Below are 56,872 nucleotides of genomic sequence, written 5' to 3' on the forward strand. Positions count from 1 at the left end.
CGGGGTTCATGTCCGGCGACATGCCGTGGCCGAGATTGAAGATATGGCCTTCGCGCGAGCCGCCATTGCCGTCGCGGTAGCTGTCCAGCACCACGCCGACCTCGCGACGGATCGCCTCGGGTGTGCCGTACAGCGTGGTCGGATCGAGGTTGCCCTGCAGCGCGACCTTGCCGCCGGTGCGGCGTGCGGCTTCGCCCAGCTCGGTGGTCCAGTCCACGCCGACGCCCTCGCAGCCGCTGTCGGCCAGTGCTTCCAGGTGCGTGCCGTTGCCCTTGCCAAACAGGATCAGCGGGGTGCGCTCGGCGCCCTGGCCGCGCTCCAGTTCCCGGGCGATACGGGTCAGGTAGGGCAGCGAGAATTCGCGGTACATCGCCGGGCTCAGCACGCCGCCCCAGGTGTCGAACACCTGCAGCGCCTGCGCACCGGCCGCACGCTGCGCCGACAGATAGGCGATCACCGCATCGGTGACTACGCCCAGCAGCTGGTGCAGCGCCTTGGGCTCGTTCAGTGCCAGCGCCTTGATGCGTGCGTAGTCCTTGCTGCCACCGCCCTCGACCATGTAGCAGGCCAGCGTCCACGGGCTGCCGGAGAAGCCGATCAGCGGCACCTTGCCGTCCAGCTGGCGGCGGATCACCCGCACCGCGTCCATCACGTAGCGCAGCTCGGTTTCCATGTCCGGCACCGCCAGCTTGGCGATATCGGCCACGCTGCGCACCGGGTGGCGGAACTTGGGGCCTTCGCCATCGACGAAATACAGCTCAAGGCCCATCGCGTCGGGGATGGTGAGGATGTCGGAGAACAGGATCGCCGCATCCAGATCGAAACGCTCCAGCGGCTGCAGGGTGACCTCGCAGGCGATCTCCGGATTCTTGGCCATGGCCAGGAAGCTACCGGCACGGGCACGGGTGGCACGGTATTCCGGCAGATAGCGGCCGGCCTGGCGCATCAGCCACACGGGCGTGCAGTCCACGGGCTCGCGGCGCAGGGCGCGCAGGAAGCGGTCGTTGCGAAGTGGGCTGGTCACATGAACTCCTGGGTAGAAAGTAGGCACGGGCGCGCCAGCGGCGGCCACGGCGGGGGCGGGATCAGGATCAGGGGTGCGGCAGGCCGCTGGTGAACATCACCTGGAAGCCCCGTTTGATCTGCATGTCGCGGGCCTTCTCGAAGGCCTGCAGCGCATCGTCCTGTTGCAGGAACAGCTCCCGGCGCAGTTGCACCCGGCCACCGGTCTGGCCGCTTTCGCGCAGCAGCTCCCAGCCGCCGAGCAGGTCGGCGACCAGCGACAGCTGGACATAACGGGGAGCTTCGTTGCCGCTGGGCGGCTGTTGCAGAAGGACGCGCATGGGGCAGATTGTAGCCGTTGCGGGGGATCAAGGCCGCCGCGGCACCGGCATCAGCACGGGCCGCCACGGGAGACAGGGCAGGTGGGCGCAGGCGGCAGTGGGCCGGGCTCAACCCTGCTGCAGGACCTCCAGTACCGCGGCTTCGTCCACGTCCGGCACCACCTCGGCCTTGCCGATGCCACGCCACAGCACCAGCCGCAGGCGTCCGGCGATGTTCTTCTTGTCCAGGCGCATGTGCGCCAGCAGCGTTTCCGGTGCCAGCCCGGCGGGGATGTCCACCGGCAGACCATAGGCCAGCAACAGCGCGTGCAGGGTGCCGGTATCGGCCGCATCGGCCATGCCCAGCGCGGCGGACAGGCGCGCGGCCAGCACCATGCCCACCGCCACGGCTTCGCCATGGTTGAGGTTGTCGTTGCCCGGCGCGCCGTAGCCCTGTGCGGTCTCGATGGCATGGCCGAAGGTGTGGCCGAGGTTGAGCAGGGCGCGCTCGCCCTTTTCCAGCGGATCGCGTTCAACGATCTGCGCCTTGTGCTCGCAGCTGCGGGCGATGGCCTGCGCCAGCGCGGTGTCGTCGCCGGCCAGCAGGGCTTCGCGCTCGCTGTGCAGCCACTGGAAGAAGGCCGGGTCGCGGATCGCGCCGTACTTGATCACCTCCGACAGCCCGGCGCGCAGCTCGCGCGGCGGCAGGCTGCGCAGCACGGCGGTATCGGCGATCACCGCACGCGGCGGATGGAAGGCGCCGACCAGGTTCTTGCCCTGGGCGATGTCCACCGCGGTCTTGCCGCCGACCGAGGAGTCGACCATCGCCAGCAGCGTGGTCGGCAGTTGCACGCAGTCCACGCCGCGCATCCAGCAGGCGGCGGCGAAACCGGCCAGGTCGCCGACCACGCCGCCACCGAGGGCGAACACGCAGGCGTCGCGGGTGGCACCCAGCGATGCCAGCGCGTTGATCGCGCCGCTGAAACTGTCCAGCGTCTTGGAGGCCTCGCCGGCGGGAATGATGTACTGGCCGATCACCAGTTCCGGGCGTGCGGCCAGCAGCGTCTGCCGCACCTGCGCCAGATACAGCGGGGCGATGGTGTCATCGCTGACCAGCAGCACGTGGCGGCCGCGGATGGGCGCGCTGAGCAACTGGCCGTCACCTTGCAGGCCGGGACCGATGTGGATCCGGTAGGGCAGTTCACCGCCGACGGCGACGATGCGGGGTGAAGCGGTCATGCGGGAAGCTCCGAGATCTGCCAAAGCGCGGCCAGCCGCACCACGGCATGGGCGGTGGCTTCGGCGGGGGAATAGAGGTCGGTGTCGACGATCATGTCGGCCACCTGGTGATACAGCGGATCGCGGAAGGCGGCCATTTCCTGCAGCACCTGCGCGCGGTCCTCGCGCTGCAGCAGCGGGCGGTTGCGGTCGCGCTGCAGGCGTTGCAGCTGCGAGGCGACGCTGACCCGCAGGTAGACGACGAAACCGCGTTGGCCGATCAGCTCGCGGTTGTCGGCATCCAGCACGGCGCCGCCGCCGGTGGAGACCAGCTGGCCGCTGCGTTCCAGCAGGCCGGCCAGCACGCGCTTTTCATGGGCGCGGAAACCGGCTTCGCCGATGTTGTCGAAAATGGCGGGAATGCTGGAGCCGGTGTCATCGACGATGGCCTGGTCGACATCGACGAAGTGCAGCCCGAAGCGCTCGGCGAGGCGGCGGCCGATGCAGGTTTTTCCGGCTCCCATCGGGCCGACCAGAACAAGATTGGGGGCGGGATTCATAGCGGAATGATGCCAGCACCTCATGGCGGTGCGTTAACACGGTAGCAGCGATGCTGGCCCACACCACGAATGGTTCGTGGTGCAACCAAGGAGCACGGCATGTCTGTAGCGAAGATCATCGAAGTCAACGCTTCCTCCAGCACCAGCGTCGAGGATGCGGTGCGCAGCGGGCTGAAGAAGGTGGCCGGTACCGTCAAGGGTATCCAGGGCGCATGGATCAACGAAACCAAAGTGGTTACCGACGGCGACGGCAACATCCGCGAATGGCGGGTCAACATGCGGGTGACGTTCCTGGTCGAATAGGCCACAGCACCCCCGGCTGTGGTGTCCGCGCAGCGGGCTCAGCGGGGCGTTGCCCCGCACCACAGCACCTGCCGCTGCGCATCCAGCGCGATCACCCGGTCGGCGATCGCCGGCAGCGTGCGCAAGGCCTGCCGGCTGACCCGCTCGTAGAACTGCACGAAGCGCTCAACCTGCGCGCGGCTCATGCCGCTGCGGCCCGGCGCAGCCCGTTGCAGGGCCTGTTCCTGCTGCCAGCGCCACTGCGGCACCACCGCAAAAGAGGGCGGCTGCAGGAACCACAGCCGGTCGAAGCATTGCCACAGCGCGGGATAGTCGCTGGCCAACGCGTGGTTGCACCAGCGGCGCCAGCGACCGTCGCCATCGGCGTCGCGTTCCAGTGCGTTCAGTGGCGTCGACAGCGCTACCTCCGGCTCGGCCGGTGTCCCAAGGAACCAGCCTTCGAACACCAGCAGGTCCAGCCGGCCTTCGATGCGCTGCCAGTGCACGGCATCGACCCGCTCGTCGGCGAGCTTGTCAAAGCGCGGCAGCGGGAACGGCTGTCCGTCCCTGGCGGCTTGCAACGTCGCCCGTGCCAGCGGCAGGTCATGGGTGCCGGGCGGGCCGCGCGTGGCCAGCAGCGGATGCACCTGGTCGGCCAGACGCTGCCGTTGTGCGCGGGTCAGGTAGGTGTCGTCGATGGACAGTGCGGCCGCGCGCAGGCCGCGTGCGCGGGCCAGTTCCACCACCTGCGCGGCGAGGGTGGACTTGCCGCTGCCCTGCAATCCGCTGATCGCCAGTACCGGCATGGCGGTGCCGCAGGCAAGCGCCTCGTCCAGTGCCTGCGCGACCAGGGGGCTGGCGAAGCGGCGGGCCGGAAAATTGTGCGCAACCGCTGACATGACGCCACAATAGCCCAAACCCGTGCTGTTCGAATTGGACCTATGAGCGACCTGTACGCAGAAGCACTTTCCACCTTCGCCTCGCTGTTGGAGGAGGCCAAAGCCGGCAAGGAAATCGATGCCACGGCGATGACCGTGGCGACCGCCGATATCGATGGCCGCCCGTCGGCGCGCACCGTGCTGCTCAAGGCGTTCGATGAGCGCGGCTTCGTGTTCTACACCCACCTGGACAGCCGCAAGGGCCGTGAGCTGCACGAGAACCGCCAGGCGGCGCTGCTGTTTTTGTGGCGCAGCCTGCGCGAGGCCGGCATCCAGGTGCGGATCGAAGGCGACGCGCAACTGGTGTCCACCGCCGAGGCCGACGCCTATTTCGCCACGCGCCCGCGCATGAGCCAGATTGGCGCCTGGGCATCGGCGCAGTCGCAGCCGCTGTCCTCGCGCGAGGAGTTCAACCAGCGGCTGGAAAGTTTCCAGTCGCGTTTTGAAGGCCGCGAGGTGCCGCGCCCGGAAGGCTGGAGCGGTATCCGCGTGGTGCCGCGGCGGATCGAGTTCTGGTATGGCGTGGACTTCCGCCTGCATGAGCGCTGGAGCTACGAGGCCGATGCGGCCGGGGTGTGGAGCAAGCAGCTGCTGTATCCGTGAGCCGTGGGTGATGCGGAGGGTGTGGGCATGAAACTGCAGCCGCTCTACCGGATCACCGTGTTCGTGCCGCCGGTGCATCTGCAGGCGCTGAAGGCCGGCATCCTTGCGATGGACGATCTGGCGGCCGGCGGCTACAGCCACGGCATGTGGGAATCGGCACCGGGCCAGGAGCAGTTCCGTGTGCAGGAAGGCACCGCCAGTACGGTCGGCGTGGCGGGCGAGCTGGTGCGTGAATCCAGTGTCCGCCTCGAATTCTGCATCCCGCGTGATCACGGCCGGCTGCAGCGGCTGCTGGACGCCATCGCCGCCCATCATCCCTGGAACACCCCGGCGGTGTTCGTCGACAGCACGGAGTTTGCCGCGCCATGATCGGTCCGCGTCGTATCGTCTGCCTCACCGAAGAGCCCACCGAAACGCTCTATGCCCTTGGGCAGCAGGAGCGCATCGTCGGTATCAGTGGCTTCACCGTGCGGCCGCCGCAGGCGCGACGGGAGAAACCCAAGGTCAGCGCCTTCACCAGTGCCAAGGTCGGAGAAATCCTCACACTGAAGCCGGATCTGGCCATCGGTTTTTCCGACATCCAGGCCGATATCGCCGCCGAACTGATCCGCAACGGCGTGGAGGTGTGGATCGCCAACCACCGCAGTGTTGCCGGCATCCTCGACTACATCCGCCGTCTCGGTGCGCTGGTCGGCGAGGCCGCACGCGCTGAAACGTATGCGGACCAGCTGCGGCGCGGGCTGGATGCCATCGCGGAACAGGCGGCGCGTTTGTCGCAGCGGCCGCGCGTGTACGTGGAAGAGTGGGACGAGCCGATCATCACCGGCATCCAGTGGGGCGCCGAGCTGGTGGAGATCGCCGGCGGTATCGACGTGTTTCCCGAGCTGTCGCGCGAGCCGCTGGCCAAGGCGCGCATCCTTGCCGACGGTGCACCGGTGATCGCGCGCAACCCGGACATCATCATCGGCTCGTGGTGCGGCAAGAAATTCCGCCCGGAGAAGGTGGCCGCGCGACCGGGCTGGGCGGCGATCAACGCGGTACGCGACGGCGAGCTGCACGAGATCAAATCACCGCTGATCCTGCAGCCGGGGCCGGCGGCGTTGACCGACGGCGTGCAGGCCATTGCCGCCATCGTCCAGCGCTGGTCGAAGCGGCAATAACGCCGCTCCTGCAGGACCCGGACGCTCAGTGTCCGCCACCCGGTGCCAGCCCGGTATAGCGCGCACGCGGGCGGATCAGCGTACCCAGTGCCTGCTGTTCCAATGCATGTGCCAGCCAGCCGGTCAGCCGGGCGGTGGCGAACATCACCAGCGCATGGCTGGCCGGCAGCGCGTAGACATAGCAGATCGCCGCCAGCAGGCCGTCGATGTTGGGATGCTGGCCGCTGTGTTCGGCGGTGGCGGCCAGCACCGTTTCCACGTGGCGCATGCGATGGCAGTCGCCGCGCAATACCCGCAGCTGCCGCAGCACTTCGGCTCCGCGCGGGTCGCCGTCCGGATACAGCACGTGGTTGAAGCCGGGCAGTTCGTCACCGCGTTGCCAGCGTTCGGCGATGAAGCTGGCGGGCGAACCGCTGGCCTCGGCGTCACACAGCAGGGCGTGCGCGCGTGCGGTGGCGCCGCCGTGGCGTGGCCCGGACATCGCCGCAAGCCCCGCGCACACGGTGGCGTGCAGGGGCGCTCCGGTGGAGGCGACCACGCGGGCGGCGAAGGCCGAAACGTTCAGTTCATGGTCGGCGCACAGCACCAGCGCGCTGCGTACCAGTCCGGCAAAGCCCGCATCGCCGGGTTGCCAGGTGTCGGCGAGCAGGCGATGCACCGGGCGGGCGTCGGGCTGGGTGCCGACCAGCAGCGCAGCGTTCTGCCGCAGCAGCAGCGCCGCTACTTCGCGGCGCACCGGTGCGGCGGCGTTGAGTGACTGCCGCTGCTCCAGCGCCAGCAGCGGGATGCAGGCCAGGCTGCGTTCCAGCGGCGGCAATGTGGCATCCAGCGCCACCGCGGCCGTCCGCGCGGGCCACGGATCGGGTGCGGCCGCCGCGAACGGGTCCAGGGTTTCGCATTCCCACAGCAGCCGCGCGATGTCCTCCAGCGTGGCGCCGTCGCGGGCCGCCTCCACCGCGGAATGGCCGCGGTAGTAAGGCGCATCCGGACGGATCAGCGAGATGCGGGTTTCCAGCACCGGCAGGCCGCGATCCAGGCTCTGCGCCGCGCCACGGGCCGCACCGTGCCCGGCACGCTTGCGCTGCGCCAGCCGTTCCACTTCGGTACGCAGATAGACACGGCTGCGGCGGTCCGGGCCGGGGCGCGAACTGAGCTGGCCGCGGCTGACATAGGCGTACAGCGTGGCCGTGCTGATATCCAGAAGGGCGCAGGCATCACGGGCGGAAATGAGCTCGGTACTGGCAGGACGGGGCATGGAGGCTCGACAGGTTGATTTATTGAATCAAGATTGATCAATGCTTCTGATGGTGACAGATTGGGCGTCGCAGCGGTACGGCATCGCGTGCCGCCCAGAAGGAGTCCATCCATGAGCCTCGTTTCCGCTGGCGCCGCGTTCCGCGCCGCCCTGGCTGCCGAATCACCGCTGCAGGTGATCGGCACGATCAACGCCAACCACGCCCTGCTGGCCAAGCGTGCCGGCTACCGTGCCATCTACCTGTCCGGTGGCGGTGTCGCCGCCGGTTCGCTGGGGCTGCCGGATCTGGGCATCAACACGCTGGAAGACGTGCTGGTCGACGTGCGCCGCATCACCGACGTGTGTGACCTGCCGCTGATGGTGGATATCGACACCGGCTTCGGCCCCAGCGCGTTCAATATCGCGCGCACGGTCAAGTCGCTGATCAAGGCCGGCGCTGGCGCCTGCCATATCGAGGACCAGGTCGGCGCCAAGCGCTGTGGCCACCGCCCGGGCAAGGAAATCGTCAGCCAGGGCGAAATGGTCGACCGCGTGAAGGCTGCCGCCGATGCCAAGACCGATCCGGAGTTCTTCCTGATCGCCCGCACCGATGCCATCCAGATGGAGGGCGTGGACGCGGCGATCGAACGCGCGCTGGCCTGCGTGGAGGCCGGTGCCGACGGCATCTTCGCCGAGGCCGCCTACGACCTTGAGACCTACAAGCGCTTCGCCGACGCGGTGAAAGTGCCGCTGCTGGCCAACATCACCGAATTCGGCGCCACGCCGCTGTTCAGCCGTGATGAGCTGGCAGCCTCGGGGGTGGCGATCCAGCTGTTCCCGCTGTCGGCGTTCCGCGCCGCCAACAAGGCGGCGGAGAACGTCTACGAGGCGATCCGCCGTGACGGCCACCAGCGTAATGTGGTGGACAGCATGCAGACCCGCGAGGAGCTCTACGAGCGCATCGGCTACCACGAGTTCGAACGCAGCCTGGACAAGACCTTCGCTGCGAAGAAGTAACAGCCCCCAACCACCCACCTGTAGGAGCGATGTCAGTCGCGACCGGGCATTGCCGGGAAAGCTTCATCGCGACTGATGGCCAGAGGCCACCCGGCGTCGCTCCTGCAAGGGCAACCCATAGATCGGGAGAAACCATGATGAGCGAGACCACCACCGCCCCCGGCTTCAAGCCGAAGAAATCCGTCGCCCTGTCCGGCACCGCCGCCGGCAACACCGCGCTGTGCACGGTCGGCCGCAGCGGCAACGACCTGCACTACCGCGGCTACGACATCCTGGATCTGGCCAATACCAGCGAGTTCGAGGAAATCGCCCACCTGCTGGTGCACGGCAAGCTGCCCAACAGGGCCGAGCTGCATGCCTACAAGGCCAAGCTGAAGTCGCTGCGCGGCATCCCGGCAGCGGTCAAGGCGGCGCTGGAGGAACTGCCGCCGTCGGCGCATCCGATGGACGTGATGCGCACCGGCGTCTCGGTGCTGGGCTGCGTGGCACCGGAGAAGGACGACCACAACCATCCGGGCGCGCGCGACATCGCCGACAAGCTGATGGCCTGTCTGGGCTCGATGCTGCTGTACTGGTACCACTGGAGCCACAACGGCAAGGTCATCGACGTTGAGACCGACGATGACTCCATCGGCGGCCACTTCCTGCACCTGCTGCATGGCGAGCAGCCGCGCGAATCGTGGGTCAAGGCGATGCACACCAGCCTGATCCTGTATGCCGAGCACGAGTTCAACGCCTCCACCTTCACCTGCCGCGTCATCGCCGGCACCGGCAGCGACATGCATTCGTGCATCGCCGGCGGCATCGGCGCGCTGCGCGGTCCCAAGCACGGCGGCGCCAACGAAGTCGCCTTCGAGGTGCAGAAGCGCTACGAGACGCCGGACGACGCCGAGGCCGACATCAAGGCGCGCGTGGAGCGCAAGGAAGTGGTGATCGGTTTCGGCCACCCGGTCTACACCGTGTCCGATCCGCGCAACCAGGTGATCAAGGACGTGGCGCGCGAGCTGTCGGCCGAGCAGGAGAACATGAAGATGTACGACATCGCCGAGCGTCTGGAGACGGTGATGTGGGACATCAAGAAAATGTTCCCGAACCTGGACTGGTTCAGCGCGGTCAGCTACCACATGATGGGCGTGCCGACGGCGATGTTCACCCCGCTGTTCGTGATCGCCCGTACCGCCGGCTGGAGCGCGCACATCATCGAGCAGCGCATTGACGGCAAGATCATCCGGCCCAGCGCCAACTACACCGGTCCGGAAGACCAGGCCTTCGTGCCGATCGACAAGCGTGGCTGACAGCGTCGCCTGAACCCCTCTCCCCGTAGGAGAGGGGCTGGGGTGAGGGCAGGGTGAAACCCCGCAGCCCCTGGGTTGCACGAGGCTTCTCCCGCCTCCTCATCCGCCCACCGGGCACCTGCATTGGGTACATCGCTGTGCTTCGCCCTTCGGGCGGTTTCGCCGTGCAGCCCGGCAATCCTGCCAGGCTGTCTGCCGATGCAGAAGTAAAACGCGGGTCCCCGCTCCGTTTCCAACTCCCAGCTTTCCGAGTCCGCCATGAACACCGAATACCGCAAGCATCTCCCCGACAGCAACCTGGACTATTTCGATGCGCAGGCCGCGGTGGATGCGATCGCCCCCGGTGCCTGGGCCACGCTGCCATACACCTCGCGCGTGCTTGCCGAGAACCTGGTGCGCCGCTGCGACCCGGCCACGCTCACCGCCTCGCTCAAGCAGCTGATCGAGCGCCGGCGCGACCTCGATTTCCCGTGGTTTCCCGCGCGCGTGGTGACCCACGACATCCTCGGCCTGACCGCGTTGGTGGACCTGGCCGGGCTGCGTGACGCCATCGCCGACAAGGGTGGCGATCCGGCCAAGGTCAACCCGGTGGTGCCGGTGCAGCTGATCGTCGATCACTCGCTGGCGGTGGAATGCGGTGGCTTCGATCCGGACGCGTTCAGCAAGAACCGTGCGATCGAGGACCGTCGCAACGAGGACCGCTTCCACTTCATCGACTGGACCAAGCGCGCCTTCGAGAACGTGGACGTGATCCCGCCGGGCAACGGCATCATGCACCAGATCAATCTGGAGAAGATGTCGCCGGTGGTCTACGTGCAGGACGGTGTGGCGTTCCCGGACACCTGCGTCGGCACCGACTCGCATACCCCGCACGTCGATGCGCTGGGCGTGATCGCCATTGGTGTCGGCGGGCTGGAAGCGGAGAACGTGATGCTCGGCCGCGCCTCGTGGATGCGCCTGCCCGACATCGTCGGCGTCAAGCTCAGTGGCCGGCCGCAACCGGGCATCACCGCCACCGACGTGGTGCTGGCGCTGACCGAATTCCTGCGCACCGAGCGCGTGGTCGGCGCGTATCTCGAATTCTTCGGTGAAGGTGCCGCCGCGCTGACTATCGGCGATCGCGCCACCATCTCCAACATGTGCCCGGAATACGGCGCCACCGCGGCGATGTTCTACATCGACCAGCAGACCCTCGACTACCTGCGCCTCACCGGCCGCGAGGAGAAGCAGGTGGCGCTGGTCGAAAACTATGCGTGGACCACCGGCCTGTGGGCCGATGCGCTGGCAACCGCGCAGTACGAGCGCGTGCTGGAGTTCGACCTGTCCAGCGTGGTGCGCAACATGGCCGGCCCGAGCAATCCGCACCGGCGTCTGCCGGTGACGGCGCTGGCCGAACGCGGCATCGCTGACGAGGCCAAGCTGGAAAGCGGCAAGGGCGAGGAAGCACAGGGGCTGATGCCCGATGGCGCAGTGATCATCGCCGCCATCACCAGCTGCACCAATACCTCCAACCCGCGCAACGTGGTCGCCGCCGGCCTGCTGGCACGCAATGCCAACGCGCGCGGGCTGACCCGCAAACCGTGGGTGAAGACCTCGCTGGCGCCCGGCTCCAAGGCGGTGCAGCTGTATCTGGAAGAAGCCGGCCTGCTGCCGGAACTGGAGCAGCTCGGCTTCGGCATCGTCGGCTTCGCCTGCACCACCTGCAACGGCATGAGCGGCGCGCTGGACCCGAAGATTCAGCAGGAGATCATCGAGCGCGACCTGTATTCGACCGCGGTGCTGTCGGGCAATCGCAATTTCGACGGCCGCATCCACCCGTATGCCAAGCAGGCCTTCCTGGCCTCGCCGCCGCTGGTGATCGCCTATGCCATCGCCGGCACCGTGCGCTTCGATATCGAAAAGGATGTGCTGGGCGTGGATGCCGACGGCAACGAGGTGCGCCTGAAGGACATCTGGCCGTCCGATGCCGAGATCGACGCGGTGGTGAAGGACTCGGTCAAGCCCGAGCAGTTCCGCCGCGTCTACAACCCCATGTTCAACGTGCGCGTGGAGCATGGCGAAAAGGTCAGCCCGCTGTACGACTGGCGTCCGATGAGCACCTATATCCGCCGTCCGCCGTACTGGGAAGGTGCGTTGGCCGGTGAACGTGCGCTCAAGGGGATGCGTCCGCTGGCGGTATTGCCGGACAACATCACCACCGACCACCTGTCACCGTCCAACGCGATCCTGGCATCCAGCGCCGCCGGCGAATACCTGGCGAAGATGGGCCTGCCGGAAGAGGACTTCAATTCCTACGCCACCCATCGTGGTGATCACCTGACCGCGCAGCGCGCCACTTTCGCCAATCCCAAGCTGTTCAACGAGATGGTGCGCAACGACGACGGCAGCGTGAAGCAGGGTTCGCTGGCGCGGGTGGAGCCGGAAGGCAAGGTGATGCGCATGTGGGAAGCGATCGAGACCTACATGGAGCGCAAGCAGCCGCTGATCATCATCGCCGGCGCCGACTACGGCCAGGGCAGCTCGCGCGACTGGGCGGCAAAGGGCGTGCGTCTGGCCGGCGTGGAGGCCATTGCCGCCGAAGGCTTCGAGCGCATCCACCGTACCAACCTGATCGGCATGGGCGTGCTGCCGCTGGAGTTCAAGCCGGGCACCGACCGCCACACGCTGGCCATCGACGGCACCGAGACTTTCGACGTCACCGGTGAGCGCACGCCGGGTGCCGACCTGACCCTGGTCATCCACCGCCGCAATGGCGAGGTGCTCAAGGTGCCGGTGACCTGCCGGCTGGATTCGGACGAGGAAGTGGCGATCTACGAAGCCGGCGGCGTGCTGCAGCGCTTTGCGCAGGACTTCCTGGAATCCTCCGCCACTTGATACATGCCCTGCAGGAGCGACGTCAGTCGCGACGAGGCATTCCCTGATAATCCCCCTTGTCGCGACTGACGGCTCCAGGCCACCCGGCGCCGCTTGCAAGGGGGAAAAGGAGATGGACATGAAGCACGCCCCACAAATCAGAATCCCCGCCACCTACATGCGCGGTGGCACCTCCAAAGGCGTGTTCTTCCGCCGGGAGGATCTGCCGGCCAGTGCGCAGCGGCCCGGCACCGCGCGTGACCGCCTGCTGCAGCGGGTGATCGGCTCGCCCGATCCGTATGGCAAGCAGACCGACGGCATGGGCGGTGCCACCTCCAGCACCAGCAAGTGCGTGATCCTCTCGCCCAGCAGCCGGCCGGATCACGACGTGGACTATCTGTACGGACAGGTGTCGATCGACAGCGATTTTGTCGACTGGTCCGGCAACTGCGGCAACCTGTCCACCGCCGCCGGCGCATTCGCCATCCATGCCGGCTATGTCGATCCGGCGCGGGTGCCGGAGAACGGAATCTGCGAGGTACGCATCTGGCAGGCCAACATCAACAAGACCATCCTCGCGCACGTGCCGGTCAGTGGCGGCCAGGTGCAGGAAACCGGAGACTTCGAGCTGGACGGGGTGACCTTCCCGGCGGCGGAGATCGTGCTGGAATTCCTTGATCCTTCCGACGAGGGCGAAGGCGAGGGCGGTGGCGCACTGTTTCCGACCGGCCACCTGGTCGATGAGCTGGAGGTGCCGGGTATCGGCACGCTGCCGGCGACGATGATCACCGCCGGCATCCCGACCGTGTTCGTCAACGCCGCCGACATCGGCTACAGCGGCACCGAGCTGCAGCCGGCGATCAATGAAGACAAGGCGGCGCTGGCAAAGCTCGAAGCCATCCGCGTGGCCGGCGCGCTGCGCATGGGTCTGATCCGTACGGCCGAGGAGGCGCTCACCCGCCAGCACACGCCGAAGGTGGCGTTTGTCGCGCCGGCGGCGGATTACGTCTCCAGCAGCGGCAAGACGATCAGTGCCGGTGATATCGACCTGAACGTGCGTGCGATGTCGATGGGCAAGCTGCATCACGCGATGATGGGCACCGCGTCGGTGGCCATCGCCACGGCGGCGGCGGTGCCGGGCACGCTGGTGAACAGGGCCGCCGGTGGTGGCGAGCGCGAGGCGGTGCGCTTCGGCCATCCGTCCGGCACGCTGCGGGTCGGGGCCGCGGTGGCACAGCTGGATGGCCAGTGGACGGTGACCCGGGCGGTGATGAGCCGCAGCGCCCGCATCCTGATGGAAGGCTGGGTAAGGGTGCCCGGCGACAGCTTCTGAGCCCGGTTGCCCTGCTGTGACAACGCCCGGCCAGCGTCGGGCGTTGTCGTTTGTGGAAGCCGGTCCACGGAGCGTAACCGGGCTTTGCTTATACTCCCCGTGACCTTTGGGGAGTATCGCGATGGACAGGAAAGGATTGCCCGGCCACGGCGTGATGGCGCTGGTTCTGCTGGCTCTGGTGTTGATGTCGGCAGCGTGCAAGCGCAACGAGAGCGGGCAACTGCCCGGTGCCAGTGGCGAGGCGATCCAGGTCCAGCAGGAGCAGGTCGAGGGCTTTGCCCTGCTGCGGGCGTGGCCGGACCAGCGCCGGGGGGATGGCTTGGCGCTGGCGGTGGAGTTCTCGCAGCCGCTGGTCGGCACCCAGGATTTCGATGCGCTGCTGCGTTTCGAGGAGAAGGTCGGCAACGAGGACAGCAGCTGGTCGTTGTCCGATGACGGCAAGACCCTGCGCTATCCCTATGTGGAGGCGGCCAAGGAATACACCCTGATCATTTCGCCGGACCTGCTCGCCGCCGATGGCAGCCGGCTCGGCAGCGAGGTGCGGCAGAAGGTGTTCACCGGCGAGCTTGAGCCGGCCATCGGTTTTGCCTCGCAGGGCAGCGTGTTGCCGGCGCGCGAAAGCCGTGGCCTGCCGGTGGTGTCGGTGAATGTGGCGGAAGTGGACGTCGAGTTCCTGCGCGTACGCGACGCCGAGCTGCCCACGTTTTTCAGCCAGTACCAGCGTGGCGGCCGTCGCGGCAGCTGGGAGCTGGACAGCGACTATGGCGACAAGACGCCGCTGGCCAAGCTGGCCGAGCCGGTCTACGTCAACCGCTTCGTGCTGGGCGGCAAGCAGAACGAGCGCCTGCTGACCTACCTGCCGATCCAGCAGGTGAAGGAGCTGCAGCAGCCAGGCCTGTACTTCGCGGTGATGAAGCGCACCGGCAGCTTCGACAACGAATACGACACCGCCTTCTTCAGCGTCAGCGACATCGGCCTGCATACCCGCGCCTACAAGGACACCTTGTTCGTGCACACCGCCTCGCTGGCCGATGGCGCGCCGGCGAAGAAGATCGAGCTGCGCGTGCTCGATGCCAAGGGCGAAACCGTGCTCAAGGGCCAGACCGATGCCAATGGCAACGCGCTGCTGAACTACGCCCTGGATGCTGCGCACGTGCTGGTGGCCTCCAGCGGCGGCGACACCACCTTGCTGCCGTTCAACCAGCCGGCGCTGGACCTGAGCGAATTCGCCGTGGCCGGGCGCCAGAACGCATGGTTCGACGTGTTCGCCTGGTCCGGTCGCGATCTGTATCGCCCCGGCGAAACCGTGCGCGTGTCGGCGCTGTTGCGCGACAACGACGGCAAGGCCGTCAAGGCGCAGCCGGTGTTCCTGCGGCTCAAGCAGCCGGATGGCAAGACCTTCCGCGAGACGCGCCTGCAGCCGGGCGAGCAGGGCTATTTCGCGTTCGAACAGGCCATTCCCGCCGAAGCGCCCACCGGTCGCTGGCAGGTGGAGTTCCGCACCGATCCGGCCAGCAAGGAGGCGGTGCAGGGCATGACCCTGCGCATCGAGGAATTCCTGCCCGAGCGCATGAAATTGGACCTGGACAGTGCGCAGGCCACGCTCAAGCCGGGGGAGCCGCTCAAGCTGCAGGCCGATGCCGCCTACCTGTACGGTGCCCCGGCCGCCGGCAACCGCTTCACCGCGCGGCTGGCTGTGGCGGTGGAGCAGCATCCGCTCGAATCGATGCCGGGCTGGTTCTTCGGCGATCCGACCGTGCAGCTGCCGCGCGAAGCCAACGACGTGATCGACACCACGCTGCCGGCCGACGGCAAGCTGCGCCAGGACATCGCCCTGCCGGAAGAAACCGGCAAGGGCACGCCGGTGGCGGCGGTGGTGTCCGGCAGCGTCTATGAGAGCGGTGGCCGCACCGTGACCCGCACGCTCAAGCGCGTGTTGTGGCCGGCGCCGGTGCTGGTGGCGGTACGCCCGCTGTTCGACGACAAGGACGGCGCCGATGCCAACGCCAATGCGCGCTTCGAACTGATGCGGGTGGATGCGCAGGGCAAGCCGCAGCCGGGCAAGGACCTGAAGGTCACGCTGGTGCGCGAGCTGCGTGACTACCACTGGCGCTATGCCGACGACCGCTGGGATTACGATTTCACCCGCCGCTTCGAGAACAAGGAAACGCGCACGCTGGATGTCGGCGAAACCTCGCTGAAATTCGATTTCCCGGTGGAGTGGGGCGAGTACCGGGTGGAAGTATTCGATCCGGCCACCGGCCTGACCATGCGCTATCCGTTCCGCGCCGGCTGGAGCTGGAACGACGATAACCGCGGTCTGGACGCGCGTCCGGACAAGGTCAAGCTGGCGCTGGACAAGACCGGCTACCGCGCCGGCGACACGCTGAAAGTGACGCTGACGCCGCCGCATGCTGGTCGTGGCGTGCTGATGGTCGAAAGCGACCGCATGCTTTATGTGCAGGACATCGACGCCAAGCCGGGCAGCACCTTCGAGATCCCGGTCACCGCCGACTGGGAGCGGCACGACGTCTATGTGACCGCGCTGGTGTTCCGCGGCGGCAGCGCGCCCAGCAAGATCACCCCGGCGCGCGCGGTGGGTGTGGTGCATGTGCCGGTGGCGCGTGGCGAGCGCCGCGTCGCGGTGGGACTGGTGGCACCGAAGCAGATGCGTCCGGAGCAGCCGATGGCTGTCACCGTCAGCGTGCCGGAACTGGCGGGCAAGCCGGCCCACGTCACGGTGTCGGCGGTGGATGTCGGCATCCTCAACATCACCCGCTTCCCGGTGCCGGATGCGCCCGCGCATTTCTTCGCACAGCGCCGCCTAGGCGTGGACGCGTACGACATCTACGGTCGCGTCATCGAGAGCTTCGAGGGCGGCAGCGGCAAGCTCAAGTTCGGCGGCGACATGGCGCTGGCGGCGTTGCCGCAGGCCAAGCGCCCGACCGCGCGGGTGCAGACGGTGGACCTGTTCTCCGGACCGGTCGCACTCGATGCCAGGGGCAACGCCCGCATCACCCTGCCGGTGCCGGACTTCAATGGCACGTTGCGGGTCTCGGCGCTGGTCTATGGCGATGACCGCTATGGCAACCGGGATGTGGAGACGCTGGTGCGCGCGCCGATCCTGGCCGAGGCCAGCATGCCGCGGGTGATGGCGCCGGGTGACCGCAGCACGGTGACGCTGGACGTGCAGAACTTCACCGGCAAGCCGGGTGAGTTCAACGTGCGCGTGGACGGTGAAGGCCCGCTGGGAATTGGCGAATCCACACGCAAGCTGCAGCTGGCTGCCGATGCCAAGCAGACGCTGAGCTTCCCGCTGACCGCGCAGGAGGGCTACAGCGTGGCCAAGGTGCGGGTGCGGGTGGATGGCAATGGCTTCAAGGTGGATCGCCGCTACGACCTGCGGGTGCGTGCGGCGTGGCCGCAGGTGCTGCGCTCGCAGGTCCGTACGCTGGACCCGTTGGTGCCGGTCACGCTGGACAGCGGCTTCACCGGCGGATTGATGGCCGGCTCGGTCAATGCGCGGATGCTGGTCAGCGCGCTGCCGCCGATTCCATTCGCCTCGGCCCTGCAGGGGGCGCTGAACTATCCGTACGGCTGCGCTGAACAGACCACCAGCAAGGGCTACGCGGCGCTGATGCTGGACCAGACCACCTCGACAATGCTCGGCGCCGACGGGTTGGACGCCAAGGCGCGCAACGAGCGCATGGAAGGTGCGTTCGGGCGGCTGGCGTCGATGCAGGTGAGCAACGGCAACTTCTCGATGTGGGGTAGCGATGACTACATCAATCCGGCACTGACGCCGTACATCGCCGAATTCCTGCTCGATGCCAAGGACGCCGGTTTCGCCGTGCCGGACGCGGTGCTGCAGAAGGCGCTGACCCGCATCAGCGAGGACCTGCTCAGTGGTGGCAACCAGTTCTACGGACAGGACCGCCGTGATGCGCTGAAGTTCGCCAACCAGGCCTATTCGGGCTATGTGCTGGCGCGGGTCAACCGCGCACCGCTGGGGACGCTGCGCACGCTGTGGGACAACGAGCGCAGCAAGGCGGTGACCGGGCTGTCGCTGGTGCACCTGGGCGTGGCGCTGTCGCTGCAGGGCGATGGCAAGCGCGGTCAGGCCGCGATTGCCGCCGGCTTCGCCAGGTCCACCGCTGATCGCCCGGCGTACTTCGGGGATTACGGCAGCCCGCTGCGTGACGATGCGCTGATGATCGCGTTGCTGCACGAGCGCGGCCTGGCCAAGCCGGAGTATGACGCCCGGGTAGTGGCGCTGGGGCGTGAACTGGATGTCCGCCGCAACAGCGGCTGGCTGTGGCTGAGCACGCAGGAGCAGGTGGCGCTGGCACGGCTGGGCAAGGCGCTGATGGCCGACCAGAAGAAACTGGTGTCCGGCGAGCTGGTGATCGGCGACACGCGGCAGTCCATCGATGCGCGCAAGGCATTCGCCCGGGTGTTCGATGCGGCGCAGCTGGCGCAGGGCGTGCGCTTCGCGCCGCAGGGCGAGGCGCCGATGTTCGCCAGCCTGGACGTGGCCGGCATCCCGCGCCAGGCACCGGCACCGGACAACACCCACATCGGCATCGAGCGCAGCTGGTACGGCACCGACGGCAAGCCGTGGACGCCACGGCCGCTGAAGGAGGGCGAGGCCTTGATCGTGCGCCTGGCCATTACCGCGAACGTGTCGATGCCCGATGCACTGGTGACCGACCTGCTTCCGGCGGGGCTGGAGATCGAGAACTTCAATCTCGGCGATGCCAAACAGTGGGCCGACGTGGTGGTGGACGGCGTGGAGATCAGCGATCGCGCACGCGCGGCCGACGTCAAGCACGAGGAGTTCCGTGACGACCGCTATGTGGCGGCGCTGAACCTGTCGCGCGGCAGCAGGGCGCACGTGTTCTATCTGGTGCGCGCGGTCACTCCGGGTACTTACACGGTGCCGCCGCCGCTGGCCGAGGACATGTATCGCCCCGACCTGCGCGGGGTGGGGCGTTCCAACCCGACCACGATCACGGTGGTGCAGCCTTGAGCCGGTTCAAGGTCGATAACGGCGGGAGCATGAGTGGGCCGAGCCGCTGAGCCGCAGCAACCGGGGAAGCCATCGCGCTTTCCCCGGACCGGCGTCGTCGTTTCCCGCTGCTGGCCGTGGCTGCGCTGGGGCACGGTGGCGCTGCTGACCCTGCTGCTGGTCCTCGACCTCGCCTTCCCGCCGCCGCTGCCGAAGTCGCGCGACACCAGCACGCTGGTGGTGGCCAGCGACGGCACACCGCTGCGGGCATTCGCCGATGCCGAGGGCGTGTGGCGCTATCCGACCGATACGCAAAGCGTTTCACCGCTGTACCTGCAGGCGCTGCTGACCTACGAGGACCGCTGGTTCTGGCGGCACCCCGGCATCAATCCGTGGGCGCTGCTGCGTGCCGGCAGGCAGATGCTGGTCGAGCGCCGCATCGTTTCCGGTGGCTCGACCCTGACCATGCAGGTGGCGCGCATCCTCGATCCGCATACGCGCACGCCGTGGGGCAAGTTCAAGCAGTTGTTGCGCGCGTTGCAGCTGGAAGTACATCTGGGCAAGACGCAGATCCTCGACCTGTATCTGCAGCGTGCCCCTTATGGCGGCACCATCGAAGGCGTGGAGGCGGCCAGCTGGGCCTATCTGGGCAAATCCGCCGCGCACCTGTCGCAGGCCGAGGCCGCGCTGCTGGCGGTGCTGCCGCAATCCCCCAGCCGCTTGCGCCCGGACCGTCATCCCGAGGCCGCGCAACGGGCGCGCGACAAGGTGCTCGAGCGCATGGCCACGCTGGGGGTGTGGTCGGCCGACGAGGTTGCCGATGCGCGCATCGAGCCGGTGGTGACGCGCTCGCTCCGGCAGCCACAACATGCGGCCCTGCTCGCGCAACGCCTGCGCAGCCTGGCACCGGGTGCGGCGCACATCCGCACCACCCTCGACAGTGGCCTGCAGCGTACGCTGGAAGAACGCGTGGGTGCCTATTTCTCGCAGCTGCCCGAGCGCACCTCGGCTGCTCTGCTGGTGATGGACAACGCCACGCTGGAAGCACGCGCCTACGTCGGCTCGGTGGCGTTTGCCGACAAGGCGCGGCTGGGCCATGTGGACATGGTGCAGGCCTGGCGCTCGCCCGGTTCCACGCTTAAACCGTTCCTGTACGGCATGGCGCTGGATGACGGCCTGATCCATTCGGAAAGCCTGCTGGTGGATGCCCCGCAGAGCTTTGGCGGCTACCGGCCGGGCAATTTCGACGATGCCTTCAACGGCCCGGTGGGAGTGGCCAGCGCCCTGCGGCTGTCGTTGAACGTGCCGTCGGTGGACCTGCTCGACCGCGTCGGCCCGGCACGTTTCGCGGCACGGCTGGGTAATGCCGGCATCAACCTGCGCTTTCCACATGGCTCCGCGCCCAATCTGGCGTTGATCCTCGGTGGCACCGGCGCGCGACTGGAGGATCTGGTCGGCGCCTTTGCCGCGCTCAACCGCGAAGGCATCGCCGGACGCGTGCGTTACACGGCCGATGACCCGCGCATCGAACGCCGGCTGATTTCAGCGGGTGCGGCCTGGATCGTGCGCGACATCCTCCAGTCCAATCCACGGCCCGGTTATGGCAGCGGCACCTTCGATACCGGCAGCCGCCCGCCGGTGGCGTGGAAGACCGGCACCAGCTACGGCTATCGCGATGCCTGGGCCATCGGCAGCACCCAGCGGTATACCGTTGGGGTGTGGGTCGGCCGGCCCGATGGCACGCCGCTGCCCGGCCAGTACGGCGCGATCACCGCACTGCCGCTGATGTTCGAGGTGATCGACAGCCTGCCGCGGCAGTCCGGTGACAGTGGCATGCGCGCCATGCCGGCCACGGTCTCCGAGGTCGAGATCTGCTGGCCGCTGGGTATCGCCGCCGCGCAGACGCCCCCGGCCATGTGCCAGCGACGCTTCCCGGCGTGGGTGCTGGAGGGGGCGGTGCCGCCCACCTTTGCCGAACGCGATGCGCGGCTGTGGCAATCGGGACGGTTCCATTTCCAGGTCGACGCGACCACCGGGCAGCGCGTTCCCGCCGGTTGTGATGGCCATGTACGGCTTGCACAGCGCGAGATCGCGCGCTGGCCGGCATTGGCGCTGCCGTGGCTGACAGTCGCGCAGCGGCAGGCGCAGCAGCTGCCACCACTGGTACCGGGCTGTGCGGAGGACGGCCATCAGCCCGACGGCGTACTGCACATCCAGGGACTCAACGACCTGGCCGCACTGGCACGTCCGCCCGGCGCCACGCATGGCCCGCGGCTGCAATTGCGGGCGCTGGGCAGTGAGGCGCGGATCGACTGGCTGCTGGACGGGCGCTGGATCGCACAGACACGCGGCACGGCCAGCTTCAGTCGTGAATTCACCGAAGCCGGCGAGCACACCCTCACCGCGCTGGCCGCCGATGGCGCCTGGGCACGGGTGCGCTTCCGCGTGATGGATTGAGGTGGCAGCGCCGGGGATTGGCGCAATACCCCCTGCCGGGATTGTTCTATTCGCCGACCCAGCCTTCCAGCAGGTCGGCGAAGTCATCGGCGTGCTCTTCTTCCTGGGCGAGGATGAGCTCGAGAATGCGCTTGGTGGTGGTGTCCTGGTCGCCGATGAAGTTGATCATCTCGCGGTAGCTGTCGATGGCGATGCGCTCGGCGATCAGGTTCTCGCGGACCATGTCGTGCAGGTTCCTGCCTTCCTTGTATTCGGCGTGCGCGCGTGCGGTGAGCGTGTCCGGGTCGAGGTCGGGCTCACCGCCCAGCTGCACGATGCGTTCGGCCAGCATGTCCGCGTGAGCCTGCTCCTGCTGCGCGTGCTCGAGGAATTCCGCCTTCACCGAATCGGCGAGCATGCCGGTGGCGGTGTAGTAATGCCGGTAATAGCGCAGCACGCACACCCACTCGGTCGCCAGCGCATCATTGAGCAGCTTGATCACCGTCTTGCGGTCGGCGCTGTAGCTCGGCGTGATGGCGCCATCCTCGATGCTCTTGCGCGCGTTGGCCCGCAAGGTCTTGCGGTCGGTGAATCCTGCCGGCTGTGCGGACTTGGCTGGGGTGGTGGCGGGCTGCTTGCTCATGGCTGGCCTTTCCTTCTGTGGGAGAACTAGGAAGGGAGATGTGCGAGCACATGCTCCGCAGAAGAGACTTCAAACTCGCCCGGCTGCTCGATGAAACAGCTGCGCACCATGCCGTTCTCGACATACAGGGCGAAGCGGCGCGAGCGGATACCCATGCCCGAGCTGCTGGCATCCAGCTCCAGGCCCAGGGCGCGGGTGAAATCGCCGTTGCCGTCGGACAGCATCTGCAGGCCGGCCGGCACCGAGTGGGTCTTGGCCCATGCCTGCATCACGAAGGGATCGTTGACCGCCATGCAGAACACTTCGATGCCACGGCTGCGGAACTGTTCGAAATGCTCGATATAGCCGGGCAGGTGGCGGGCGCTGCAGGTCGGGGTGAACGCCCCCGGTACCGCGAACAGCACGGCCTTGCGTCCGTCGAACAGCGCGTAGGTGTCGACCGTCTCCAGGCCGTCGCGCAGGCGTTTGAGCGCAACTTCGGGAATACGGTCGCCAACGTTGATGGACATGAGGTTCTCCTGATCATGGGTGAGTCTAGTGAGGGGGTGCGAAGCGCGGTGTCAACGGTTTGCAAAGATGCTCTTCACACGATGGTGTCGCGTGCGCAGGCAGCGGGACTTCCCGCATCCGCGCTGCTCCGTGCGCCGTGCGTCATCGGCATCGTACGTCACCGGCCACGGCTGTCGGGGATCGCTGCGTCGGCCGGCAGCGGCGGGGGATCGGGAAGCTGGCTGCTGCGGCCCGCGGCCTTGCAGCCCGTATGACGGTGGAAACGGGACGAACGGGTGTGCGTGACCGGCGGCAGGCAGGCTGCAGGCCGGTAGAATAGGCCCGGTGTGAATGCAGGGCGGCCGCCTGCCCAACGCGGGCGGCCCCGGATTTTTTCAGAGGTGTATGGATGGAATTCAAGGACTACTACGCCACGCTCGGGGTTGAACCCAGCGCGGGCGATGCCGAGATCAAGACCGCGTACCGGCGTCTGGCGCGCAAATACCATCCCGACGTCAGCAAGGAAGCCGGCGCCGAAGAAAAGTTCAAGGGTGTCAACGAGGCCTACGAGGCGCTGCGCGACCCGCAGAAGCGCAAGGCCTATGACCAGCTGCGCGCACAGGGATACCGGCCCGGCGAGGAATTCCAGGCTCCGCCCAATTTCGGTGGCGGCCAGGGCTTCGATTTCGAGGAGGTGTTCGGCGGGGGCGGCGGGGGTGGCTTCAGCGACTTCTTCGAAAGCCTGTTCGCCCGCCAGCGTGGTGCCGGCGGCGCGCGCGGCCGCGGTGGCTATGGCGGCGATGCCGGCCCGCAGCCGATGCGTGACACCCGCGCCAAACTGTCGGTGCCGCTGGAGGCCGCCTACAAGGGCGACAGCCTGCGCATCACCGTGGGCGGCAAGCAGCTGGATGTGCGCGTGCCCAAGGGTATCCGCCCGGGTCAGGTGATCCGCCTGGCCGGGCAGGGCAGCGGTGGTGGCAACCTGATGCTGGAAGTGGAATACGCAGAGCACCCGCAGTTCGAGGTCGACGGCCGCAACATCCTCTACATCCTGCAGGTGACACCGTGGCAGGCCGCGCTGGGGACCAGTATCAGCGTGCCGACGCTGGGGGGCGCGGTGGAGCTGAAGGTGCCGCCCGATTCGGACAGCGGCCGCAAGCTGCGCCTGCGCGGTCGCGGCCTGCCGGGGCAGCCCGATGGCGACCAGATCGTGGAGCTGGAAGTGGTCGCGCCGGTGGCCGGCAACGAGGCGCAGCGCAAGGCCTACCAGACGCTGGCCAAGGCATTCGGCGACGCTTCCTGACGTTCCCCGGCCATCCGGCCGGGGAGAGGCCGTCGTCGCAGCCGGCTGCGGGACCGCACAGGCCTCTCCGCAGATGGGCGCCGGCGTCGCGCGGCGGCAGGCTCCCATGCAATGTGCTTCTGGAATAATGAAGCCCTGAATGGCAGCGCCGCCCCCTGCGACCGCATCGGGACGCGCTGTCGATCGAACCAAGACGCCGCCGCCTGCGGCGTCCAACAGAAGGTTGTCGACATGACCCAATCGCTACGCATCGCCCTGGCCCAGTTCGATTTCCCGGTGGGGGATGTGGCCGGGAATGCGGACCGCATCGCCGGGCTCATCGCCGAGGCCCGCGACGAATTCGACGCGGATGTGGTGGTGTTCCCCGAGCTGGCGCTCAGCGGCTATCCACCGGAAGACCTGCTGCTGCGGCCGGATTTCCTGCGTGAATGCGAGCAGGCGCTGGCGCGTATCGCCGCCGGCGTGGAGGGTATCGTCGCGGTGGTGGGCTGGCCGCAGAGCGCCGGCGCGGTGGTCTACAACGCCGCCAGCGTGTTGCGCGACGGGGCGATCGAGACCACCTGCCGCAAGCGCGAGCTGCCCAATTACGCGGTGTTCGACGAGCGTCGCTATTTCGAGGTCGATCCGGACGGCGGCGACTGCCTGTTCGAGGTCAAGGGCACCACGCTGGGGCTGCTGCTGTGCGAGGACCTGTGGTTGGCCGAGCCGCTGGCCAGCACCGCCAGGGCCGGTGCCGGGCTGGTGCTGGTACCCAACGCCTCGCCCTATGAGCGCGGCAAGCACGCCCAGCGCGACGCGCTGCTGGCCGAGCGTTGCCGTGACAGTGGCGTGGGCATGGTCTACGTCAATGCGGTGGGGGGGCAGGACGCGCTGGTGTTCGATGGCGCCTCGCTGGTGGCCGATGGCGATGGCACGGTGCATCCGGCGGCGATGGCCTTCGCCGAGGAAATGCTGGTGGTCGATTACAACGTGGCCGACCGCCGCTTCATGGCCGTGCACTGGATCGACGATGGCGACGAGAGCATGGATGCGCTGGCCTGGCGCGCGGTGACCCGTGGCATCGCCGACTATTGCCGCAAGAACGGCTTCAGCCAGGTCTGGCTGGGGCTGTCCGGCGGCATCGACTCGGCACTGGTGCTGGCGCTGGCGGTGGACGCGCTGGGCGCGGAAAACGTCCGTGCGGTCGCGCTGCCATCGCGGCATACCGCCGAACTGTCCAACCAGCTGGCGCTGGAGCAGTGCCAGGCGCTGGGAGTGACGCTCGATACCGTGTCGATCGAACCGGCCTACCAGGGCCTGCTGCAGTCGCTGGCGACGATGTTCGAGGGCCAGGACGTCGATGTGACCGAAGAAAACCTGCAGTCGCGCAGCCGCGGCGTGATCATGATGGCGCTGGCCAACAAGTTCGGCGGACTGCTGCTGACCACCGGCAACAAGAGCGAATACGCGGTGGGCTACGCCACCATCTACGGCGACATGTGCGGCGGCTATGCGCCGTTGAAGGACCTGTACAAGACCGAGGTCTACGGGCTGGCCAAGTGGCGCAACACCGTCGGTGGCGGCCCGGTGATCCCGCCGGCGGTGATCAGCCGCCCGCCGTCGGCCGAACTGCGTGACAACCAGACCGACCAGGATTCGCTGCCGGCCTACGACGTGCTCGATGGCCTGCTGTACCGCTACATCGACCAGGAGCAGTCGCGTGCGGAGATCATCGCCGCCGGTTACGACGCGGCGGTGGTGGACCGGGTGCTGCGGCTGGTGCGTACCAGTGAGTGGAAACGGCACCAGTCCGCGCCGGGGCCGAAGGTGTCGCGGCGGGCGTTCGGCCGCGAGCGCCGCTATCCGGTCAGCAACGGCTATCGCGGCTGAGGGCACTGCGGCCTGCTTCCGCACCGAAGCGGGCCGGCCGCACAGGGCAGGATGAGAGCGAGGCCCGGACAGCGGGCATGAAAAAGGGGCCGCAAGGCCCCTTTTCCGTTTCCGCCGCGGTGATCGGCGGGATTATTTCTTGCCCATGGTGGCATTGCGCTGCCCGGTGGCGACGGACTTTTCGCCGGCGAACGGGTTGAGCTTGCGGATCATCCACGGGTACTTCGGCCAGTTGCCGCTCAACCACGGGTGGTCGGGCTGGTTCAGCTCGAGCACGCGGCGGGCATCGTCGGCCAGGGTCTTGTTGCCCAGATGGGTATAGGCCTCGCCGAGGATCGCCACCGCGTCGTACTGGAAGGCGCTCTGCGGATAGGTTTCCAGCAGGTAGTTGGCGCGGCCGGCGGTCGACACCCAGGCCCCGCGGCGGGCGTAGTACAGCGCGTCATCCAGCTCGTGCTGGGCGAACACGTCACGCAACACCAGCATGCGCTGGCGCGCGTCGGCGGCGTAGCGGCTGTTGGGGTAGCGCTCGGTGACGATGGTGAAATCGGCATAGGCCTGGCGCGGGGTCGACAGGTCGCGGCGGCTCGCATCCAGTGACCACACGCGGCGCAGGAACACCGTGTCACGGTTGCCGTTGGCCAGCCCGCGCAGGTAGTACAGGTAGGCGATGTTGCGATGGGTCGGGTAGGTGCGGATGAAGCGGTCGATGCTCGACACCGCGTCATCGTTGCGGCCGGCCTTGTACTGGGCATAGGCACTTTCGATCATCGCCTGCTCGGTGTACGGGCCGTACGGATACTGCGCGATCAGGCGGCGGAAGCTGGTTTCGGCGCCGGACCAGTTGCCGCTTTCCATCAGCCGGTGGCCCTTGTCGAACAGCTGTTCGACCGGCCTGCCTTCATCGGCATCCTTCTTCTTGTCGCCGCGCTGGCAGCCGGTGGCGGCGAAAACCAGGACCAGCAGCAGGGCGGTGAGGCGGACGGGCAGGGAGAGCATCGAGGAGCGTCGGATCATGGGTCAGGGCAGGACGCGGCAGGAATACGAAGGGGCGATGATAGCCTAGTGGCCTGTCCTGCGACTGACTGTTGCCGTCCGCGGCCCGATTTCACCTATCTGTTGGCTATTTCCATGCCCGAGAACACCTCTGCATTCCAGCGCCAGGCGCTGGTTCCCGACTCCGCTGCCGGCCGCCGTTTCGACGCGGTGGTGGCCGAACTGTTTCCCGAATTCTCCCGTTCGCGCCTGAGCGAATGGATCAAGACCGGCGCGGTACTGCTCGATGGCGTACCGGTGCGGCCGCGTGAGCCAGTGCACGGCGGGGAGCAGGTCAGCCTGAACGCGGTGCTGGAGGTGGAAACCCACGCCGTGGCCGAGGACATCCCGCTGTCCATCCTGTACGAGGATGAACACGTCTACGTGATCGACAAGCCGGCCGGGCTGGTGGTCCATCCCGGTGCCGGCAATCCCAGCGGCACGCTGGTCAACGCGCTGCTGTTCCGTGATCCGGACATCGCCAAGGTGCCGCGCGCCGGCGTTGTCCACCGGCTGGACAAGGACACCAGCGGGGTGATGGTGGTGGCACGCACGGTGCAGGCGCAGACCGCGCTGGTGGAGCAGCTGTCGGCGCGCGAGGTGCATCGCCAGTATCTGGCGGTGGTGGTGGGTGCGCTGGTGGCCGGTGGCACGGTGGATGCGCCGATCGACCGCCATCCGCGCGACCGCCTGCGCATGGGCGTGCGCGAGGATGGCAAGGAGGCGATTACCCACTACCGCCTGCGCGAACGTTTCCGTGCGCATACCGCGCTGGAATGCCGGCTGGAAACCGGCCGCACCCACCAGATCCGCGTACACATGGCGCACCTGAAGCACGCCATCGTCGGTGATCCGCTGTACGGCGGGTCGCTGAAGCTGCCCAAGGGCGCCAGCGACGAGCTGGTCGCGCAGCTGCGCGGCTTCAAGCGCCAGGCGCTGCATGCCGAAACGCTGGAGTTCGTGCACCCGATCACCGGCGAGACGATCAGCAACACCGCGCCGGTGCCGGCCGACCTGCAGGCGCTGCTGCTGGCGCTGCGCGAGGACACCGGCGCCTTCAACGAGCACGAGCGGGACCGCTGGTGATGACGGCGTCGTCGCCGTTGCTGATGGCGGACTGGCCGGCACCACCGGGCGTGTGCGCATTCACCACTACGCGCCACGGCGCCGGTGGCTCACTGCCGCCGTTCGACCATTTCAACCTCGGCAACCGCAGCGCTGCCGATGGCGACGATCCGGTCCAGGTGCAGCGCAACCGCGACGAGCTGCAGCGGTTGGCAGGCTTGCCGTCGGCCCCGCACTGGTTGCGGCAGGTGCATGGCACCGGGGTGCTGCGCTTCGATGCGCCGCCCTCGGCCAGTGGTATCGAGGCTGAACCCGTTGCCGATGCGGCGGTGACCTCCCAGCCGGGCGTGGTGCTGGCGATCCTGACCGCCGACTGCCTGCCGGTGGTGTTCGCCGCCCGTGATGGCCGTGAAGTGGCCGCCGCGCATGCCGGCTGGCGTGGACTGGCCGGGGGCATGCTCGAAGCCACGCTGGCGGCGATGCAGACCCCGGCCGCCGATGTCGTCGCGTGGCTGGGCCCGGCCGCCGGCCCGGATCACTACGAGATCGGCAGCGAGGTTTATGACGCCTTCGTGGGCTGTTCGGCCGGGGCGGAAACGGCGTTCACCGCGACCCGGCCCGGGCATTGGCGGGTGGATCTGTATGCGCTGGCGCGGCAGCGGCTGCTGGCGGCGGGGATGAGCGCCGAGCACATATACGGTGGCGAGCTGTGCACCATCGCCGATCCTGCGCGCTGGTTCTCGCACCGCCGTGACCGCCGCAGTGGCCGCATCGCCACGCTGGTCTGGATGGCGCGATGAGCGTGCCGCTGTTCGAACAGGTGCTGGGCGCCGCGTTCGGGCAGCTGCCGGCGCGGGTGCGGATGTTGCATTCGATTGACCGGCGCCAGCGCTGGAGCGGGCAGGGTGGGGTATTGCGTGGCAGCCACTGGCTGGTTGCCCCCTGCGCGTGGCTGGCGCGCTTGCCGCCCACCTCGCAGGTGCCGGTCAGCGTCGAGTTTCTGGTCGATGCCGGCGGTGAGCGCTGGAACCGCCGCTTTGGCACGGCGTCGATGGAATCCCGGCTGTGGCAGCGGGGCGGGCAACTGCACGAGCGGCTGGGCGCGCTGCGCTTCCGTTTCGGGCTGGAAGTGGTGGATGCGCAGATCCTGTGGCGGGCGCAGCGGGTGTGGGCGTTCGGATTGGTGCCGCTGCCGGCGCGCTGGTTTGCACAGGTGCATTGCCGCGAGCGCGAGCACGCCGGGCGCTATGAATTCCTGGTGGACGTGTCGATGCCCTTGATCGGCCGGCTGATCCGCTATGAAGGCTGGCTGCTGCCGGAGGGTGAGGCGGCATGAGCGGCGAGGCACCCGTGATCGTGTTCGATGGGGTCTGTGCATTGTGCAGCCGCTGGGTCCGCTTCCTGCTGCGTTTTGATCGGGCGGGGCGCTACCGCTTCGCGGCGATGCAGGGCCGTCACGGTCGCGGCCTGCTGCAGGTGCACGGGTTGGACCCGGATGACCCGCTGTCCTTCCTGTTGCTGGAAGACGGCATCGCCCATACCGATACCGACGCCATCATCCGCGTGCTGGCCGGGCTGGGCGGCATCTGGAAACTGGTGTTGCCCGTCCGCGCCATTCCTGCTCGGCTGCGCGACCGCAGCTACCGCTGGCTGGCCCGCAACCGCTACCGCTGGTTCGGCCGGCATGACGCCTGCTTTGTGCCCGATGCGGCAATGCGGACGCGATTCCTGGACTGAGCTGTCAGCGCCCTTCCAGTACCTGCAGGTACTCGCGCTGCCAGCGATGGATGTCGAATTCCTGCAGGTGTTCCATCATCACCCGCCAACGCTCGATGCGTTCGGCACGCGGCATGTCCGCGGCATGGGCAATGGCATCGGCCACGCCATCCAGGTCGTGTGGATTGACCAGCAGCGCCTGCTGCAGCTCATCGGCGGCACCGGCCAGCAGTGACAGCACCAGCACGCCCGGGTCGTCCGGGTTCTGCGAGGCCACATATTCCTTGGCGACCAGGTTCATGCCGTCGCGCAGCGGCGTGACCAGTCCCACGGCGGCTTCGCGGTAGAAACCGGTGAGGGTGCTGTGGGCGTAGTTCCGGTTGACGTAGCGCAGTGGGGTCCAGTCGGCATCGGCGTGGGCGCCGTTGATGTGCCCGGCCAGCTGTTCCAGCTCGCTGCGCAAGGTGCGGTATTCGGCCACGCTGCCGCGTGAGACAGGGGCGATCTGCAGGAAGGTCAGTGCGCCGCGCCCCTGCGGATGGCGTTGCAGGTAACGCTCGAAACCGTGGAAGCGCTCGGGCAGGCCCTTGGAGTAGTCCAGCCGGTCCACGCCGATGGCGAGCTTGCGATGCTGCAGGCTGTGGCGCAGGGATCGCACCGCCTTGTTGCCGACGGCGCTGCGTGCCTGGCGGGCGATCTGCGCGGTGTCGATGCCGATGGGGAATGCCGAGGTGATCACCCGGCGCCCGTCCGGCGTGCGGATCGTGTCCGCATCGACCAGGCTGCCGCCGGCGAACAGCCGCACATACGACTGGAACCGGTCCACGTCGCGCCGGGTCTGGAAGCCGAGCAGGTCATAGGCATACAGGGCCGAGAACAACGCGCGGTGCTCGGGCAGCGCCTGCATCAGGTCGGCCGAAGGCAGCGGCACATGCAGGAAAAAGCCCATCCGGCAGCCGATACCACGCTCGCGCAACAGCGCCGCCAGCGGGATCAGGTGGTAGTCGTGGATCCAGATGGTGTCGTCCTCGCGCAGGCGTGGCGCCAGGGTATCGGCAAACAGCCGGTTGACCTTCCAGTAGCCTTCGCGCTTGCCGCGGTCGTAGTCCACCAGGTCCAGGCGGAAGTGCAGCAGCGGCCACAGCGCGCGGTTGGAGAAGCCGTTGTAGTAGCTGTCCAGGTCGGCCTTGGACAGGTCCATGGTGAGGAAGCGGATCGCGCCATCAGTCTGTTCATGCAGGGCGCCGCTGGCTTCGTTCACGCTACGTCCGCTCCAGCCGAACCACAGCCCGCCGCGCTCGCGCAACGCCGCCAGCAGTCCGGTGGCCAGGCCGCCGGCGCGGTTCTCGCCGGGCAGGGCGACCCGGTTGGAAATGACGACCAGCCGGCTCACGACGCCTCCTGCCAGCTGCGCGACAGCCGCATCGCGGCGATGATCAGGCCGACGTGCGAATAGGTCTGCGGGAAGTTGCCCCAAGCGTGGCCGTCGAAGGACAGGTCTTCCGACAGCAGGCCCAGGTGGTTGCGCTGCTGCAGCAGCAGCTCGAACATTTCGCGGGCCTCGTCCATGCGGTCGATCGCCGCCAGCGCATCGATGTACCAGAACGTGCAGATGGTGAAGCTGGTTTCCGGCGTGCCGAAATCGTCCGGTGCGACATAGCGGTACAGCGCATTGCCATGCTTGAGGCTGCGGCCGATGGCCTCGACGGTGGCGATGAAGCGCGCGTCCTTGGCCTCGATGATGCCGAGGTCGGCCAGCAGCAGCAGCGAGGCGTCCAGCCGGTGGCCGCCGAAGGTGTCGGTGAAGTGCCCCAGATGCTCGCTCCACGCCTCGTGCATGATGCGCGCGTGGATGGTGTCGGCGCGCTCGCGCCAGTAGGTCGCGCGGTCCTCCAGCTGCAGGCGCGTGGCGATCTTGGACAGGCGGTCGCAGGCCGCCCAGCACATCGCGCTGGTATAGGTGTGCACCTCGGTGCGGCCACGGAATTCCCACAGCCCGGCATCGGGCACGTCATGCAGCGCGAAGGCTTTTTCACCCAGCGGCTCCAGCCGCTTGAAGGTATGCACATCGCCCGGGGACTGCAGCCGCTGGTCGAAGAACAGCTGGGTCGAGGCCAGCACCACGCTGCCATAGACATCGTGCTGGCGCTGCACCCAGGCCAGGTTGCCGCGGCGGACCGGGCCCATGCCGCGGTAGCCGTCCAGCGTGGCGACCTCTTCCTCGTCGAGCTGCGCTTCGAAGCCGATGCCATACAGCGGCTGCAGCGTGCCGTCATGGCTGGCGAGGTTGAAGATGTAGGCGATGAACTGTTCCATCGAGCGGGTGGCGCCAAGGCGGTTGAGCGCACGCACCACGAAGGCGGCATCGCGCAGCCAGCAATAGCGGTAGTCCCAGTTGCGGCTGCTGCCCGGTGCCTCCGGAATGGAGGTGGTCATCGCCGCGATGATCGCGCCACTGTCCTCGTACTGGCACAGCTTCAACGTGATCGCGCTGCGGATCACCGCGTCCTGCCATTCCAGCGGGATGGACAGGTAGCGCACCCATTCGCGCCAGTAGTCGCGGGTGCGCTGCAAGGCTTCCTGCACGTAGCCGGCCAGCGAACGGTCGAGCGATTCATCCACCCCCAGCACCAGATGCACCGGATGGTTGAGCACGAACGGCAGCCCGTCGCGGACGAAGCGCACCGGCACGTCGGTGGTCAGCCGCAGGATGTGGTCGGGCAGCACCCAGCGGATGTGGTTGCTGCCCCAGGTGGAATCGGGAACGCGTGCGCCCCAGTCGGCCAGCGGCCGTGCCCGCACCACGATGCGCGGGCTGCCGGCCAGTGGCCGTACCTGCCGGATCAGGCTGACGGGACGGTAGAAGCGTCCGTTGCGGCGCCAGCGCGGGGCGAAGTCCAGCACTTCCACCACGCCGCCGTGCTGGTCACGCAGCAGCGTGCGCAGGATCGCGGTATTGGTCAGGTAGCTCTGCTCGCTGTCGGCGAAATCTTCCAGCTCGATAGTGAAGTCACCGCCTTGCTGCTGGTTGGGGCCCAGCAGCGCGCAGAATGCGGGATCGCCGTCGAAGGTGGGCAGGCAGCTCCATACCACGCGTGCGCGCGGATCGATCAGCGCGCCAAAGCTGCCGTTGCCGACAACGCCCAGATCAAGCGAGGCTTCATGCATTGCATCATCTCCATGTGTGCCGGTGGTTCATGTGCCGGGGCGTCCGCCGTGCACGGGCGAAGCGAGCGCGGCACGCAGCCAGTGGTGGACGGCGCCGATGTCGGGCAACGCGAAGCGTGCGTGGCTGGGTTCGCGGCGGCCCACCAGGATGCCGGCACCTCCCAGCCGTGCGGCGGCACTGAAGCCGTGCTCGTCGGTGAGGTCATCGCCGACGCACAGCGGCCGGCGTCCACGGAAGGGGGGCCGCTGCATCAGCTGCACCAGTGCGCGTCCCTTGTCATGGCCGTCGCTGACGAATTCCACGACATGGTTTCCGGGTTGCAGCCGCACGCCGGGCAGCTGCGGCAGCTGTGCCCGGGCAAACGCGGTGATGGCCGGCGCGGCAGCCGGTGCGTTGCGCCAATGCAGGGCCAGCGCCTGACCCTTGTGCTCGACCAGCATGCCGGGATGGGCATGGGCCAACTGCATGGCGCGCACGTGCAGGCCGTGCAGCCAATGCGCGGTATCGGTGTCCGGGATGCGGGCGGCGGTCTCGGCGGTGGATTGCAGCTGGGCACCATGCAGCCCGGCCATCGGCAGTTGCAGTGGCGCGAACATCTGTTGCAATTGCGCCAGCGGGCGACCGCTGAGCAGGGCCAGCGCACCGCCGAGATGGTGGTGCAGCCCCTGCAGCAGATCGAGCAGGGCGGCGTCTGGCGTCACCTTGTCGGGATGGTCGGCGAAGGCGAGCAGGGTGCCGTCAACGTCGAGGAAGAGCGCATCGGTATCCGCCAGCGCCGGCGGTGGCGGACGCTGTAGTTCGTCAGGCATGCGGTCACTATGCCGCAGCGGTTGTTACCGGAAAGTCATCTTGTGCCAACACGATGCGATGGCGGCAGCGGCAGATGGATTGCCGCCCCTCCCGCTCCGGCGGAGGGAGCGGGAGGGTGTCCGCACTCAGAACGTGTAGCGCACGCGCCCGTACCAGTACGCGCCGTTGCTGCCGATCGGCGAGAGCACGTCGTACGGCAGGTTGCCGAAGTAGTGGATGTCCTCATTCGACCTGTCGGGGTAGTTGTCGGTCAGGTTCTGGCCGCCGACCGCCACGCTCCATTGCGGGGAGATGCGGTATTCGGCCTCGGCATCCAGCTGCCATTCGGCGCCATAGGTCTGGGTCGGCACATAACCATCGCCGAAGTCGAACACACGCTTGGCACTGCCGTGGCGGCTGACCCGGCTGCTCAGCGACCAGTTGTCGTTGGCCCAGCTGGCGGCGAACTGCACGCGGGTGCGCGGCGCGGCGTCGGTCAGCGTATTGCTCTCCTCCACGCCGAACAGCACGTAGTCCGGGTCCAGTGCCAGCAGCTGCGCTGGCGTGGCCAGCACGTTCTTCAACTCGGTCTTGGCGTAGCTCCAGGTGCCGGTCAGCAGCAGCTCACCGTCGCCCAGCGGCTGCCGCCAGTTGCCGACGAACTCGGCACCGCGGGTGCGGGTGTCGGCGGCGTTGACGAAGTAGTGCGCGCTTTCCAGCCCGCCGATGCCGAACTGCTGCTGCACGAAATCGGTCAGCGCATCACCGCGGATACTTTCCGACAGCGCGATGCGGTCGTCGATGTCGATCTGGAACAGGTCCAGCGACAGGTCGAAGTGGCTGCCGATCTGGCTGGTGAAGCCCAGGCTGGTGTTGATCGACTTCTCCGGCTTCAGGTCGCTTGCCCCCAGGGCGCGCGCGATCGGATTGTTCACCGACAGCAGACGGCCCTGCACCAGCTGGCCGCCGGCGGTGTAGCCGGTGGAAGTGGATTCGTAGCCGATCTGGCTCAACGACGGTGCATGGAAGTTGTTGGAGACCGAACCACGCAGCGCGAAGGCCGGGGCGAAGGCATAGCGTGCACCCAGCTTGCCGGTCAGCTCGCCGCCGAAGTCCTGGTAATGCTCGTAACGGGCGGCGATGTCGGTGGAGAACTTCTCGCCGAAGGTCGAGGACAGACTGGTGTAGGCGCTGACCACATCGCGCGACAGGTCGGCTTCGTCCTGCGGGGTCAGGCCACCGCCGGCCTGCGAGCCGGTCGGGCGGTCGGTCCAGGGGCCGGCGGCGTAGCTGGCCGGGTCGCCGGCACCGGTTTCATAGCGTTCGTGGCGGCCTTCGATACCGAAGCCGAGGCTGTGGCTGTCGTTTTCGCGCACGAAGATGCGGCCCACATCGAGGTTGGCCACGGTCTGCGCGAAGCTGAAATCACCGGTCTTGAAACGGGTCGGACTGCCCGGGCCCAGCGAGGCGTTGAGCGAGTTGCGCAGCCGGTAGGTGAACTCGTTGCGGCCGTGGTCCAGGCTGGCATCGTAGTTCCACTCGCCCCACTGGCCGCGCGCGCCGCCGACCAACTGCGCATCCAGATTTTCGCCTTCGGAGATCGGCCGGTAGCCGTTGGGGTACAGCTCCTTCCAGTTGGCTACGCCGTCCGGGTAACGGAAGTAATTGGCGCCCTCGGTGTCGCGCTGGTTGTACGTGCCGAACGCGTAGGCCTTGGAGGTTGCGCCGAACGGGATTTCGGTGTTGAACCAGGCGTTGAGGTCGCGGCTTTCGCCGTCACCCAGCACGTAATTGCGCTTGCCGGCCAGGGCCAGGTTGTCCGGTGTCTGTTCCTCCCAGAACGGCACCTGGTCGAAGCCGGCGCGGTTGGTGGCTTCGCGGTTCTTCAGCTCCAGGCCGACACGCAGGAAACCGCCGTCGTCGGTCAGCGCGGTGCCGACCTTGGCGCTGAAGAAGCTGGTCTGGCCGTCGGTCAGGGTGCGGTCGATCGGCTTCAGGTCGGTGTGGTGGGCGCCGAAGCTGGCTTCGATGGCGCCGCCTTCCGGCGCGTCGTCGAGGATCACGTTGATCACGCCGGCCACCGCATCGGAGCCATACAGTGCACCGGCGCCGTCACGCAGCACCTCGATGCGCTTGATCGCGCTGACCGGGATCGCGTTGAAATCCACCGGCGTGGTGCCCTTGCCGATCTTGCTGTCGGTGTTGACCAGCGCGCTGTTGTGGCGGCGCTTGCCGTTGACCAGCACCAGCACCTGGTCGGGCGACAGGCCACGCAGCTGCGCCGCGCGCACATGGTCGGCGCCGCCGGAGTTGGACTGGCGCGGGAAGTTGAACGACGGCAGCAGCGCCTGCAGAGCGCTGCCCAGCTCGCCATTGACCACGCCGGCCTTGCGGATGTCCTCGGCGTTGAGCACGTCCACCGGCGCGGTGGACTCCAGCACGGTGCGGTCGATGGCACGGGTGCCGGTGACGATCACCGTGTCCAGGTTGGTCGCCTGCGGGGCGTCCTGGGCGAAGGCGGGAGAGGACAGCACCAGTGCGATGGCCAGACCGAGCGGGGCCGAGGTGGGGCGGGACATGCGAACTCCGGAAAGACGTGGGGAAGGGGGAGGAGACTTGCGACTTACATCCATCCGGATGAAGCGATATATTATCTTGGCGTTAACGCCGCTGCCGATGCAAGCCCTGCTGGTAATTGGCTGATAACCAGACGTGATATCCCTTGCGGTGCCTTGGATGCCACCGTGTTTTCCCTGCCCGGAGGTTCTCCATGAAGTTGCCTGCTGTGCTGTTGCCCCTGCTGTTTGCCGTTGCCGCCAGCGCCCACGCGGCGCCGCCTGTTGCCGAGACCGCGCCCAGCGCCCAGTTGCATGGCGATGCCACGCGCCCGGCCGAGGCGGCCGGTTGGGTGCGCAGCGAGCTCTACTTCGGCGTGGGCGAGGAGAGCGGTCCGTCCGCTCGCGCGCAGACCGATGTGATCAGCGAGGCGCAATGGCGCGCCTTTCTGGACGAGGAAGTGACGCCGCGCTTTCCCGATGGCCTGACCGTGTTCGATGCCTACGGCCAGTGGCTGTTCCGCGGCGCGCCCGAGCCGAACCGGCTGCGCACCAAGGTGCTGGTGATCCTGCACGAGGACACCCCGCAGCGGCGCAACGACATCGAAGCCATCCGCCTGGCGTGGAAGCAGGCCACCCGGCACCAGTCGGTGCTGTGGTCACGGCAGGCGGTCGAGGTCTCGTTCTGAGTGCTGCATGAGCCGGCCAGGGGCGCCGTCGCTGCGTCCCTGGCCGGCATGGTTTCTTCCCTTTCCGGTCTACTTCATGGCTTCCACTTCCGCTTCCCTGCGTCCGCGCTGGTTCGTCGCCGGTGACTTCAACGGCTTCTTCGGCCTGGTGGTGGACAACCTGTCCATCCTCGGCTTCATCGCGATGGCGCTGGTCGGCATCTTCCAGTTCCCGGCCGAGGTGGTGTTCGGGCGCATGTTCCCCGGTACCGCGTTCGGCGTGCTGGTCGGCAACCTGCTGTACACGCTGATGGCGCGGCGGCTGGCGGTGCGCAGCGGGCGCGAGGATGTCACCGCGATGCCGCTGGGACTGGATGCGCCGACCAGCATCGGCATGGCGCTGCTGGTGCTCGGCCCGGCCTTCGTCGGCTTCAAGCAGCAGGGCATTGAGCCGCACCCCGCGGCCATCGCCACCTGGCAGCTGGGCATGGCGGCACTGGTGATCATGGGTGTGCTGAAGCTGGTGCTGTCGTTCTTCGGCGAGGCGGTGACCCGCGCGCTGCCGCGTGCCGCGCTGCTCGGCTCCATCGCCGGTATCGCACTGGTGCTGATGGGCCTGCTGCCGCTGCTGGAAACGTTGCGCTCTCCGGTGGCCGGTTTCGTCACCCTCGGGCTGTTGCTGTATGTGCTGATCGCCAAGGGCCGGCTGCCGGTGCGGGCGCCGGGCGTGCTGGTGGCGTTCGTGGTCGGTACCGCGCTGTATTACGGACTGGGCCTGGCCGGTCTGGGCGCACCGGGCTTTGCCCTGCCGCAGTGGACGCCGCCGCAGGTGGTGCTGCCGCTGCCGACATTGGGCTTCATCGACGGGCTGCCGGCGGCGATGGACTACCTGCCGCTGCTGCTGCCGTTCGGCCTGCTGATGGTGGTCGGCGGCATCAATGTTTCCGAAAGCGCACGCGCGGCCGGTGACGACTACCGCACCCGCGACATCCTGCTGGTCGAGGCGGTGGCCACGCTGGTGGCGGGGGTATGCGGCGGGGTGGCACAGACCACGCCCTATATCGGCCAGCCGGCGTACAAGCACATGGGCGCGCGCAGCGGTTACACGCTGCTGACCGGTCTGTTCATCGGGATCGGCGGCATGCTCGGGGTGATTTCCGGGCTGGTGCAATGGCTGCCGCTGGCGGTGCTGGCGCCGATCATCGTCTACGTCGCCATCGACATCACCACCCAGGCGTTCCAGGCCACGCCGCGTGAACATGCCGGGGCGATGGTGTTCGGCTTCCTGCCGTCGGTGGCCTACCTGCTGGCGATCAAGGCGCCGGGCTGGATCGCGCCGGATCGACTGCTCGAACTGACCACGCAGATCGATGGCCATGGCCTGCCGGAGCTGGCGGTGATCTTCACCCTTGGCAACGGCTTCATCATCACCGCGATGCTGTGGATCGCCACGGTGGTGGCGATGATCGATGGCCAGCTGCGACGCGGCGCGCTGCTGATGCTGATCGCCGCCGGGCTGACCCTGTTCGGCCTGATCCATTCGGTGGATCCGCGCGGTGGCATCCACCTGCCGTGGTTGCTCGAAGGCCTGCCGCGGATCATCAGCTGGCAGTTCGCCGGTGCCTATGTGGCGCTGGCGGCAATGCTGGCATTGCTGTCGCTGCAGAAGCCGTCTGCTGCTGCCGGGAGGCAATAGCGGGGAACCCCCGGCGCCGGCGCTGGTCATACCTCCACATGTATTCGAAGGTGGTGGTGATGCAGAAAGGGAACGCGGTGTGGCCGTGGGTGGTGGTCGGTGTGGTGGCGCTGGGCGGTGCGGGGGCGTGGTTGTTCCAGGAGAACCTGCAGAAGATGCGGCCGTCTCCGGCACCGGCAGCAGACACGCCTGCCGGGCCGGCTGCGGTGGATGCCGCATCGCCGTCCGGCACGGCGCCGGCAGAACCAGCGGCACCGCGCTATCCGCTGTCGGGCAGTGATGCCGCCGATCCGGCATTGCCGGCGCTGGCCGACAGCGACGCCAGCGCCCTGCAGGCATTGCACGACCTGTTGCCCGCCGATGCACTGGCCCTGCTGCTGCGCGAGCACCTGATCCAGCGCGTGGTGGTGCACATCGACAATCTCACCCAGCCCAGTCTGCCGGCTTCGGCCATGGCGTTGCGGCCGGTGGCCGGCGTGCTGGCGGTGGAATCCACGCAGGACGATGGTCTGCAACTGGCCGCTGCCAATGCGCTGCGTTACCGCGTGTACGTGGGGGCTTTCAGCCAGGCCGACATGCCGGCGCTGGCGGCGGCGTACCGGCGTTTCTATCCGCTGATCCAGCAGGCCTGGCGTGACGTCGGGCACCCGGACGGGCACTTCAACGACCGCCTGGTCGCGGTGATCGATCACCTGCTGCAGACCCCCGAGCCGGCGAAGCCGCTGCTGCTGGAGCGCGATGAGCGCGGCCGTTACCGCTTTGTCGATCCGGACCTGCAGGCGCGCTCGGTCGGGCAGAAGGCGCTGTTGCGGCTGGATGGGGAGCAGGCGCGGGTGGTCAAGCAGCAGCTGCGCACGCTGCGGGCCGCGCTGACCCGCGGCTGACCCGCGGCTGAGCCGCCCGAGCGCGGTTTGTGCCGGATCAAGGCCGGCGCCTGTGTGCTGGAAATACTGGAGGTAGCCGTTGCCGCGGCTGAACTGCGGCGGACGGCGGCCTTGAATCACGCGGCGGCAACCGCATCTGATCCAGTATCGCCGGCAGTGCCGGCCCCTGTTATCGAGGAAGAACACCCATGCGGATGGACAAGCTCACCTCCAATTTCCAGAAGGCGCTGGCAGACGCGCAATCCCTGGCAGTCGGTCGCGACCACAACATCATCGAGCCGGTGCATGTGCTCAGCGCGCTGCTCGACCAGCCCGGCGGCAGCAGCCGGCCGCTGCTGGCCCAGGCCGGCGTCAATGTGCCGTTGCTGCGCGAGCGGCTGGGCGAATCGCTGGAGGCGTTGCCGAAGGTGTCCGGCCAGGCCGGCAACCTGTCGATGGGCAACGACCTCAGCCGCCTGCTCAACACCACCGACAAGCTGGCCCAGCAGCACAACGACCAGTTCATCGCCAGCGAGTGGTTCCTGCTGGCCGCCACCGATGACGGCGGCGCGGCCGGCATGGCGCTGCGCGCCGCCGGTGCCGACAGGAAGAAGCTGGAAGCGGCGATCGACAAATTGCGTGGCGGAGAATCCGTGCAGAGCGAGAACGCCGAAGAGCAGCGCCAGGCGCTGGAGAAGTACACCATCGACCTGACCGCGCGTGCCGAGAGCGGCAAGCTCGATCCGGTGATCGGCCGTGACGAGGAGATCCGCCGCACCATCCAGGTATTGCAGCGCCGCACCAAGAACAACCCGGTGCTGATCGGCGAACCCGGCGTCGGCAAGACCGCCATCGCCGAAGGCCTGGCCCAGCGCATCATCAACGACGAAGTGCCCGAGGGCCTGCGCGGCAAGCGCGTGCTGTCGCTGGATATGGGCGCGCTGATCGCCGGCGCCAAGTTCCGTGGCGAATTCGAGGAGCGGCTCAAGGGCGTGCTCAACGACCTGGCCAAGAACGAAGGCCAGATCATCCTGTTCATCGACGAACTGCACACCATGGTCGGCGCCGGCAAGGGTGACGGCGCGATGGATGCCGGCAACATGCTCAAGCCGGCGCTGGCACGCGGCGAGCTGCACTGCATCGGCGCGACCACGCTGGACGAGTACCGCCAGTACATCGAGAAGGACGCCGCGCTGGAGCGCCGCTTCCAGAAGGTGTTCGTCGGCGAGCCGAGCGTGGAAGACACCATCGCCATCCTGCGTGGCTTGAAGGAACGCTACGCGGTGCACCATGGCGTGGAGATCACCGACCCGGCCGTGGTGGCGGCGGCGACGCTGTCCCACCGCTACATCACCGACCGCCAGCTGCCGGACAAGGCCATCGACCTGATGGACGAGGCGGCCTCGCGCATCCGCATGGAGATCGACTCCAAGCCGGAGGAGCTGGACCGCCAGGAACGCCGCCTGATCCAGCTCAAGATCCAGCGCGAGATGCTGAAGAAGGAGAAGGACGAGGCCTCGCGCAAGCGGCTGGCCGATCTGGAGGCGGACATCGACACGCTGGAGCGCGAGTTCTCCGACCTCAACGAGATCTGGAAGTCGGAAAAGGCCGCGTTGCAGGGCGCCACCCGGATCAAGGAGCAGGTGGAGAAGGCCAAGCTGGAGCTGGAAGCGGCGCAGCGCCGCCAGGATTTCGCGCGGATGAGCGAGATCCAGTATGGCGTGCTGCCCAATCTGGAAAAGCAGCTGGCCGCCGCGCAGGAAATGGAGCGCAAGGACTTCAAGCTGGTGCAGGACAAGGTCACCGACGAGGAGATCGCCGAGGTCGTCTCGCGCTGGACCGGCATCCCGGTCAGCAAGATGCTCGAAGGCGAGCGCGACAAGCTGCTGCGCATGGAAGACATGCTGCACAACCGCGTGGTCGGCCAGGAAGAGGCGATCCGCGTTGTCTCCGATGCGGTGCGGCGTTCGCGCGCCGGGCTGTCCGATCCGAATCGCCCGAGTGGCTCGTTCCTGTTCCTGGGACCGACCGGCGTGGGCAAGACCGAGCTGACCAAGACGCTGGCCGATTTCCTGTTCGATTCGCCCGACGCGATGGTGCGCATCGACATGAGCGAGTTCATGGAGAAGCACAGCGTCTCGCGGCTGATCGGCGCGCCGCCGGGCTATGTGGGCTATGAGGAGGGTGGCTACCTGACCGAGGCGGTGCGCCGTCGCCCGTACAGCGTGATCCTGCTGGACGAGGTGGAAAAGGCCCATCCGGATGTGTTCAACATCCTGCTGCAGGTGCTCGACGATGGCCGCCTGACCGACGGCCAGGGCCGCACCGTGGACTTCCGCAACACCGTCATCGTGATGACCTCCAACCTGGGCTCGCACCAGATCCAGGACATGAGCGGCGATGACAGCCCGGAGGCCTACACGCAGATGAAGGCGGCGGTGATGGGCGTGGTGCAGGCGCACTTCCGTCCGGAGTTCATCAACCGGCTGGACGACATCGTCGTGTTCCATCCGCTGGACAAGCAGCAGATCAAGCAGATCGCGCGCATCCAGATGCGTGGGCTGGAGAAGCGGCTGGGCGAGCGCGGGCTGACGCTGGAGGTGAGCGATGCCGCGTTCGACCTGCTGGGCAACGTCGGCTTCGACCCGGTCTACGGCGCGCGTCCGCTGAAGCGGGCGATCCAGCAGCAGCTGGAAAATCCGCTGGCACAGAAGATCCTGGCCGGCGAGTTCGCCAGCGGCGACACCATCAAGGTGGACGCCGGCGGCAGCCAGCTGCAGTTCGGCAAGGGCTGACGACAGAAAAGGCGGGCGCGGGACGGGGCTGTTCCCCGTTCCGTGCCACGCCATGCCGGATGGGCAAGGAGGCCCCGGCACCTGCCGGCGATGACTTCCATGGCCCCGGCGCGGCTTGCCGGCACACCGGCGCACATTGCGTTTGCGCACCGGCGTCACAATTTGCCATGCGTATCCCTGCTGCTCCGGGGCAGATGTGGACAGACGGTTGAAAGCACCCCGGTGGCTGCCTACACTCGCGGCGATCTCCTATTCGCATGGAATTGAGCATGTTGCGTATCGCGCTGGCCGGTGTGTTTGGTCTGTTTGTCGTCCCCGCCGCCCAGGCCGCCGTCGATTGCTCGGCCAGTGCCGTGGTGCCCGCACCGCTGCCGGCGGCGGTTGTCGCTCCGGTGGCCAACGAGCTGTATGCCCGCCAGGGGCAGCTGGGCATGCCGGTCGGCGTGCTGAGTTCCGGTTTCAATGACGGGCAGTCGCTGGAACAGGTATTGATGCGCTTGCGGGTTGAAAGCTGCAACAACGTGGCCAGTGCGATGCCGGCGCGCCCGGCGATCAATGCCAACGACCCGGCCGCCTACAAACCGCAGACCGAGTTCGACAACACGCCGTGGCGCTTCGATATGAGCCAGGGCGGAAAGCGCATGACCGCCGAAGAGTTCGATGCCTGGATGAAGGCGCGCGGTGTGCGTGTGGTCAAGGCGCGTCCGGCTGCGGCGGAAGCACCCGCTGCGGAACCCGCGCCCGAGGTGAAGTAAGGTCAGGCGCGGGCTGCTGCCCACCCGATGATCCCTTGCGCCCGCACCGGCAACCGGTGCGGGCGTCTTGTTTTCCGGAGCCTGGGATGAGAGGGGCGTCACACTGTTATTCCATATATTCCAAAGGGATATATGGACTCCTTGAAGTTATGGATTAGACTCGATCTTCGTTTTTCACGGGATTGTCACCATGGCTTCGTTCCTTCGTGCAGCGGGTATCGCCCTGTCGCTCGCCACTGTCGCGCTGTTGGCCGGTTGTGCCTCCTCCGGCAAGCCGGTGGCCAAGGCCGAAGAGAAGCCGATCACGGTGACGGTGGAAGCGCCGGCCGCGGAAAAAGACGCACTGGGCAACTACCGTTTCCTGATGCAGCAGGGCGAGACGCGGATGAGCGCCGACCAGTTCGATGCATGGATGAAGGCCAACGGCATCCGCGTGGCCAAGGGCGCCCCGGCGGCGGTACCGGAAGCGGCCAAGCCGGCCAAGCCCGGCAAGAACTGAGCGGCTTGCCGCAGGCAGGAAAAAGGCGCCGGTGACGGCGCCTTTTCTGTTGCTGTGGGGCGGTGATCAGTCCTTGATCACGCCCAGCTCCCGGCCGATCCGGGTGAATGCGTCGATGGCCTGATCCAGATGGGCGCGGCTGTGCGCGGCGCTGATCTGGGTGCGGATGCGGGCCTGGCCCTTGGGCACCACCGGGAAGAAGAAGCCGATCGCGTAGATGCCTTCCTCGAGCAGACGCTGTGCGAACTTCTGCGCCAGCGGTGCGTCGTACAGCATCACCGGGCTGATCGGATGCTCGCCCGGCTTCACGTCGAAACCGGCGGCGACCATCTTTTCGCGGAAGTAGGCGGTGTTCTCGCGCAGCGTGGCACGCAGGTCATCGGCGGCGGCGAGCATCTCGAACGCCTTGATGCCGGCGGCGACCACATGCGGCGGCAGCGAGTTGGAGAACAGGTACGGGCGCGAGCGCTGGCGCAGCAGCTCGATCACCTCGACGCTGGCGCAGGTGAAGCCGCCCAGCGCGCCGCCCATGGCCTTGCCCAGGGTGCCGGTGATGATGTCGATCTTGTCCAGCACGCCCTTCACTTCGGCCGAGCCGCGGCCGGTGGCGCCGAGGAAGCCGGTGGCGTGGCATTCGTCGATATGCACCAGCGCGTTGTACTTCTTCGCCAGCGCGGTGATTTCGTCCAGCGGGGCGATGAAGCCGTCCATCGAGAACACGCCGTCGGTGGTGATCAGCTTGGTCTTGCAGCCGGCCGCGTCGGCGGCCTGCAGCTGCGCTTCCAGATCGGCCATGTCGCAGTTGGCGTAGCGGAAGCGCTTGGCCTTGCACAGGCGTACGCCGTCGATGATCGAGGCGTGATTGAGCGAATCGGAGATCACCGCGTCGTGCTCGCCGAGCAGCGGCTCGAACAGGCCACCGTTGGCGTCGAAGCAGGCCGCGTACAGGATGGTGTCGTCCTTGCCGAAGAAGTCGGCGATCTGCTTTTCCAGCTGCTTGTGCAGGTCCTGGGTGCCACAGATGAAGCGTACCGAGGCCATGCCGAAGCCGTGGCTGTCCAGCGCGTCCTTGGCGGCCTGGATCAGGTCCGGGTGGTCGGCCAGGCCCAGGTAGTTGTTGGCGCAGAAGTTCAGCACCGTGCGGCCGTCGTCCAGGGTGATCTGCGCCGACTGCGGGCTGGTGATGATGCGTTCGGACTTGAACAGGCCCTGCGCACGGATGGCATCCAGTTCCTCGGCGTAGTGCCGGGTCAGCGGGGAGGCGGTCGCGGTAGAAGTCATGGCAGGGTCTTGCGGCAGAAAGGAGCCGTGATTTTAGCCGGCCGGCCGGTTTGGCGCTGGCTTCATGCGCAACAGCTATAAGCGCCACATTCCAAGTCATTTCTCCCGCCGGGTGTGCAGCTGCAGCATCGGTGGCCCGATCGTCCGCCCCGAGCCCTGTAATGACCCCGTGCATGTATACGTCCGGCATCTTGCCGGGGGCTGGAAGCAGGATCAGGATTGCGTACCTGCGCGGCGCTTTGCCGGCGGCCGTGGCGGGTGACGATGGAAGGGCTGTGTTCCCGCGGTTGCGGGCTTTCTCTGGCGGAGGCGGTGCATGAGGCGTCTGGTTGTTTCCCGCACCGGCAGCGCCTTGCTGGCGTTCATGCTGGCCTGCATTGCCGGCGTGACCCTGGCCGCCGACGTGCAGCTGCTCAATGTTTCCTATGACCCGACCCGCGAGCTGTACCGCGATATCAACGCGGCCTTCGCCCGGCACTGGCAGCGGACCCGTGGCGATACCGTCACCGTGGAGACCTCCCATGGCGGCTCCGGCAAGCAGGCGCGCGCGGTGATCGACGGCATCGAGGCCGATGTGGTGACGCTGGCGCTGGCCTACGACGTGGATGCGATCGCGCAGCAGGCCCGGCTGTTGCCGGCCAACTGGCAGTCGCGGCTGCCCGGGCACAGCGCGCCGTATACCTCCACGGTCGTGTTCCTGGTGCGCAAGGGCAACCCGAAAGGCATCCGTGACTGGCCGGACCTGCTGCGCGCCGGGGTGTCGGTGGTGACGCCGAACCCGAAGACCTCCGGCGGGGCGCGCTGGAACTATCTGGCGGCGTGGGCGTATGGCGAGCACATCTTCAAGGGCGACCGGGCGCGCACGCTGAAATACATGACCGCGCTGTTCCGCAATGTGCCGGTGCTCGATACCGGCGCGCGCGGTGCCGCCACCACCTTCGTCCAGCGTGGCATCGGCGATGTGCTGCTGGCCTGGGAGAACGAGGCCTTCCTGGTGCAGGAGGAACTGGGCCCGGACCGTTTCGAGATCGTGATGCCCAGGCAATCGATCCTGGCCGAGCCGCCGGTGGCGCTGGTGGACCGCAATGTCGACCGTCATGGCACGCGCGCCGTGGCACAGGCCTACCTCGAGTTCCTGTATACGGCCGAGGGCCAGCGCATTGCCGCGCGCCACTACTACCGCCCGCGTTATCCGGAACGGGTCGATCCGCGCGAGCTGGCACGCTTCCAGCCGGTGCGGCAGGTGACCGTGCGCAGCGCCTTCGGTTCGTGGGCGCAGGCGCAGGCCGAGCATTTCGCCGATGGCGGCGTGTTCGACCAGATCCAGGCGGCCAGGTGAACGCATGAGTGCCGTCCTGTCATCGCCACGCGCGCGCCGCGTGCTCCCCGGTTTCGGCCTGGGGCTGGGCATCACCATGTTCTGGCTGGGCCTGATCGTGCTGCTGCCGATGCTGGGCATCGCCTTCAAGGCCGCCCATCTCGGCTTGGGCAACATCTGGCAGACGTGGAGCGAGCCGCGCGTGTTGGCAGGGTTGCGCCTGAGCTTTGGCGCGGCGCTGGCGGCGGCGGCGTTCAATACCTTCATGGGCACCTGGCTGGCATGGGTGTTCGTGCGCTACCGCTTTCCGGGCCGGCGGCTGTTCGACGCGATGATCGACCTGCCGTTCGCGCTGCCCACCGCGGTGGCCGGCATTGCGCTGACGGCGCTGTATGGCGGCCAAGGCTGGATCGGCCGCTGGCTGGAAGGGGCCGGCATCAAGGTGGCCTACACGCCGCTGGGCGTGTTTGTGGCGCTGGTGTTCGTGGGCCTGCCGTTCGTGGTGCGGATCGTGCAGCCGGTGCTGGCCGAGGCCGAGCGTGAGCTGGAAGAAGCCGCCGCGACGCTCGGCGCCAGCCGCTGGCAGACGATCACCCGGGTGGTGCTGCCGGGGCTGTGGCCGGCGATGCTGACCGGGTTCGCACTGGCCTTCGCGCGTGGCGTGGGTGAATACGGTTCGGTGATCTTCATCGCCGGCAACCTGATCGGGGTGACGGAGATCGCGCCGCTGCTGATCACCATGCGTCTGGACGGCTTCGACTATGCCGGTGCCACCGCCATTGCCGTGGCGATGCTGCTGTTGTCATTCGCGGTGCTGCTGCTGGTCAACAGCGTGCAGCTGTGGGCGCAACGGCGGGGTGCGCGATGAGCGGGCAGACGTTGGGGCTGGCCTTGCCGGTGACGGACAGCGTGGCGGTGCGCGCGCCACGTCCGGTCACCAGCGAGCCGCGCTGGGTGCAGTGGCTGTTGATCCTCGGTGCGCTCGGCTTCCTGCTGTCGTTCCTGCTGCTGCCGCTGCTGCTGGTGTTCATCGAGGCGCTGCGCGGCGGCGTGCAGGTGTTCTGGCAGGCGGTGACCACGCCCGATGCGCTGGCGGCGGTGCGGCTGACCCTGCTGGTGACGGCGATCGTGGTGCCGCTGAACCTGGTGTTCGGTATCGCCGCGGCCTGGCTGGTCAGCAAGCACCGCTTTCCCGGCAAGCGCTGGCTGGTGACCCTGATCGACCTGCCGTTCTCGGTGTCGCCGGTGGTGGCGGGACTGGCGCTGATCCTGCTGTTCGGGCGCGATGCCTGGGTATGGCCGCTGATCGAGGACGGCATCCGCCTGCAGTTGCCGGTGCTGGGCGAGGTGCTGCTGCGGCTGCCGCGCATCGTGTTCGCGCTGCCGGGCATCGTGCTGGCCACCGCCTTCGTCACGGTGCCGTTCATCGCCCGCGAGCTGATGCCGCTGATGGAGCAGCAGGGCAGTGACGAGGAACTGGCCGCGCTGACGCTGGGCGCCAGCGCCTGGCAGATGTTCTGGAAGGTGACCCTGCCCAACATCCGCTGGGGATTGCTGTACGGGGTATTGCTGTGCAGTGCACGGGCGATGGGCGAGTTCGGCGCGGTGTCGGTGGTGTCCGGCAGCATCCGTGGCCGTACCAGCACGCTGCCGCTGCACGTGGAGAACCTCTACAACGAGTACGGCAGCTACAGCGCCGCCTTCGCCTGCGCCTCGCTGCTGGCGGCGGCCTCGCTGCTGACGCTGGTGCTCAAGACCTTCCTGGAATGGCGCCACGGCCAATCGCTGGCCGCCGCGCACCGGCCGAGATGACGATGAATATCCGTATCCAAGACCTGGGCAAGCGCTATGGCGCGTTTCCCGCACTCGATGGCGTGAGCCTGGATATCCGCAGCGGCGAGCTGCTGGCGCTGCTGGGGCCTTCCGGCTCGGGCAAGACCACCTTGCTGCGGGCCATCGCCGGGCTGGAGCAGCCGGAGCAGGGCCGCATCCTGTTCGATGGCGAGGATGCCACCACGCTGAGCGTGCAGGCGCGCCGGGCCGGCTTCGTGTTCCAGCACTACGCGCTGTTCAGGCACCTGGACGTGCGCGGCAATATCGCCTTCGGACTGGAAGTGCGACGCCGCGCCGAGCGCTGGCCGAAGGCGCGCATCGATGCACGCGTGCAGGAGCTGCTGTCGCTGGTACAGCTCGATGGCCTAGGCGGGCGCTACCCGGCGCAGCTGTCCGGTGGCCAGCGCCAGCGCGTGGCCTTGGCACGCGCGCTGGCGATCGAGCCGCGGGTGCTGCTGCTGGACGAGCCGTTCGGCGCACTGGATGCACAGGTTCGGCGTGACCTGCGTCGCTGGTTGCGGGAACTGCACGACCGCACCGGCCTGACCACGGTGTTTGTCACCCACGACCAGGAAGAGGCACTGGAGCTGGCCGACCGCGTCGCCATCCTCAACCGTGGCCGCATCGAGCAGGTCGGCAGCCCCGGCGAGGTCTACGACAGCCCGGTATCGCCGTTCGTCTACGGCTTTGTCGGCGAAGCCAACCGGGTGCCGGCGCAGCTGCGCGATGGCCGCTTGCTGGTGGGCGGCGACAGCCTGGCCGTACCGCCGACCGGCGCCGACGAGGGAGCGGTGGAGCTCTATGTGCGACCGGAGGATCTGGCGGTGGGCGAGGGCGGCTGGCCGGCCACGGTAACTGCGTTGCAGCGCAGTGGTGGCAAGGTCCGGCTGCGCGCAAGACTTGAGGCCGACGCCTCGGAGCTGGAGCTGGAACTGCCGGCCGCGGCCCCGGCCTATGCGCCCGGCAGCACCGTGCATCTGCAGGTGCGCCGCTACGGCGTGTTCCCGGTTGCGGGAGGCTGAATCCGGGGTGGGGATCGATATTGTTGCAATGCAATATCGATATGATTAAAAATTCGTGAATCGGAGCCGCTGCGGTTTCGATATCCCCCACTTCCTGGAGAGTCCCCTGATGCACAACAAGCGCCTTGTTGCTGTTGCCTGTGCCGCCCTGTTGTCCGTTCCGTTTGCCGTCAGCGCCCAGGAGAGCGAGGAAACCGCCTCCCCGTTCAGCTTCAACGCAACGGTCACCACCGATTACGTGTTCCGTGGCGTGTCGCAGACCGACAACGGCCCGGCGTTCCAGGCCGGGGCCAGCTACAGCGCACCGTTCGGCCTGTACGTGGGCGTGTGGGGCTCGAACGTCGATTTTGGCGACGGCGGCCCGAATTTCGAAGTCGATTACAACATCGGCTGGAGCAAGGACCTGTCCGACAGCTGGAACCTGGACCTGGGTGTGAACCGTTACACCTACGAAGGCGCCTCCAGCGGTTACGGCGATATCGACTACAACGAATACTTGGCCAAGGTCACCTGGACCGGCCCGGTGACCGTCAGCGGCCTGCTGGGCTACACCGACGACTACAGCAACAGCGGCGCCGAGCAGACCTACACGGGGCTGGAAGCCAGCTACGACATCGGCGAGAGCGGCTTCTCGATCGGCGCCTCGGCCGGCTACACCACCATCAAGGCCGACGGTGACGAATGGCCGCGCCGTGAGGACTACTACGACGGCTCGATCTCGGTGTCCAAGGCGTTCGGCCCGGCCACCGCGACCCTGGGCTACTACGACACCTTCGGTTCGGACGCGCCGTCGCTGCGCCGCGATTCGGACACCTACAAGCCGGGCGTGGTGTTCACCGTGTCGGTGGACGTGCCCTGATCCCGGGTTGATGGTTGCAAGGAAAAAGGCGCCGCAAGGCGCCTTTTTCATGCCCCGCCGCTGTCTGCCGGAGCGACCACGGAAGCGCGAAGCGGGTCCTGTTGCTGTTTTTGCAGGAGCGGCGTCAGCCGCGAAGCCGGGGGAAATGGCAGGCACTCATGCCATCTGACGGCCAATAGTTTCGCGGCTTGCGCCGCTCCTGCAGACGCCTTCGAATGCCTTCGAACGCCATGGCTCCTGCATCTACGCGAAAGGTGCCGTGCGGCGCCTTTCGGTTGTCACCCGATGCGGATCAGTTCCAGCTCAGCACGACCTTGCCGGCCTTGCCCTGTTCCATCAGGTCAAAGCCCTTCTGGAAGTCGTCGATCGGCAGCTGGTGGGTCATCACCTTGCCGAGCGGGAAGCCGCTCAGCACCAGCTGGGTCATCTTGTACCAGGTCTCGTACATCTTGCGGCCGTAGATGCCCTGCACGGTCAGACCCTTGAAGATGATCTTGTCCCAGTCACAGCCCGCGCCCTTGGGCATGATGCCGAGCATGGCGATCTTGCCGCCGTGGTACATGCAGTCGAGCATGTCGTTGAAGGCGCGCGGGTTGCCGCTCATTTCCAGGCCGACGTCGAAGCCTTCCATGTGCAGTTCGGCCATCACGTCCTTGAGCGAGGTGTTGGCGACGTTGACCACGCGGGTGGCGCCCATGTCGGCGGCCAGCTTCAGGCGGAAATCATTGACGTCGGTGACCACCACGTTGCGCGCACCGATGTGCTTGCAGATGCCCGCGGCGATGATGCCGATCGGGCCGGCACCGGTGATCAGCACGTCCTCGCCGATCACGTCGAACTCCAGCGCGCAGTGCGCGGCGTTGCCGTAGGGGTCGAAGAACGCGGCCAGCTCGGACGGGATCTGGTCCGGGATCGGCCACAGGTTGGATGCCGGCATCACCATGTATTCGGCAAAGGCGCCGTTGACGTTGACGCCGATGCCGACGGTGTTCGGGCACAGGTGCGGGCGGCCGCCACGGCAGTTGCGGCAATGGCCGCAGACGATGTGGCCTTCGGCCGAGACGCGCTGGCCGAGCTCATAGCCGGTCACGCCCGGGCCGATCTGCGCGATGCGGCCGACGAATTCGTGACCGATGGTCAGCCCCGGCTTGATCGTGCGCTGGCTCCACTCGTCCCACAGGTAGATGTGCAGGTCGGTGCCGCAGATGGCGGTCTTCTCCAGCTTGATCAGCACCTCGTTGGGGCCCGGCACCGGGACCGGCACCTCCTCCATCCAGATGCCCTTGGCCGCTTCGCGCTTGACCAGCGCGCGCATCGTGTTCTGTGTCATTGCCGGAAAACCGCGGTGTGGAATGTGCCGCCGATTATATGCTTTCGTTCGAAACTGCCTGCAGCCGGCCGATCATGCGGAACGGTGACAGTTGCAACCGCTACAATCGGGCCTTCCATTCTTCGGGGACACCTGCATGCGTCTGAACCTCCTTGCTCTTTCCGTCGTCGCCGGCCTTGGCCTGGCCCATACCGCGCAGGCCGCCGAGGGCATGTGGGTGCCGCAGCAGCTGCCGGAGATCGCCGGGCCGCTGATGAAAGCCGGGCTGAAGCTCGATCCGCTGCAGCTGAGCAACCTGACCGGTGACCCGATGGGCGCGGTCGTGGCGCTGGGTGGCTGCACCGCCAGCTTCGTCTCGCCGCAGGGGCTGGTGGTGACCAACCACCACTGTGCCTACGGTGCGATCCAGCTCAACTCCACCGCCGAGAAGAACCTGATCACCGACGGCTTCAACGCACCGGCCCTCAGCGACGAACTGAGCGCCGGCCCGAACGCGCGCATCTACGTGCTCGATGACATCACCGATGTCACCCAGCAGGCCAGGGCCGCCATCGCCGCCGCCGGCAACGACCCGCTCAAGCGCACCGAGGCGCTGGAAGCGTTCGAGAAGCAGGCCATCGCCCAGTGCGAGGTCGACGACGCCTACAGCTGCAAGCTGTACAGCTTCTCCGGCGGCAACACCTACCGCCTGTTCAAGAACATGGAAATCCGCGACGTGCGCCTGGCCTATGCACCGCCGGGCAGCGTCGGCAAGTTCGGTGGCGATATCGACAACTGGATGTGGCCGCGCCACACCGGCGACTTCGCGTTCTACCGCGCCTATGTCGGCAAGGACGGCAAGCCGGCCGCGTTTGCCGCCGACAACGTGCCGTACCAGCCCAAGCATTGGCTGAAGCTGGCCAACCAGCCGCTGGGCGAGGGTGATTTCGTGATGGTGGCCGGCTACCCGGGCCGTACCGACCGCTACGCGCTGGTCAGCGAGTTCGAGAACACCGCCAACTGGAGCTACCCGACCATCGCCAAGGCCTACAAGGACCAGATCGCGCTGGTCGAGGCGGCGAGCAAGGACAACAAGGACATCGCGGTGAAGTACGCCGCCAGCATGGCCGGCTGGAACAACACCAGCAAGAACTACGACGGCCAGCTGGACGGCTTCAAGCGCAACAACGTGCTGGCCCACAAGCAGAAGGAAGAGGCCGCGGTGCTGGAGTGGCTGCGCGGCCAGGGGGACGCCGGCAAGCCGGCGCTGGACGCCTACGCGCAGCTGCAGGCGCTGGGCCAGCAGGCCCGCGCCAACCAGGCGCGTGATCTGGACCTGGCCATGCTCAACCGCACCGGCACGCTGGGCACCGCCGTGCGCCTGTACCGGCTGGCGATCGAGAAGGCCAAGCCGGACGCGCAGCGCGAAGAGGGCTATCAGGAGCGCGACCTGCCGACCATCGAGGGCGGCCTGAAGCAGATGGACCGCCGCTACGTGGCGGCGATGGACCGCCATTTCCAGCAGTACTGGCTGCAGCAGTACGTGCAGCTGCCCGCCGCGCAGCGCCTGCCGGCGTTCGACCGCTGGGTCGGCGGCAGCGATGCCAAGGCCGTGGATGCGGCGGTGGCGCGGCTGGACGGTTCCACGCTGGGCAACCTGGACGAGCGCCTGAAGTGGCTCAACGCCGACAAGGCCGCGTTCGAGACCAGCACCGATCCGGCCATCCAGTACGCGGTGGCGGTGATGCCGGCGCTGCTGGAGCTGGAGCACCAGCGCAAGCTGCGCATGGGCGAGGAGCTGGTGGCGCGGCCGCTGTTCCTGCAGGCCATCGCCGACTACAAGAAGAGCAAGGGCGAGTTCGTCTATCCGGACGCCAACCTGTCGCTGCGCATCACCTTCGGCAACGTGAAGGGCTACACCGGTCTGGATGGCACGCAGCAGCCGGCCTTCACCGATCTGGAAGGCATCGTCGCCAAGGAAACCGGCGCCGATCCGTTCGATTCGCCCAAGGCGCTGCTGGAAGCGGTCAAGGCCAAGCGGTACGGTGGTCTGGAGGATTCGCGCATCGGCAGCGTGCCGGTGAACTTCCTGTCGGATCTGGACATCACCGGCGGCAACTCCGGCTCGCCGGTGCTGGACGCGCACGGCCGCCTGGTCGGTCTGGCGTTTGACGGCATCTGGGAGTCGGTCGCCAGCAACTGGGTGTTCGACCCGGTGATGACCCGCATGATCTCGGTGGACGAGCGCTACATGCGCTGGATCATGCAGGAAGTGGCGCCGGCGCCGCAGCTGCTGAAGGAAATGGACGCCGCCTCGAAGTAAGCCTCGGCGGTACCGCATCGAAAGCCCGGGCAGGGGATCGCCCGGGCTTTCCTGTTCATGGCGTGGCAATCAGGGCTGGTGGCCCTGGGTATCGCCGGCGAAGGCCAGGGTGAGTCCGCCCGGGCCGATGTTCATCATGCCGGTGATGCTCATCGACAGCACATGCAGGTTGACGCCGTGCTCGTTGCAGGCCACGCGCAGTGCGTCCAGCGCCGGAGCGGCCTGCAGCTCCTGCAGCGCACCGGCATAGGACAGGATCAGGTGCGGGGTATGCAGCCCGCGGTGTACCTGTGCGGCAGCGAAGCTGAGCAGGCGCGCCCAGGCCTCACTGCGGCCGCGGTACTTGCCGACCGGGCGGGTATCGCCTTGCCGGCCGAGCACGATCGGCTTGATGTCCAGCGCGCCGCCCAGCAGCACGCTGGCCAGGCTGATGCTGCGGTCGCCGCGGACACGGGAACGGGCGCGGGCATAGCCCAGGTTGTCGGGAACGTAATAGGTGTGGGTGGCGTCGATGATGCGCAACAGCGCGCCACGGATGTCACGTGCCGGTATCCGCGCCTGCAGCATGTCCTGCAATGCCATCGCCGGAATACCGGAGCCGGCGAACATGTTGCGGGTGTCGATGACCCGGAACTGGAACGGGCGCAGGATGCCTTTGGCCTGCCGCGCGCTGCGGATGGCGCTGGTCGCCAGCACGCTGCCGTGGCTGGCGGCCTCGAAGATCGGGCTGCGGGTGGCGGTGATGGTCAGGCAGTAGACCGAGTCGTAGTCCAGCGCGAAGTGCTCCAGGAACAGGCTGCTCATCTGCGTCGCGTCCAGCGGCAGCGACTGCCCGGAGGCACCTTCGCCGTTGGCGTTCTCGCGCATGTAGCGGGCGGTGGCCTCGGCATCGTGCTGGTCGATGTAGGTGCTGTTGCCGATCCGGATCGGAATCGGGATCACCGCCACATCCGGGCTGGCAAGCAGGCCCGGGCCCACATCGCAGGAGGCATCGATGACGATGCCGGTCCGTGCCGGCTGACGCGTGCTGCGGGCGGTGGCGACTTCCAGCGTGGCGGTTTCCGGTTCAAGCATCTGCATTCCCATTCCCTTGATGATCTCCAGGCCGGGGACGTTGCATGCCGCGCGCGCATGGGTCAATGGCGGGCAGGTGTGGTCGCGGCGGGAGGATGCAGGTGCTTGATTCCACGATGCGGATGCCAGGTATGCATGCGCATGCGTACGTTGGAACTGCGCGGATTGGCCGCCTTTCAGGTACTTCCGTAGGTGACCGACAGCAGCGCGAATGTCTGCGGCCCGGCGGGAAGTTCGACGTTGAATTCGTCATCCACGCGCTTCTTCAGCAGTGCGCGCGCCAGCGGCGAATCGATGCTGATCCAGCCCTTGGCCGCATCGGTCTCGTCGGGGCCGACGATGCGATACAGATGGATCTCGCCGGAGTCCACGTTCTCCAGTTCCACCGTCGCGCCGAAGAACACCGCCGCCGGATCACTGGGCGGTGTATCCACCACCCGCAGCACTTCCAGCCGCTTGCTCAGGTAGCGCACGCGACGGTCGATCTCGCCGAGCTGCTTCTTGCGGTAGGTGTATTCGGCGTTCTCCGAGCGGTCGCCTTCCGCGGCGGCGGCCGCCAACGCCTTGACCACTTCGGGCCGGCGCTGGCGCCACAGCTCGTCCAGTTCGCTTTTCAGGCGGGCATGGCCTTGCGCGGTGATCAGCGCAGTGCTTTTTTCAGCAGGAGGACGCCAGCGGCTCATTTACAGAACACGTTCTTCAAGGTGCCGGCATGGTAGCCCCGGATTCTTGCGCAAGGCCAATGGATGGCTGAAGCTGCGGCGTCCCGACATGGAGTCCCCCGATGCTGATCGTGCCGCTGCACAAGCCGCTGAACCTGGCCACGTTGCCGCTGGTGACGATGCTGCTGGTGATGGTCAATGTGCTGGTGTTTTTCGGCTGGCAGGCCGGTGACGATGCCAAGGTCGCGGCCGCACAGGGCTGGTACCTGCAATCGGAGCTGGCCGGTTACGAGTTGCCGGCCTACGAGAAGCATCTGCGCTTCACCGCCCAGCATGAGCGGCTGGCCGAGCTGGAGGCGATGCCGGCGGCCCGGCGCGCCGGCTTTGTGGCGATGTCCACGCTGAGCGATGTGTCTTTCCTGGCGGCGCTGGAGGAAGGCAGCCTGTTCGAATCCGACGCGCAACGCGCGGCCTGGTCGCCGTTGCGGCAGCGCTACCAGGCGCAGCTGGACGAGGTGTTCACGCTGCGCCATCTGCTGCGCAGTTCGGAGTGGTCGCCGTGGCGGATGCTGTCCTCGGCCTTCCTGCATGGCGGGGTGATGCACCTGTTCGGCAACATGCTGTTCCTGGTGGCATTGGGCCTGTTGCTGGAAGGGGCGCTGGGCGGCTGGCGTTTCCTTGGCGTCTATCTGCTGGGTGCGTTTGGCGCCAGTGTGGCGAGCCTGTGGTGGCGCTGGGGCGATGCCGGCGGCGGCTTGGGAGCATCCGGCGCGGTCGCGGCGCTGATGGGCGCGTTCTGCGTGGTCTGGGGCCGTCGCCCGGTGCGCTTCTTCTACTGGTTCGGGGTGGTGTTCGACTATGTGCGTGCGCCGGCGATCTGGCTGCTGCCGCTGTGGCTGGGCTGGGAGCTCTACAACCTGCTGTTCAACCGTACTGCAGGCATCGGTTTCGATGCACATGCCGGCGGCCTGGTAAGCGGCGCGTTGATGGGGGCGGTACTGGTACTGACGCGGCAGACGCGCGAGGACTTCATGGCCGATGAGCGTGCGCCCGATGCCGTGGACGCGCGCTGGGAGCTGGCACAGCAGCATATGGGGCGGCTGGAGAACGCCGCCGCCGAGCGGCTGCTGGCCGAGTTGGCAGGCGAGCAGCCACGGCGCATGGACATTGCGCTGGCACGCTATCGGGTCGCCGGCAATGCCGGGCAGCGTGCCGTGCAGCAGGCGCGGGGTATCGCGGTGCTGGCGCTCGATGCGGGTTCGGCCGCCGAGCTGGCCGCCCAGCGGAACGTGGTCAAGGAGCTGCTTGAGAACGGAGTGACGGCGGACGCGGCTGCGGCGGTATTCGAACGCTGCCTCAAGGCCGGCTGGCTGCAGGAGGCCGAGACTGCGTTGCAATCGGTCACGATGCTGCCGGCCGAGGAACAGGCGCAGCGCTGGCTGCGCTTGGCATTGGGGCAGGGCGAGCGCTCGGCCGTGGCCGGACAGCAGCGGCTGCTGCAGCTGATCCTGCAGCAGTTCCCGCAGACGCCACAGGCGGGCAAGGCGCGTTTCCTGCTGGAGAACAGCTGAGGTTGCAGCCGGCGGCAGCGCGTTGCTGTTGCTGCCTGCCTAGACGCGATCGGGTTGCAGGGCGCGCCGTGCGGCTTCGAGCTTGCGCTGCTGTTCCCCGTCCTCGCAGCGTTGCAGTGCCAGGTCGAGCAGTTGCAGCGCCTCGCTGTCGCGGCTGTAGCGCTCGCCCAGCAGCAGGGCCGCCTGCAACGCCCATTGCGGGGCATCGGGGGAGCGCGGCCAGGCCCGCAGCATCGCCTGCAACGCATCCAGCTGCAGCTGGAACTGGCCACCCAGACGCGCGCGTTCGGCCAGCAGCGCGGCCTGTTCCGGCTCGGCCGGGGTGAAATCCGGATCGCGTTCCAGCACCTCGCGCAGCAGGTTCATCGCCTGCCGTTCCTGTTTTTCCATCAACAGCCGGTTGAGGTACTGGCGGCTGTGTTCGCGCACGGCCCCGGTCGAGCCACTGCGCA

46 protein-coding genes and 1 pseudogene (2 of these 47 cut by a window edge) are annotated in these 56,872 nt (G+C 67.5%); 29 read left to right on the plus strand and 18 right to left on the minus strand.

Annotation, left to right across the window (positions count from 1 at the left end; genetic code table 11):
• The 4 genes from hemE to ACSBPQ_RS04620 form a co-directional block, all read right to left on the minus strand.
• Positions 1 to 1,024: the 5' portion of a uroporphyrinogen decarboxylase gene (gene hemE, locus ACSBPQ_RS04605; protein WP_442683879.1), read on the minus strand. Its footprint begins 50 nt before the window's first position; only the first 1,024 of its 1,074 coding nucleotides appear in the window; its start codon is at positions 1,022 to 1,024; its stop codon lies beyond the left edge, outside the window.
• 67 nt (positions 1,025 to 1,091) lie between these two features.
• Positions 1,092 to 1,343: a WGR domain-containing protein gene (locus tag ACSBPQ_RS04610; protein ID WP_442683880.1), complete on the minus strand. Its 252-nt coding sequence runs from the start codon at positions 1,341 to 1,343 to the stop codon at positions 1,092 to 1,094.
• Positions 1,344 to 1,451: 108 nt separating this feature from the next.
• A complete protein-coding gene (aroB, locus tag ACSBPQ_RS04615) occupies positions 1,452 to 2,561 on the minus strand; it encodes a 3-dehydroquinate synthase (RefSeq protein WP_442683881.1) in 1,110 nt (369 codons plus the stop codon).
• Positions 2,558 to 3,100 carry a shikimate kinase gene (locus ACSBPQ_RS04620; RefSeq protein WP_442683882.1) on the minus strand — a complete coding sequence of 181 codons (543 nt, stop codon included), beginning with the start codon at positions 3,098 to 3,100 and terminating at the stop codon, positions 2,558 to 2,560. The genes aroB and ACSBPQ_RS04620 overlap by 4 nt, the downstream gene beginning before the upstream one ends.
• Positions 3,101 to 3,199: 99 nt before the next feature.
• On the opposite strand from ACSBPQ_RS04620, the gene ACSBPQ_RS04625 reads away from it, so the two are divergent.
• Positions 3,200 to 3,403: a dodecin family protein gene (locus ACSBPQ_RS04625; protein WP_442683883.1), complete on the plus strand. Its 204-nt coding sequence runs from the start codon at positions 3,200 to 3,202 to the stop codon at positions 3,401 to 3,403.
• A gap of 38 nt (positions 3,404 to 3,441) precedes the next feature.
• On the opposite strand, the gene ACSBPQ_RS04630 is transcribed toward ACSBPQ_RS04625, so the two are convergent.
• A complete protein-coding gene (locus tag ACSBPQ_RS04630; RefSeq protein ID WP_442683884.1) occupies positions 3,442 to 4,281 on the minus strand; it encodes a kinase in 840 nt (279 codons plus the stop codon).
• Positions 4,282 to 4,323: 42 nt separating this feature from the next.
• On the opposite strand from ACSBPQ_RS04630, the gene pdxH reads away from it, so the two are divergent.
• Genes pdxH through ACSBPQ_RS04645 form a run of 3 tightly spaced genes read left to right on the plus strand, consistent with a single transcriptional unit; the run spans position 4,324 to position 6,083 of the window.
• Complete coding sequence (pdxH, locus tag ACSBPQ_RS04635) at positions 4,324 to 4,923, plus strand: pyridoxamine 5'-phosphate oxidase (protein WP_442683885.1); 600 nt, start codon at positions 4,324 to 4,326, stop codon at positions 4,921 to 4,923.
• 27 nt (positions 4,924 to 4,950) lie between these two features.
• Complete coding sequence (locus ACSBPQ_RS04640; RefSeq protein WP_442683886.1) at positions 4,951 to 5,292, plus strand: hypothetical protein; 342 nt, start codon at positions 4,951 to 4,953, stop codon at positions 5,290 to 5,292.
• Positions 5,292 to 6,083 (plus strand): cobalamin-binding protein, encoded by a 792-nt coding sequence (locus tag ACSBPQ_RS04645; RefSeq protein WP_442684510.1) that lies wholly within the window; start codon positions 5,292 to 5,294, stop codon positions 6,081 to 6,083. The genes ACSBPQ_RS04640 and ACSBPQ_RS04645 overlap by 1 nt, the downstream gene beginning before the upstream one ends.
• Positions 6,084 to 6,108: 25 nt before the next feature.
• Here ACSBPQ_RS04645 and ACSBPQ_RS04650 read toward each other — a convergent pair whose 3' ends face one another.
• Entirely contained in the window at positions 6,109 to 7,338 is a 1,230-nt protein-coding gene (locus ACSBPQ_RS04650; RefSeq protein WP_442683887.1) for a citrate synthase family protein, read from the minus strand.
• 111 nt (positions 7,339 to 7,449) lie between these two features.
• Between ACSBPQ_RS04650 and prpB the strand changes: the two genes are divergently transcribed.
• The 6 genes from prpB (at position 7,450) to pbpC (ending at position 21,280) form a co-directional block, all read left to right on the plus strand.
• A complete protein-coding gene (gene prpB, locus ACSBPQ_RS04655) occupies positions 7,450 to 8,334 on the plus strand; it encodes a methylisocitrate lyase (protein ID WP_442683888.1) in 885 nt (294 codons plus the stop codon).
• Between the two features lie 137 nt (positions 8,335 to 8,471).
• Complete coding sequence (gene prpC, locus ACSBPQ_RS04660; protein ID WP_442683889.1) at positions 8,472 to 9,629, plus strand: bifunctional 2-methylcitrate synthase/citrate synthase; 1,158 nt, start codon at positions 8,472 to 8,474, stop codon at positions 9,627 to 9,629.
• A 258-nt stretch (positions 9,630 to 9,887) separates the two neighbouring features.
• A complete protein-coding gene (gene acnD, locus ACSBPQ_RS04665; protein WP_442683890.1) occupies positions 9,888 to 12,503 on the plus strand; it encodes a Fe/S-dependent 2-methylisocitrate dehydratase AcnD in 2,616 nt (871 codons plus the stop codon).
• A gap of 118 nt (positions 12,504 to 12,621) precedes the next feature.
• Positions 12,622 to 13,815, plus strand: a complete 1,194-nt coding sequence (gene prpF / locus ACSBPQ_RS04670) for a 2-methylaconitate cis-trans isomerase PrpF (protein ID WP_442683891.1) — start codon at positions 12,622 to 12,624, stop codon at positions 13,813 to 13,815.
• A gap of 154 nt (positions 13,816 to 13,969) precedes the next feature.
• Entirely contained in the window at positions 13,970 to 18,844 is a 4,875-nt protein-coding gene (locus tag ACSBPQ_RS04675) for an alpha-2-macroglobulin family protein (protein ID WP_442684511.1), read from the plus strand.
• Positions 18,845 to 18,964: 120 nt separating this feature from the next.
• Complete coding sequence (pbpC, locus tag ACSBPQ_RS04680) at positions 18,965 to 21,280, plus strand: penicillin-binding protein 1C (RefSeq protein WP_442684512.1); 2,316 nt, start codon at positions 18,965 to 18,967, stop codon at positions 21,278 to 21,280.
• A gap of 46 nt (positions 21,281 to 21,326) precedes the next feature.
• Here the strand turns inward: pbpC and ACSBPQ_RS04685 are convergent, their stop codons facing one another.
• Positions 21,327 to 21,902, minus strand: coding sequence for a ferritin-like domain-containing protein (locus ACSBPQ_RS04685; RefSeq protein WP_442683892.1), 576 nt, complete (start codon positions 21,900 to 21,902; stop codon positions 21,327 to 21,329).
• 26 nt (positions 21,903 to 21,928) lie between these two features.
• Entirely contained in the window at positions 21,929 to 22,411 is a 483-nt protein-coding gene (locus ACSBPQ_RS04690; RefSeq protein ID WP_442683893.1) for a peroxiredoxin, read from the minus strand.
• 389 nt (positions 22,412 to 22,800) lie between these two features.
• Between ACSBPQ_RS04690 and ACSBPQ_RS04695 the strand changes: the two genes are divergently transcribed.
• Together ACSBPQ_RS04695 and ACSBPQ_RS04700 are read left to right on the plus strand one after the other, a co-directional pair.
• The gene (locus tag ACSBPQ_RS04695; protein WP_442683894.1) at positions 22,801 to 23,694 is read left to right on the plus strand and encodes a DnaJ C-terminal domain-containing protein; all 894 of its coding nucleotides are present in this window, start codon (positions 22,801 to 22,803) and stop codon (positions 23,692 to 23,694) included.
• 231 nt (positions 23,695 to 23,925) lie between these two features.
• Entirely contained in the window at positions 23,926 to 25,563 is a 1,638-nt protein-coding gene (locus tag ACSBPQ_RS04700; RefSeq protein ID WP_442683895.1) for an NAD+ synthase, read from the plus strand.
• Between the two features lie 132 nt (positions 25,564 to 25,695).
• Here ACSBPQ_RS04700 and ACSBPQ_RS04705 read toward each other — a convergent pair whose 3' ends face one another.
• Positions 25,696 to 26,580 carry an outer membrane protein assembly factor BamD gene (locus ACSBPQ_RS04705; RefSeq protein ID WP_442683896.1) on the minus strand — a complete coding sequence of 295 codons (885 nt, stop codon included), beginning with the start codon at positions 26,578 to 26,580 and terminating at the stop codon, positions 25,696 to 25,698.
• Between the two features lie 114 nt (positions 26,581 to 26,694).
• On the opposite strand from ACSBPQ_RS04705, the gene rluD reads away from it, so the two are divergent.
• The 4 genes from rluD to ACSBPQ_RS04725 are packed head-to-tail and all read left to right on the plus strand — an operon-like array spanning position 26,695 to position 29,400.
• Positions 26,695 to 27,684 (plus strand): 23S rRNA pseudouridine(1911/1915/1917) synthase RluD, encoded by a 990-nt coding sequence (gene rluD, locus ACSBPQ_RS04710; RefSeq protein ID WP_442683897.1) that lies wholly within the window; start codon positions 26,695 to 26,697, stop codon positions 27,682 to 27,684.
• Positions 27,684 to 28,463: a peptidoglycan editing factor PgeF gene (gene pgeF, locus ACSBPQ_RS04715; protein ID WP_442683898.1), complete on the plus strand. Its 780-nt coding sequence runs from the start codon at positions 27,684 to 27,686 to the stop codon at positions 28,461 to 28,463. The genes rluD and pgeF overlap by 1 nt, the downstream gene beginning before the upstream one ends.
• A gap of 2 nt (positions 28,464 to 28,465) precedes the next feature.
• Entirely contained in the window at positions 28,466 to 28,999 is a 534-nt protein-coding gene (locus ACSBPQ_RS04720; protein ID WP_442684513.1) for a DUF4166 domain-containing protein, read from the plus strand.
• Positions 28,996 to 29,400, plus strand: a complete 405-nt coding sequence (locus tag ACSBPQ_RS04725; RefSeq protein WP_442683899.1) for a thiol-disulfide oxidoreductase DCC family protein — start codon at positions 28,996 to 28,998, stop codon at positions 29,398 to 29,400. Before ACSBPQ_RS04720 ends, ACSBPQ_RS04725 begins: the two co-directional genes overlap by 4 nt.
• Before the next feature lie 4 nt (positions 29,401 to 29,404).
• Here ACSBPQ_RS04725 and otsA read toward each other — a convergent pair whose 3' ends face one another.
• The 4 genes from otsA to ACSBPQ_RS04745 all read right to left on the minus strand — a co-directional run bounded on the left by otsA (position 29,405) and on the right by ACSBPQ_RS04745 (position 35,916).
• Positions 29,405 to 30,772 carry an alpha,alpha-trehalose-phosphate synthase (UDP-forming) gene (otsA, locus tag ACSBPQ_RS04730; protein WP_442683900.1) on the minus strand — a complete coding sequence of 456 codons (1,368 nt, stop codon included), beginning with the start codon at positions 30,770 to 30,772 and terminating at the stop codon, positions 29,405 to 29,407.
• Entirely contained in the window at positions 30,769 to 32,547 is a 1,779-nt protein-coding gene (locus ACSBPQ_RS04735; protein ID WP_442683901.1) for a glycoside hydrolase family 15 protein, read from the minus strand. The genes otsA and ACSBPQ_RS04735 overlap by 4 nt, the downstream gene beginning before the upstream one ends.
• Positions 32,548 to 32,574: 27 nt before the next feature.
• Entirely contained in the window at positions 32,575 to 33,357 is a 783-nt protein-coding gene (otsB, locus tag ACSBPQ_RS04740) for a trehalose-phosphatase (protein WP_442683902.1), read from the minus strand.
• Positions 33,358 to 33,483: 126 nt separating this feature from the next.
• Positions 33,484 to 35,916 carry a TonB-dependent receptor plug domain-containing protein gene (locus tag ACSBPQ_RS04745; RefSeq protein ID WP_442683903.1) on the minus strand — a complete coding sequence of 811 codons (2,433 nt, stop codon included), beginning with the start codon at positions 35,914 to 35,916 and terminating at the stop codon, positions 33,484 to 33,486.
• Positions 35,917 to 36,107: 191 nt separating this feature from the next.
• On the opposite strand from ACSBPQ_RS04745, the gene ACSBPQ_RS04750 reads away from it, so the two are divergent.
• The 6 genes from ACSBPQ_RS04750 to ACSBPQ_RS04775 all read left to right on the plus strand — a co-directional run bounded on the left by ACSBPQ_RS04750 (position 36,108) and on the right by ACSBPQ_RS04775 (position 43,168).
• Complete coding sequence (locus tag ACSBPQ_RS04750) at positions 36,108 to 36,581, plus strand: DUF3574 domain-containing protein (RefSeq protein ID WP_442683904.1); 474 nt, start codon at positions 36,108 to 36,110, stop codon at positions 36,579 to 36,581.
• 76 nt (positions 36,582 to 36,657) lie between these two features.
• A complete protein-coding gene (locus ACSBPQ_RS04755) occupies positions 36,658 to 38,256 on the plus strand; it encodes a hypothetical protein (protein ID WP_442683905.1) in 1,599 nt (532 codons plus the stop codon).
• Positions 38,257 to 38,315: 59 nt separating this feature from the next.
• Positions 38,316 to 39,140, plus strand: coding sequence for a DUF3014 domain-containing protein (locus tag ACSBPQ_RS04760; protein ID WP_442683906.1), 825 nt, complete (start codon positions 38,316 to 38,318; stop codon positions 39,138 to 39,140).
• Positions 39,141 to 39,328: 188 nt separating this feature from the next.
• Positions 39,329 to 41,914 (plus strand): ATP-dependent chaperone ClpB, encoded by a 2,586-nt coding sequence (clpB, locus tag ACSBPQ_RS04765; protein WP_442683907.1) that lies wholly within the window; start codon positions 39,329 to 39,331, stop codon positions 41,912 to 41,914.
• Between the two features lie 269 nt (positions 41,915 to 42,183).
• Complete coding sequence (locus ACSBPQ_RS04770; protein WP_442683908.1) at positions 42,184 to 42,669, plus strand: hypothetical protein; 486 nt, start codon at positions 42,184 to 42,186, stop codon at positions 42,667 to 42,669.
• Positions 42,670 to 42,859: 190 nt separating this feature from the next.
• On the plus strand, positions 42,860 to 43,168 hold the full coding sequence (locus ACSBPQ_RS04775) for a hypothetical protein (RefSeq protein WP_442683909.1): 309 nt from the start codon (positions 42,860 to 42,862) through the stop codon (positions 43,166 to 43,168).
• A gap of 66 nt (positions 43,169 to 43,234) precedes the next feature.
• Here the strand turns inward: ACSBPQ_RS04775 and kbl are convergent, their stop codons facing one another.
• Complete coding sequence (gene kbl / locus ACSBPQ_RS04780; protein WP_442683910.1) at positions 43,235 to 44,449, minus strand: glycine C-acetyltransferase; 1,215 nt, start codon at positions 44,447 to 44,449, stop codon at positions 43,235 to 43,237.
• A gap of 364 nt (positions 44,450 to 44,813) precedes the next feature.
• Between kbl and ACSBPQ_RS04785 the strand changes: the two genes are divergently transcribed.
• The 5 genes and pseudogenes from ACSBPQ_RS04785 (at position 44,814) to ACSBPQ_RS04805 (ending at position 49,481) form a co-directional block, all read left to right on the plus strand.
• The gene (locus tag ACSBPQ_RS04785) at positions 44,814 to 45,788 is read left to right on the plus strand and encodes a sulfate ABC transporter substrate-binding protein (protein ID WP_442684514.1); all 975 of its coding nucleotides are present in this window, start codon (positions 44,814 to 44,816) and stop codon (positions 45,786 to 45,788) included.
• Positions 45,789 to 45,792: 4 nt separating this feature from the next.
• Positions 45,793 to 46,635: a sulfate ABC transporter permease subunit CysT gene (gene cysT / locus ACSBPQ_RS04790; RefSeq protein ID WP_442683911.1), complete on the plus strand. Its 843-nt coding sequence runs from the start codon at positions 45,793 to 45,795 to the stop codon at positions 46,633 to 46,635.
• Positions 46,636 to 46,703: 68 nt separating this feature from the next.
• Positions 46,704 to 47,579: pseudogene (gene cysW / locus ACSBPQ_RS04795) on the plus strand (sulfate ABC transporter permease subunit CysW); the annotation flags it as partial.
• Positions 47,580 to 47,581: 2 nt separating this feature from the next.
• The gene (locus tag ACSBPQ_RS04800; RefSeq protein ID WP_442683912.1) at positions 47,582 to 48,622 is read left to right on the plus strand and encodes a sulfate/molybdate ABC transporter ATP-binding protein; all 1,041 of its coding nucleotides are present in this window, start codon (positions 47,582 to 47,584) and stop codon (positions 48,620 to 48,622) included.
• A 109-nt stretch (positions 48,623 to 48,731) separates the two neighbouring features.
• Positions 48,732 to 49,481 carry a TorF family putative porin gene (locus tag ACSBPQ_RS04805; RefSeq protein ID WP_442683913.1) on the plus strand — a complete coding sequence of 250 codons (750 nt, stop codon included), beginning with the start codon at positions 48,732 to 48,734 and terminating at the stop codon, positions 49,479 to 49,481.
• 292 nt (positions 49,482 to 49,773) lie between these two features.
• Here ACSBPQ_RS04805 and tdh read toward each other — a convergent pair whose 3' ends face one another.
• On the minus strand, positions 49,774 to 50,796 hold the full coding sequence (tdh, locus tag ACSBPQ_RS04810) for an L-threonine 3-dehydrogenase (RefSeq protein ID WP_442684515.1): 1,023 nt from the start codon (positions 50,794 to 50,796) through the stop codon (positions 49,774 to 49,776).
• A 151-nt stretch (positions 50,797 to 50,947) separates the two neighbouring features.
• Here tdh and ACSBPQ_RS04815 point away from each other — a divergent pair, with 151 nt between their 5' ends.
• Positions 50,948 to 53,113, plus strand: coding sequence for a S46 family peptidase (locus tag ACSBPQ_RS04815; RefSeq protein ID WP_442683914.1), 2,166 nt, complete (start codon positions 50,948 to 50,950; stop codon positions 53,111 to 53,113).
• Positions 53,114 to 53,182: 69 nt separating this feature from the next.
• Here the strand turns inward: ACSBPQ_RS04815 and ACSBPQ_RS04820 are convergent, their stop codons facing one another.
• Entirely contained in the window at positions 53,183 to 54,193 is a 1,011-nt protein-coding gene (locus ACSBPQ_RS04820; RefSeq protein WP_442683915.1) for a DegV family protein, read from the minus strand.
• A 170-nt stretch (positions 54,194 to 54,363) separates the two neighbouring features.
• Positions 54,364 to 54,870: a transcription elongation factor GreB gene (greB, locus tag ACSBPQ_RS04825; RefSeq protein ID WP_442683916.1), complete on the minus strand. Its 507-nt coding sequence runs from the start codon at positions 54,868 to 54,870 to the stop codon at positions 54,364 to 54,366.
• Between the two features lie 101 nt (positions 54,871 to 54,971).
• On the opposite strand from greB, the gene ACSBPQ_RS04830 reads away from it, so the two are divergent.
• On the plus strand, positions 54,972 to 56,420 hold the full coding sequence (locus ACSBPQ_RS04830; protein ID WP_442683917.1) for a rhomboid family intramembrane serine protease: 1,449 nt from the start codon (positions 54,972 to 54,974) through the stop codon (positions 56,418 to 56,420).
• A 39-nt stretch (positions 56,421 to 56,459) separates the two neighbouring features.
• Here ACSBPQ_RS04830 and ACSBPQ_RS04835 read toward each other — a convergent pair whose 3' ends face one another.
• Positions 56,460 to 56,872 carry the 3' portion of a hypothetical protein gene (locus ACSBPQ_RS04835; protein ID WP_442683918.1) on the minus strand. 856 nt of this gene lie beyond the right edge of the window, so the window shows 413 of its 1,269 coding nt (coding positions 857–1,269); the start codon falls outside the window, past its right edge; it ends in the stop codon at positions 56,460 to 56,462.

This window comes from Stenotrophomonas sp. JC08 (assembly GCF_052180205.1).
In the GTDB taxonomy this organism is placed as follows: Bacteria; Pseudomonadota; Gammaproteobacteria; order Xanthomonadales; family Xanthomonadaceae; genus Stenotrophomonas.

What these genes read in the sequence shown, in the direction of transcription:
- ACSBPQ_RS04690 (WP_442683893.1), bottom strand. Translation starts at nt 22,411, where the DNA reads ATGTCCATCAACGTTGGCGACCGTATTCCCGAAGTTGCGCTCAAACGC.
- ACSBPQ_RS04640 (WP_442683886.1), top strand. Translation starts at nt 4,951, where the DNA reads ATGAAACTGCAGCCGCTCTACCGGATCACCGTGTTCGTGCCGCCGGTG.
- acnD (WP_442683890.1), top strand. Translation starts at nt 9,888, where the DNA reads ATGAACACCGAATACCGCAAGCATCTCCCCGACAGCAACCTGGACTAT.
- clpB (WP_442683907.1), top strand. Translation starts at nt 39,329, where the DNA reads ATGCGGATGGACAAGCTCACCTCCAATTTCCAGAAGGCGCTGGCAGAC.
- greB (WP_442683916.1), bottom strand. Translation starts at nt 54,870, where the DNA reads ATGAGCCGCTGGCGTCCTCCTGCTGAAAAAAGCACTGCGCTGATCACC.
- rluD (WP_442683897.1), top strand. Translation starts at nt 26,695, where the DNA reads ATGCCCGAGAACACCTCTGCATTCCAGCGCCAGGCGCTGGTTCCCGAC.
- ACSBPQ_RS04760 (WP_442683906.1), top strand. Translation starts at nt 38,316, where the DNA reads ATGCAGAAAGGGAACGCGGTGTGGCCGTGGGTGGTGGTCGGTGTGGTG.
- prpC (WP_442683889.1), top strand. Translation starts at nt 8,472, where the DNA reads ATGAGCGAGACCACCACCGCCCCCGGCTTCAAGCCGAAGAAATCCGTC.
- prpF (WP_442683891.1), top strand. Translation starts at nt 12,622, where the DNA reads ATGAAGCACGCCCCACAAATCAGAATCCCCGCCACCTACATGCGCGGT.
- ACSBPQ_RS04675 (WP_442684511.1), top strand. Translation starts at nt 13,970, where the DNA reads ATGGCGCTGGTTCTGCTGGCTCTGGTGTTGATGTCGGCAGCGTGCAAG.
- ACSBPQ_RS04755 (WP_442683905.1), top strand. Translation starts at nt 36,658, where the DNA reads ATGGCTTCCACTTCCGCTTCCCTGCGTCCGCGCTGGTTCGTCGCCGGT.
- ACSBPQ_RS04725 (WP_442683899.1), top strand. Translation starts at nt 28,996, where the DNA reads ATGAGCGGCGAGGCACCCGTGATCGTGTTCGATGGGGTCTGTGCATTG.
- cysT (WP_442683911.1), top strand. Translation starts at nt 45,793, where the DNA reads ATGAGTGCCGTCCTGTCATCGCCACGCGCGCGCCGCGTGCTCCCCGGT.
- ACSBPQ_RS04800 (WP_442683912.1), top strand. Translation starts at nt 47,582, where the DNA reads ATGAATATCCGTATCCAAGACCTGGGCAAGCGCTATGGCGCGTTTCCC.
- ACSBPQ_RS04815 (WP_442683914.1), top strand. Translation starts at nt 50,948, where the DNA reads ATGCGTCTGAACCTCCTTGCTCTTTCCGTCGTCGCCGGCCTTGGCCTG.
- kbl (WP_442683910.1), bottom strand. Translation starts at nt 44,449, where the DNA reads ATGACTTCTACCGCGACCGCCTCCCCGCTGACCCGGCACTACGCCGAG.
- pgeF (WP_442683898.1), top strand. Translation starts at nt 27,684, where the DNA reads ATGACGGCGTCGTCGCCGTTGCTGATGGCGGACTGGCCGGCACCACCG.
- ACSBPQ_RS04705 (WP_442683896.1), bottom strand. Translation starts at nt 26,580, where the DNA reads ATGATCCGACGCTCCTCGATGCTCTCCCTGCCCGTCCGCCTCACCGCC.
- ACSBPQ_RS04620 (WP_442683882.1), bottom strand. Translation starts at nt 3,100, where the DNA reads ATGAATCCCGCCCCCAATCTTGTTCTGGTCGGCCCGATGGGAGCCGGA.
- ACSBPQ_RS04775 (WP_442683909.1), top strand. Translation starts at nt 42,860, where the DNA reads ATGGCTTCGTTCCTTCGTGCAGCGGGTATCGCCCTGTCGCTCGCCACT.
- ACSBPQ_RS04820 (WP_442683915.1), bottom strand. Translation starts at nt 54,193, where the DNA reads ATGCAGATGCTTGAACCGGAAACCGCCACGCTGGAAGTCGCCACCGCC.
- ACSBPQ_RS04770 (WP_442683908.1), top strand. Translation starts at nt 42,184, where the DNA reads ATGTTGCGTATCGCGCTGGCCGGTGTGTTTGGTCTGTTTGTCGTCCCC.
- prpB (WP_442683888.1), top strand. Translation starts at nt 7,450, where the DNA reads ATGAGCCTCGTTTCCGCTGGCGCCGCGTTCCGCGCCGCCCTGGCTGCC.
- ACSBPQ_RS04830 (WP_442683917.1), top strand. Translation starts at nt 54,972, where the DNA reads ATGCTGATCGTGCCGCTGCACAAGCCGCTGAACCTGGCCACGTTGCCG.
- ACSBPQ_RS04685 (WP_442683892.1), bottom strand. Translation starts at nt 21,902, where the DNA reads ATGAGCAAGCAGCCCGCCACCACCCCAGCCAAGTCCGCACAGCCGGCA.
- ACSBPQ_RS04735 (WP_442683901.1), bottom strand. Translation starts at nt 32,547, where the DNA reads ATGCATGAAGCCTCGCTTGATCTGGGCGTTGTCGGCAACGGCAGCTTT.
- tdh (WP_442684515.1), bottom strand. Translation starts at nt 50,796, where the DNA reads ATGCGCGCGCTGGTCAAGCGCGAAGCGGCCAAGGGCATCTGGATGGAG.
- ACSBPQ_RS04805 (WP_442683913.1), top strand. Translation starts at nt 48,732, where the DNA reads ATGCACAACAAGCGCCTTGTTGCTGTTGCCTGTGCCGCCCTGTTGTCC.
- otsB (WP_442683902.1), bottom strand. Translation starts at nt 33,357, where the DNA reads ATGCCTGACGAACTACAGCGTCCGCCACCGCCGGCGCTGGCGGATACC.
- ACSBPQ_RS04750 (WP_442683904.1), top strand. Translation starts at nt 36,108, where the DNA reads ATGAAGTTGCCTGCTGTGCTGTTGCCCCTGCTGTTTGCCGTTGCCGCC.
- ACSBPQ_RS04610 (WP_442683880.1), bottom strand. Translation starts at nt 1,343, where the DNA reads ATGCGCGTCCTTCTGCAACAGCCGCCCAGCGGCAACGAAGCTCCCCGT.
- ACSBPQ_RS04745 (WP_442683903.1), bottom strand. Translation starts at nt 35,916, where the DNA reads ATGTCCCGCCCCACCTCGGCCCCGCTCGGTCTGGCCATCGCACTGGTG.
- pdxH (WP_442683885.1), top strand. Translation starts at nt 4,324, where the DNA reads ATGAGCGACCTGTACGCAGAAGCACTTTCCACCTTCGCCTCGCTGTTG.
- ACSBPQ_RS04785 (WP_442684514.1), top strand. Translation starts at nt 44,814, where the DNA reads ATGCTGGCCTGCATTGCCGGCGTGACCCTGGCCGCCGACGTGCAGCTG.
- ACSBPQ_RS04630 (WP_442683884.1), bottom strand. Translation starts at nt 4,281, where the DNA reads ATGTCAGCGGTTGCGCACAATTTTCCGGCCCGCCGCTTCGCCAGCCCC.
- ACSBPQ_RS04625 (WP_442683883.1), top strand. Translation starts at nt 3,200, where the DNA reads ATGTCTGTAGCGAAGATCATCGAAGTCAACGCTTCCTCCAGCACCAGC.
- ACSBPQ_RS04695 (WP_442683894.1), top strand. Translation starts at nt 22,801, where the DNA reads ATGGAATTCAAGGACTACTACGCCACGCTCGGGGTTGAACCCAGCGCG.
- ACSBPQ_RS04700 (WP_442683895.1), top strand. Translation starts at nt 23,926, where the DNA reads ATGACCCAATCGCTACGCATCGCCCTGGCCCAGTTCGATTTCCCGGTG.
- ACSBPQ_RS04650 (WP_442683887.1), bottom strand. Translation starts at nt 7,338, where the DNA reads ATGCCCCGTCCTGCCAGTACCGAGCTCATTTCCGCCCGTGATGCCTGC.
- aroB (WP_442683881.1), bottom strand. Translation starts at nt 2,561, where the DNA reads ATGACCGCTTCACCCCGCATCGTCGCCGTCGGCGGTGAACTGCCCTAC.